Below are 56,846 nucleotides of genomic sequence, written 5' to 3'. Positions count from 1 at the left end.
GGCGGTGAGCTGGACGAGCGTGGCCAACGTGGTGCTCATCCTCGCCTCCATGCCGGTCTTTGCTGCGCTCTTCAGCCGCGTTTTCCTGGGCGAGACGATCAGCCTGCGGATGGTGCTGACGATGATCGGGGTGTTCGCCGGGCTGGCGCTCATCCTGCGCGGCTCGCACGAGACGGCGGGAGCGCATTGGAGCGGCGACCTCGTGGCGCTCGGCGTCTCGGCGACATATGCGGCGGCGATGACCACGGCGCGGCGGCTGCGGGCGGTGTCGCTCGTGCCGACCATTCCGGTGGCGATGATCGGGGCCTCGCTGCTGGTCTGGCCGCTGGCGTCACCGCTGGAGACGTGGCAGGCAAGCTGGCCGCTCCTGCTGGCGCACGGGGCGTTCATCAGCGTAGCGACCTCACTGATGACGCTGGGGCCGCGCTATATCACCGCGGCAGAGGTGGCGCTGCTGATTCTTCTGGAATCGGTGTTGGCACCGCTGCTCGCCTGGGCGGTGATCGGTGAGGACCCGGGACGTTGGGCGCTCATTGGCGGGGCGGTGGTGATCTCGGTGCTGGCCGTGTCGAATATCTGGGCGCTCAGGATGAGTCGCCGGATGCGAATTCGACCGCAGCCGCGCACCGGGCCGCCGCTCTGAGACAGGCGGCTCTTTATCTAGGAGTGGGCTTGGCGGCGCGGTGCCGCTCAGACGAAATTGACCGGGCGCTTCGGGCTTCTGTCGACCGTCAGCGAAAACACGTCAGGGCGGGAGTAGTGGCCGCTGGCGTCGAATTTCCGGCGTGAGGCGCGGGCATCGGCGACGTTGATCTCGGCCATGAGAAAGCCCTTTTCGCGGTGCATCGGCCCGGCGGCGACCCCGCCGAAGGGTTTGTAGACCACGGCATCGCCGGGGTTCACCCATTCATCCTTGTTGGGAAACAGGGTATCGTAATGCGGGATGTTCGAGGGAATGTCCGACGCCTCCAATGCGGTGGCGCATCCGATCACCCAACAGCCGCCTTCGCGGGCGATATGCTGCATCGTGGCCAGCCAAGTGTCGCCACTATCCCAGGTCGGCGCGACATAGATGTCGATGTTCTGGGCATAGAGCGCGGCGCGCGCCATTGGCATGTAGTTTTCCCAGCAGAGCAGCGCGCCGATCCGCCCCGCCGCGGTATCGACCACGTTGAGGCCCGCCCCGTCGCCGAAGCCCCAGATCATGCGTTCCGGGTTGGTCGGCATCAGCTTGCGGTGGTTGTTGGCGATGGTGCCGTCGGCGTCGATGATGATGCATGAGTTATAGAGGGTTGAGCCCGACACGGCACCATCGAGTTCCTGGTACCCGGCCACGATGACCATCTCGTGCTCTGCCGCCGCCTCCTGCAAAGGAGCCATGCCGTTGCGGCTCAGATCGATCGAATTGGCCTGCAACAGGGCGAATAGCTCGTCCGTCTTGCCCATGTCGGCGCCCGGTGAAAGGCGCCAGCAGAACGTTGGATACCCTGGAAACCAGGCTTCGGGAAAGACCAGCAGCCGCGCCCCCTCGCTGGCGGCTTGCGCAACCAGTTCGACCGCGCGATCCATGCTGGCAGCGAGGTCGAGATAGACTGGCGGCTGTTGAACGATTGCGATCTTCATGGCGGTTTCTCCCATTGATCAGCCTGTCGCCGATGATTGGCGTCAAGATCCGCTGTCAAGGTCGCTGCTATGTCCCTGCCGCGATAGTCCTGAAACTGTACTGGATCGGGGCGGTCCGAACCCCTAGTCTCGACCGATCCTGGTTTCGCAGGAAAAGGAGACATCTCATGAGTGGCAGCTACGGTCAGTTTTGTCCGATCTCGATGGCCTCGGAGGTTCTGTGCGCGCGCTGGACGCCGCTTTTGCTGCGAGAACTCCTGTGCGGAAGCACGCGGTTCAACGATTTGCGGCGGGGCCTGCCACGGATGTCGCCATCGCTATTGTCGAAGCGCTTGGGAGAGCTGGAGACGGCCGGGGTCATCCATTCCGTCAAAGGCGCTCACGGCGTCAAGGAGTACCGCCTGACACAGGCCGGCGAAGAGCTTCGCCCGCTTGTGATGGGGATCGGGGCGTGGGGGCAGCGATGGGTGGAAAGCGAGATTTCCCTCAACAATCTGGATCCCCAATTGCTGATATGGGATATGCATCGCGGCCTGAATATTGATCCGCTGCCGGAGCGCCGGGTATGCCTTCAGTTCGTGTTTGGCGATTTGCCCGTCACGCGACAGAATTACTGGTTGCTGGTCGATCCGCAATCCGGCGTCGAGGCCTGCTATTCTGATCCGGGTTACGAGGTTGACCTGTTTTCCGAATCGAGCCTGCGCACCATGACGGCGATCTGGATGGGTCTGGATACCGTCCAGAAAGCGGTAAAGGATGGCAGGCTGAATTTGACCGGTCCACGCGAAATCGCCGCCAGAATGCAGGAATGGCTGGGCTTCAGCCCGTTCGCCCAACAGGAACGGATGGTCGGCTAGAAATTGACCGTCACACCCGGCAGGTTCAACGCCTTGACGAGGTCGCGCAGTTCCTGCCGTGCCGCGATGTTGGAGATGTTGAGCCCCTTTACCCCGATATCGCGCAAATCAAGCAGCGTGAGCCCGCGCGGGAACAGTTCGCGGAAGATCACCCGCTCGTTGAAGCCCGGCGCCACGCGAAAGCCGATCCGGCGCGCCAGTGCGTCGAGCGCGCGTCCCATCTTTTCCTTGTTGACCATCGCCTGCGCACCCACCCGGTTGCGCAGCACCACCCAGTCGATCGCCCGCAATCCCGCCTGTGCGCGCAACTGCCGCGCGTTCCACACCATCTCGGAATAGACCGATGGCCCGAGGATCGTCTGCCCGTCGGCATCGGTCCGTGCCAGGAGGTCGAAATCTATGAAGCTGTCGTTGAGCGGCGTGATCAGCGTATCGGCGAGGCTGTGGGCGACCTGGCTGAGGCGGGTATGCGAGCCGGGGCAGTCGATCACGATGAAATCGCTCTCGGGTTCGGCGGCCGCCATTGCCGCGGCGAGGCGGCGGTCATAGAGGTTCTCGCCGGGCTTGAGATCGGCCTCGGCGACCTCGGGCAACTCGACGAGCCGGGCGCTTGGCAGGTCGAGCCCCTCCTTTTCAAGGAACCGGGTACGGTTCTCGGCGTAGCGCCCGAAGCTGCGCTGCCGCAGGTCGAGGTCGAGGGCGCTTGTGCGGTGGCCCATGCGAGCGAGCGCGGTTGCCACGTGCATCGAGACGGTGGATTTGCCAGCTCCGCCTTTCTCGTTGCCGACCACGATGATATGCGCCATGCCTTGCCTTTCCCCAGCGGCGTTTTTCCGCCGATCCTACCCTCTGGTTCTCAATCGGGGAAGCGCGGCGCAGGGTCAAGCCGCTTCGCGTGGCTTTCGCTGGCACCTCGCCGATGCCACGTCTAGGGTCGCGCACATGACCGAGACCGCGCTTACCTATTCTCCTGACCAGGCCGAGGCCCATGACCGCATCGCCGAGGCGCTGCGCGGCGTGGGGGTTGATATCGTCGAGGGAACGCTCATGCCGCCGCGTGAAGGCGGGCGCGCGGTGATGGCCGTCGTCGGCAAGGCCGGGTCGGGCAAGACGCTGCTTCTGGCCGCGCTTTACCGTGCGCTCGAGGAGGCGGGCGTCGATGTGGTCTCGGGCGATTGGGAGGGGCGGCGCCGCCGCGACCGGCGCACGCTGGCCATTCTCGCGCCCACCAACAAGGCGGCGAGCGTGCTGCGGATGCGCGGCGTGCCCGCGACGACCATTCACCGCATTCTCTATACGCCCGTTTATGACCCGGAATACGCGAAGATTGCCGAATGGCTGGCAGGGCAGGGCGCGAAGCCGGAGATCGAGGGGCTGACCGAGCAGGCGCTCGACCGGGCGCTGGCATTTTACCAGAATCACAAGTCGATCCCCGGCGCGCTGGCGGCGGCGGGGCTGCGCGGCTCGGATTTCATCACCGGTTGGACGCGTCGCGAGGAGCCGCTCGATATCGGCCTCGTCGATGAGGCGAGCATGCTCGACGCGCAGCAATTCGAGGATTTGCAGGAGATTTTCCCGACGCTCGTCCTGTTCGGCGACCCGGCGCAGTTGCCCCCTGTCAAATCCACCGGCGGCATGGTGTTCGACAGCCTGCCCGCGCCCGCGCGCCTTACGCTCAGTCGTATCCACAGGCAGGACGCCGACAACCCGATCCTCGATCTTGCGCATGCGCTGGCCGACCCGGCGCTGGAATTCCACCATTTCGAGCGGATGATCGAGGACGCCGCCCGCCGCGACGAGCGGGTGAGATGGGCCGAGCGGGTCGAAGTGGACCTGATGGCGCGCTCACCCGTCCTCGTCTGGCGCAACGCCACGCGTATCCGCCTCATCAACGCGTTCCGCGCGGTTCACGGCGCGCCCGAGACCGCGCTTCTGGAAGGCGAGCCGCTGATCTGCGACGGGATCGAGTTGCCGCTCAAACACCGTAAGAAGCGGCTGGACCTGGAGGCGCGCGGTCTCATCAAGGGGGCGCAGGTGATCTATCTGGGCCCTGGCAAGCGGGCAGGATTCTCGCGGCTGCATGTCATCGGGGCCGAGGACCCGCGCCTATCGGCGGCCTCGATCGTCAAGATCGAGAAACCCGGCGAGGAAGAACCGTTCATCCCCTATGCCGCCAATATGGGCGCGGTGTTCCTGCATGGCGCGGCGGTGACGATCCACAAGGCGCAAGGATCGCAATGGCGCGATGTGCAGGTCTTTGCCCCTGACATCTATGCCGCCGCGCGGATGGGCCGGTCGGAAGCCGGGCAGCCGCTGTGGAAGCGGCTGGCCTATGTGGCGATCACCCGCGCCGAGGAACGGTTGCACTGGGTGGTGCGCAACCGGCTGTCGAAACCCACCGCGCCGCTGAGCGTGGACGACCTGCGCGCGAAGCCGGTGGCGCTGGAACTGGAACGGGAGGACGAAGCATGAGATCCGTGCTGATTACCGGCGCGAGCGCCGGGATTGGGGCCGCCTGCGCGCGGGCCTTTCTGGAAGCGGGCTGGAAGGTCGGGCTGATGGCGCGTCGCGCAGAGGCGCTGGAGGCGGTGGCCGGGGGGCATGGCAATGCCGTGATCCTGCCCGGCGACGTGACTGATCCGCAGAGTGTAGCGCGCTGCTTCGACGATTTCGTGACCAAGGCGGGCCGGCTCGACGTGCTCTTCAACAACGCCGGCAGCTTCGGCCGCGCGGCGATGATCGACGAGCTGGGTTATGACGAGTGGCGGCAGGTGGTGGATGTGAACCTCCACGGTATGTTTCTCTGCGCGCAGGCGGCGTTCGGCCAGATGCGGCGACAAATGCCGATGGGGGGCCGGATCATCAACAACGGCTCGATCTCCGCCTATTCTCCGCGCGCGGGTTCGGTCGCCTACACTACGACCAAGCACGCGATCACCGGGCTGACCAGGACGCTCAGCCTCGATGGACGCGCCTTCGACATTGCCTGCGGCCAGATCGACATCGGCAATGCACGCACTGAACTGCTGGAAGGAATCATCGCGGCCAACCCTGACTCTCCGCCACCGGTGATGGAGGTGGACCACGTGGGCAGTGCGGTCCTGTCGATGGCCGAGTTACCGCCCGAGGCCAACGTGCAGTTCATGACGCTGATGGCCACCAAGATGCCCTATGTCGGACGCGGGTAGATCGCGCGTCAGGCACCTTCCGGGCGATAGACGCAATCGGCCAGGGTACTGCGGTTAAGGTCCGCGACGAACGCGGCCTCGGCATGGGCCAACCGGGATTTCAGCCGGCATTTCGGGGACAGGGTGCAGGCGTTGCTGCCGGTCGCGAAACATTCCACCAGGGCCTGGTCGGCCTCGAGCACGGCCACCACATCGCCAAGCCGGATATCCTCGGGGGGCCGGGCAAGCATCGCGCCACCGCCACCGCCGCGCCGGGTTTCCAGCAGGTTTGCCGCGGCCAGTGCCGAGATCACCTTGGCCAGGTGATTGCGCGAAACCCGGAGTTCAGCGGCGAGATCGGCGGCGGTAAAGGCGCGGGCCGGATCGCCCGCCATGCGCATGAGCACGCGCAGCCCGAAATCTGTGAAAGAGGTGAGGCGCAAGGTCGCGCTCCTGAATTGGCATTTGCAATGCGCATTATAGCGCGGTAGCCAATAAATCAAATACCAATGCGTTCCGCTCGGGCGAATCGCGAGTGAAAGGGCTGCGCATGCAACAAGATGCCGCCATCGCAAAACCGTATGAGATGGGCGACCTGATTGGTCAAAACACGCTGGAAAACCGTGTGTTCGTCACTGCGCTGGGGCCTGCTGCATGACCCAGCGCAAGACATATGCCTCGCCGCCCTGCATGGCCTCCGAGGTCGATCCCGCCTATTTCGATCCGGTGGGCGTCGATCCAGATCAAGCGCGCGACGTGGCGCGCTGGCGGCGGGCGGAACGGATACGGCTGGCCAGGCTGAGGGAGGATCTGGGCCAGGCGGGGCGTGCCCGGGTCTCAGGCCAAATCGGCCGGCACCTGTCGCGTGTGCTGGAGGAACGCGGTGTAGGACAAGGGACCGTCCTCGCCGGCTACTGGCCGATCAAGGGCGAACCCGACCTGCGCCCGGTTCTGAAAACGCTATATCGTGCGGGCGCTACCATCGCCCTACCGATTGTGGAAACCCGCGCGGCCCCGCTGATCTTTCGGCGCTGGACACCTGATACCAAGATGGTCCGCGGTGACTGGAACATCCCCGTTCCGCCACCCGAGGCCGACCCGCTGGTCCCCGACATCACGCTGGCACCCTGCCTTGGCTGGTCCGAGGGATGCTATCGGCTGGGCTGGGGCGGGGGGTATTTCGACCGCACGCTGGCGTCGCTCGACCCGCGCCCCGTGGCCATCGGCATCGCGCTCGGTGCCGCGAACCTGACCACGATCTATCCGCAACCCCACGATATCCCGCTCGATCTGATCGTGACCGAGGAGGGGCTCGTCGCAGAAAGGACGGCCACGTCATGAGCACTGGAGTTCACACTGTCTCTCCGGCCCGATTGCCCGGAGGTGGCGTAGTCTCGCGTCTGGCCTGTGCTGTGGTGCAGCCGCTCCTGTCGCGCGTCGTGCGGCGCATTGCCGGGCGGCACCCGTCGCTTTTTGCCCGCCTGGGCCCGCATCAGGGCACCGATTTCCTGATCGACCCGGTCGATCTGCCCTTTGCCCTGCACCTGCGCCCCGACCCCGGCGCGCTGTTGTTTCGCGCCGTGCCGCGCGATGCCGCGCCGCAGGCGGGTGCGGTGATCCGGGGGCGGTTCCTGCTGCTGCTGGAACTGGTGGATTCCGAGGAGGATGGCGATGCCGCCTTCTTCTCGCGCGATCTGGAGGTGACCGGCGACACCGAGGCGGTGGTGCGGCTGCGCAACGCGCTGGATGACGTGGACGGCTCCATCGCCGAGGAGACGGCGGCGATGTTCGGCCCGCCCGGGCGGGCCGTCCTGGCACGGTTGCGCCGCGCCTATACCCCCGAGATGGAAAGGACCTGATCCGAGATGAGCCTTGCCGAATTGATCTGCCCCGCGGGCACCCCTGCCGCCCTGCGCACCGCCGTGGATGCGGGTGCCGACGCGGTCTATTGCGGGTTTCAGGATGCGACCAACGCGCGCAATTTCCCGGGCCTGAACTTTACCCCCGATGAGCTGGCCGAGGCGGTGACCTATGCCCATGCCAGGGGGACAAAGGTGCTGCTGGCGCTCAACACCTACCCGCCCGCGGGCAAGGTGGATCTCTGGCGGCAGGCGGCGGATACCGGCACGCGGCTGGGGGTGGATGCCTTTATCGTCGCCGACATGGGCGTGGCCGATTACATCGCGCGCACGCATCCCGGCGTCAGGCTGCACCTGTCGGTGCAGGCGGCGGCCTCGTCGCCCGAGGCGATCCGCTACTATTGCGAGCATTTCGGGGTCAGGCGTGTGGTGCTGCCGCGTATCCTGACCATCCCGGAAATACGCCAGATCAAGCGCGAAATCCCCTGCGAGATCGAGACCTTCATCTTTGGCAATCACGGTCTGATGGTCGAGGGGCGGTGCAGCCTGACCAATTACCTGACCGGGCAATCCACCAACATGGACGGCGTGTGTTCGCCCGCTTCGGACGTTGAGTATGCGCGGCATGAGGATGGGTCGATGTCCTCGCAACTGGCGGGGTTCACCATCGACCGGTTCGGCCCAGAGGAGAAAGCCGGGTATCCCACGATCTGCAAGGGCCGCTACACCGCGCCCCATAGACCAGAGGGGTATTATGCCTTCGAGGAGCCGGTGAGCCTGAACCTTTCACGGCTTTTGCCCGAACTGATCGACGCGGGTGTGCACGCATTCAAGATCGAGGGGCGGCAGCGCTCGAAATCTTATGTGCGGGGCGTGGTGCGTGCCTTCCGCGCGGCGGTGGACGATATCCGCGCCGGGCGGGCGGCCAACATGGCCGATCTGGTCGCGCTGACCGAGGGGCAGAAACAGACGCAGGGCGCGTTCGAGACCAAGAAATGGCGGTGATGGAGATGACGACGAAACTGACCCTCGGGCCGATTGCCTATCACTGGTCCGCCGAGAGGCGCCGCGACTTCTACGCACGGATCGCTGACGAGGCCCCGGTGGACGAGGTCTATCTGGGCGAGGTGATCTGCTCCAAGCGCGCACCGTTCCACGAGGGCGAGCTACCAGAGATCATCGAGCGGCTGGAACGTGCGGGCAAGACCGTGATCGTCTCGACCCTGGCCGAGGTGATGCTGAAACGCGAGCGCAAGGCAACAGATGATCTTGCGGTGATGGACACCCCCGAGATCGAGGTGAACAACGCCGCCGGGCTATATGCTCGCGGCAGGCGGCCTCACCGCATCGGCCCGTTCATGAACGCCTATAACGAGGCCACGATCGCGTGGATGGCCGGGCAGGGGGCAACCCATGTCTGCTTGCCCACCGAATTGCCCGCCGAGGCGATTGCCGTGGCTGCCGCAGCCGCGCGAGATGAGGGGCTCGGGGTCGAGGTGCAGGTCTTCGGGCGCGCCTCGCTGGCGGTTTCGGCCCGCTGCTACCACGCCCGGGCGCACGGGCGGACCAAGGACAATTGCCGCTTCGTCTGCGAGGACGATCCTGACGGGATGCCGCTTCGCACCCGCGACGATGCGCCGATCCTGCGCGTGAACGGAATCCAGACCCAGTCCGAGAGCTATGTCGACCTGCTACCCGAGGCGGATCGGTTGGTGGCCGACGGTGTGACCCATCTTCGGCTCATGCCGCAGGATGTGGACATGGTGGCGGTGGTGGGTGTGTTCCGCGACGTGTTGGACGGGGCGCTGCCGGTCGATGAGGCGGATGGCCGCCTTGGTGTTCTGAGCGGGGCTGTGAACCTGAGCAACGGCTTCTATCATGGTGCTGCGGGCTATCGCCGGATCGCCATGGCTGCACGGACGTGACGGCAAGAAGGAGGCCCTCGAATGACGACGGCTGAGCGGATGCGCGCCTGGCGCGGTCCCGCGATCCTGACCTACGGCTTCCGTCCGCTATTTCTCGGGGCGTCGGTCTGGGCCGCGTTTGCCATGGCGCTCTGGGTGCCGATGCTGTCTGGTCACATCACCCTGCCCACGGCCTTCGATCCGGTGAGCTGGCACGCGCATGAGTTTCTATTTGGCTATCTCGGCGCGGTGGTCGCGGGTTTTCTGCTGACGGCCGTCCCGAACTGGACCGGGCGCCTGCCCATCGTGGGCTGGCCGCTGGGCGTGCTGGTGGCGCTGTGGCTGGCAGGGCGCGTCACGGTGGCGGTCTCGGCGGGCTTGCCGCCGCTCCTCGTGGCCGTGGCAGACCTGGCCTTTCCTGTGGTTTTCGGGGCGGTGCTCGCCCGCGAGATCGTGGCCGGCCGGAACTGGCGCAACCTGATCGTGCTTGGAATGCTCGCGGTCTTTACTCTTGGAAACGCGCTCTTTCACTGGGAGGCGGCGCGCGGCGGTTATGCCGCGCAAGGCCATGGCCTGCGGCTGGGCCTTGGTGCGGCGATCATGATGATCGCCGTGATCGGCGGGCGCGTCGTGCCGTCCTTTACCCGCAACTGGCTGGTCAAACGTCGCAGCGCGGTCCTGCCCGTTCCGCCAATGCAACGTTTTGACAAGGCGGCGTTGGTCGTGATGCTGGGAGCGCTTGTGCTGTGGGTCGTGCAGCCACTGCACCCGCTAACGGGTGCAGCACTCGTGCTGACCGGCGCGCTGCATGCGTTGCGGTTGGGGCGTTGGACGGGGCACCGGACCCTCGCCGAGCCGCTGGTGACGGTGCTGCATGGGGCTTACGCCTTTCTTCCCCTGGGCGCACTGGCGATCGGTGCCGAAATTCTCCTGCCCGGTGGCCTGGGCATGGCCGGGGCGCAGCATCTGTGGATGGCGGGCGCGGTCGGGCTGATGACGATGGCGGTCATGACGCGCGCGACGCTGGGCCATACCGGGCAGGCGCTGAGTGCAGGGGCGGGCACGATTGCCATCTATGCGGCCCTCATCCTTGCCGTGCTGGCCCGGGTGGGCGCGGGTATCTGGCCCGAGCACGCGGCATGGCTGCATGGCCTGTCGGGCCTGGCATGGATCGCGGGTTTCGGCGGGTTTGCGGGGCTGTATGGGCCGGTGATGTTGCGGCCCCATGTCGGCAAGGCGCGATGAAGGGTGCGTGGGGGCCGCGGGCATGTCGCGGTGGGGCCCGAGGTGGCGACTGGCACGGCCTTGCCCCGTCGTCAGGTGGAATGATCGTCGATCAGAGGATTGGGTTTCGCAAAGCTGGCCAGGTCCCCGGGGTCGGTAATCGTGATCTGCATACCGTCCACCTCCACGCCGTAGGGCTGTAGCCCCTTGAAGGCACGGCTGAGATTTTCCGGTGTCATGCCCAGCACGGCGGCGAGGTGGCGTTTCTCGAAGTCCAGTTCGAATGTCGCCGAGCCCCCTGACTGTATCCGCTGCCGCAGCAGGAAGTTGGCCAGCCGTTCCAGCGAGGTCCGCAGCTTGAGGTCCTTCTGTGCCTTGACCATCGAGCGATAGCACTGTGCGAGCTCTGCCACGATGGCGCGGGCAAAGGAATTGTCGGCATCGAACACGGCGCGCACGTCCTGACTCGGGATCAGGGCGATCCGGCTCTTTGTCAGCGTGCGGGCGGACATCAGGTAGGGTGCATCGCGGATGGTCGCGGCGAGGATGAAGGTCGAGATCGGGCGCACGGTGGCCATGCTGGTCTCGCGCTTGTTCCAGGCCGAGAACAGGTCGACCGATCCGGATAGGATGATGTGCAGGAAATCGCTCGTGTCCCCCTCGGAGATCAACTCGATCTGTGGCGGAAAGTTCTGCACATAGGCCCCGTGCATCAGGTCGGTGAAATGCGCGTCGGCCATATCCCGGAAGAGATGCAGCTCCCGGATGTCGCGATGCACCGACTCGGGTAGTCCCATTCGTATTGGCATCACTCTCTCGATCGTCTTGCTGGCTCGTGGATTGATTATTGTCAATAAGCCACTTGTTCATTGCGTTCAACCGGGTTGACTACAGCACGTGACCGGCATGACGGATTTCAGCAAGTCATTTATTTTCAAACGTTTTTCCAGAAATCTGATCCAGATCAAGTCTCTGCTCCCGGCTCTGCCCGCATGACTGGCCGAAGCCCAGTTGCGGGCAGGATGCAACGACAGGCCGGAGGAAAAGGTCATGCACACACTCGATGGTGTCTCACGCTCGGATCAGTACCGGGCCTTGGGGCTCAGCACGTTTGCCTTCACCGTCTGCTTTGCCGTCTGGACGATCTTTTCGATCATCGGCGTTCAAATCAAGGAGGATCTGGGGCTGAGCGACACGCAGTTCGGCCTGCTGGTCGCCACCCCGATCCTGACGGGGTCGGTCAGCCGCATCTTTCTGGGTGTCTGGACCGAGCAGTTCGGCGGTCGCATCATGTTTCCGCTTCAGATGCTGATCACGGCGGTCGCGGTGTGGTTGCTGACGAGTGTGCAGACCTATCCGGTCTTCCTGCTTGCCGCGCTCGGCCTGGGCCTCGCCGGTGGGTCGTTCATCGTCGGCGTGGCCTATACCTCGCGCTGGTTCGAGAAGGAAAAGCAGGGCACGGCTCTTGGCATCTTCGGCGCGGGCAACGTGGGCGCCGCGGTCACCAATTTCGCGGCCCCCTTTCTGGTTGTCGCGCTCGGCTGGGAAGGGACTGCGCGGGTCTATGCCATCGTGCTGGCCGTGGTCGCGGTGCTCTTCTACCTGCTGGCCAAGACCGACCCGGTGCAGGCAGAGCGTAAGCGCACCGGCGAAGGCCCCGCCTCGACCGGCTCGATGCTGGAGCCGCTGCGCGACCTGCAGGTCTGGCGGTTTGCCACGTATTACTTCTTTGTCTTCGGTGCCTTCGTGGCCCTCGCGAGCTTTCTGCCACGCTACTACACCGGGGCCTACGGTCTGGAACTGACGACCGCGGGTGTCTTTGCCGGGCTTTACAGCCTTCCGGGATCGGTGTTTCGCGCGCTCGGCGGCTGGATGTCCGACATCTGGGGAGCGCGGTTCGTGATGTATCTGACGTTTATCGGGTCGCTGCTGATCCTGTTCGTCATGAGCTATCCGCAGACCGGCTATATCGTGCAGGGCATCAACGGGCCGATCACCTTCGATTTCGGCCTTTCGGTGGGCGTGTTCGTCGCTCTAACGGTGATCCTCGGCTTTCTGATGAGCCTCGGCAAGGCCGCCGTCTACAAGCATATCCCGGTCTACTATCCCTATCACGTGGGGTCTGTCGGCGGGTTGGTCGGCATGATCGGCGGGCTTGGCGGGTTCTTCCTGCCGATCGCCTTCGGGGTGCTGCTCGATCTCACGGGGGTGTGGACCGCGCCGTTCATGCTGCTGTTCGTGATCGTGCTGGTATCGACCGTGTGGATGCACCTCGCGATCCGCCGGATGGAGCGTCGCCGTCACCCCGGGCTCGAGGGTGAGAAGTACCTCTCCGATGTGCCGGATGCGCCACTGCCCAAGCCTGTGGGCGGGCCCGGCGGTGCGCCTCGCGGTCAGGCGTCGCAACCCGCGGAATGACGAACACTATGGTGCGGCCCGGTGCGGCCGCACCTCAATCCGAGATATAAGGACATATTCGACATGACGTCCCAATCCAAGAATTCCGGTCACCTGCTGACCGATTGGCAGCCCGAGGATACGGGCTTCTGGCAGCAAGGCGGGGCACGTACCGCCCGGCGCAACCTGTGGATCTCGATCCCGGCGCTTCTACTGGCCTTTTCGGTCTGGATGGTCTGGTCGGTCGTGGTCGCGAAACTGCCTGCCATCGGGTTCGACTTCACCACCGGTCAACTGTTCTGGCTGGCAGCGCTTCCGGGGCTTTCGGGGGCGACGCTGCGCATCTTCTACAGCTTCATGATCCCGATCTTCGGCGGGCGGCTTTGGACTACGTTGTCGACCGCCTCGCTGCTGCTGCCCGCCGTGGGCATCGGATTTGCCGTGCAGAACCCGGATACGTCCTATGCCTGGTTCCTGGTCCTCGCGCTGATGTGCGGCTTTGGCGGGGGCAATTTCGCGTCTTCGATGGCCAATATCTCCTACTTCTATCCGAAGGCGGAAAAGGGCAACGCGCTGGCGCTCAACGCCGGCCTCGGCAATCTGGGCGTGTCGGTGATGCAGTTCGTCGTGCCTGTGGTCATCACCATGGGTGTATTCGGCGCCGTCGGTGGTGCGCCGCAGGAGCTTTCGGATGGTGGGCGCATCTGGTTGCAGAACGCAGGATTCGTCTGGGTGCCGTTCCTGGTGATCGCCACGATCGCCGCCTGGTTTGGGATGGATGACATTGCCGATGCCAAGGCGTCACTGTCGGATCAGCTCCAAATCCTCAAGCGTCGGCAGAACTGGATCATGTGCATTCTATATACCGGCACGTTTGGCAGCTTCATCGGCTATGCCGCGGGTTTCCCGCTGTTGATGAAACTGCAGTTTCCGGATCTCGACATGCTGCACCTGGCGTTCCTCGGGCCGCTGGTCGGTGCGCTGAGCCGTGCGGGCACGGGCTGGATCTCGGACAAGTGGGGCGGTGGTCGTGTGACCTTCTGGACCTTCCTCGGCATGATCGCCGCGGTCTGGGGCGTTCTGCAATTCCTGCCGCTGGGTGGCAGCGCGGGCAATTTCTGGGGCTTCTTCGCCTGCTTCATGGCGCTGTTCTTCCTGACCGGCGTGGGCAATGCCTCGACCTTCCAGATGATCCCGGTGATCATGCGCAAGGAAGTGGCCCGCCTCAATCCCGGGCAGGACGAGAAGGCGGCGCGCAAGCAGGCCGAGCGCGAGGCCTCGTCGATCATCGCCTTTACCTCGGCCATCGCGGCCTACGGTGCCTTCTTCATTCCCAAGAGCTACGGCACCTCGATCGCGCTGACCGGCGGGCCGGCGGCGGCGCTCTGGACCTTCCTGATCTTCTACGTGCTCTGCGCGCTGATCACTTTCGTAGTCTACACCCGCAAGGGTGGCCTGCTTCACGACATCGAACATGGCCGCGCCACCCCCGCGCAGCCCGCCAACTAAGGAGAGAGAGCCATGAGTCATCTGCTCGACAAGCTGAACTTCTTCCAGAGCAAGGAATTGGAGCAATTCTCCGACGGTTGGGGTCAGACCACCCGCGAGAACCGCGACTGGGAGGATACATATCGCAGCCGCTGGCGGCACGACAAGATCGTGCGCTCCACCCATGGGGTGAACTGCACCGGTTCGTGTTCCTGGAAGATCTACGTCAAATCCGGCATCGTCACCTGGGAGACGCAGCAAACCGATTATCCGCGTACCCGCGCAGGCATGCCCAACCACGAGCCGCGCGGTTGCGCGCGGGGCGCCTCCTATAGCTGGTATCTCTACTCGGCCAACCGGGTAAAGAACCCGCTCATTCGCGGCGCCCTGATGCGTGCCTGGCGCAGGATGCGTTCCACGATGACGCCGGTGGCCGCCTGGGCCGCAATCCAGAACGATCCCGTCTTGCGCGCCTCGATCACCAGGACCCGCGGCAAGGGCGGGTTTGTGCGCGCAAGCTGGGACGAAGCGACCGAGATCGTCGCTGCCGCCAACGCCTACACGGCCAAGACCTACGGCCCCGACCGCGTCTTTGGCTTCTCACCGATCCCCGCCATGTCGATGGTCAGCTACGCCGCCGGTTCGCGGTATCTGAGTCTTTTGGGTGGCACCTGCATGTCCTTCTATGACTGGTATTGCGACTTGCCGCCGGCCAGCCCGCAGACCTGGGGCGAACAGACCGACGTGCCGGAATCGGCGGATTGGTACAACGCAGGCTTCCTGATGCTCTGGGGCTCGAACGTGCCGCAGACGCGGACGCCAGACGCGCATTTTTACACGGAGGTGCGCTATCGCGGCACCAAGTCGGCGGTGGTCAGCCCCGACTATTCCGAGGCCGCCAAGTTCGGCGATATCTGGCTCAACCCGCAGGCGGGCACCGATGCGGCGCTCGCGATGGCCATCGGCCATGTCATCCTGCGCGAATACCACCTTGATCGGCAGGCCGAGTATTTCGAGGAGTATGCCCGCAAGTACACCGACATGCCGATGCTGGTCCGGCTCGACGAGAAGGACGGCCACCTCGTGCCGGGCCGCATGCTGCGCGCCCAGGATTTCGGCGGGAAGCTGGGCGAAAAGAACAACCCCGACTGGAAGACCGTCGCGTATGACGAGGCATCGAACCAGATCGTGGCACCCAACGGCTCGATCGGCTTTCGCTGGGGCGAAGAGGGTAAGTGGAACCTTGAGGAGAGGGCCAAGGGCACCGAGACCAATCTGCGCCTGAGCCAGATCCTCGAAGAGCATCACGACGAGGTCGTGGACGTCGATTTCCCCTATTTCGGAGGGGTCGCCACCGGAGATTTCGTGAAATGCGACCATCCCGACGTGCTCACGCGCAACATCCCCGCGCGGCGCGTCACGCTGGCGGGGGGCGACGAGGTTCTGGTCGCCACCGTGTTCGATCTCTTCTGCGCCAATTACGGCCTCGACCGGGGGCTGGGGGGCAACTGGGTCTCGAAGGATTTCGACGACGACCTGCCCTATACCCCCGCCTGGGCTGAAAAGATCACCGGCGTCGCGCGTGAGAAGATCATCGCGGTCGCACGCGAGTTCGCGGGCAATGCCGAGAAGACGCGGGGCAAGTCCATGGTGATCCTCGGGGCCGGTCTTAACCACTGGTACCACATGGACATGAACTACCGCGGCATCATCAACATGCTGGTGATGTGCGGTTGCATCGGGCAGGAGGGCGGCGGCTGGTCGCATTACGTGGGCCAGGAAAAGCTGCGCCCGCAAACTGGCTGGCAACCGCTCGCGTTCGCGCTCGACTGGAACCGGCCGCCGCGGCACATGAATTCGACCTCGGCCTGGTATGCCCATACCGATCAATGGCGCTACGAGACGCTGCGCGCGGGAGAAATCCTGTCGCCTACGGCGCCCGAGGGCGATTGGGACGTGAGCCTCATCGACTACAACATTCGCGCCGAGCGGATGGGCTGGTTGCCTTCGGCCCCGCAGTTGAAAACCAACCCGCTGGAGGTGTCGAAAGCGGCGAAGAAGGCCGGCAAGGAGATCAAGGATTACGTCGCCGAGAAGCTGAAATCCGGCGATCTGGAAATGTCCTGTCAGGACCCCGACGCGCCCGAGAACTGGCCGCGCAACCTGTTTGTCTGGCGCTCGAACCTGCTCGGGTCTTCGGGCAAGGGGCACGAGTATTTCCTCAAGCACCTTCTGGGCACCGATCACGGCGTGATGGGCAAGGATCTGGGCGAGGAAGGCGGCGTGATGCCGAAAGAGGCGGTCTGGCACGATGAGGCGCCGAAGGGCAAGCTGGACCTGCTCGTCTGCATCGACTTTCGCATGTCCACCACCGCCGTCTATTCCGACATCGTCCTGCCGACGGCCTCCTGGTACGAGAAGGACGACATGAACACGTCGGACATGCACCCGTTCATCCACCCGCTTCAGGCGGCGGTGGATCCGGCCTATGAGAGCAAGTCGGACTGGGACATCTTCAAGGCGATCGCAGCCAAGTTTTCCGAGGTGGCACCCGAAGTGCTGGGGGTGGAGACCGATATCGTACAGCTTCCGCTTCTGCACGACACGCCGGGCGAGTTGGCGCAGGCCCATGTCAAGGACTGGAAGAAGGGCGAATGCGACCTGATCCCGGGCAAAACCGCGCCCAACTATATCGCGGTGGAGCGGGATTATCCCAACCTCTACAAGAAGTTCACCTCCGTCGGGCCGCTTTTGGAACGCTTGGGCAATGGCGGCAAGGGCATCAACTGGAACACCGATGAGGAGGTGCAAGCCTTGTGCGACCTCAACGGTGTGGTGCTGGACGAGGGTGTGTCCAAGGGCCACGCGAGGTTGGAAACGGCCATCGACGCCTGCGAGATGATCCTGATGCTGGCCCCCGAGACCAACGGCAATGTCGCGGTCAAGGCGTGGGAAGAGCTGGAGAAGCCCACCGGGCGGCACCATGCCCATCTGGCCGAGGGCGAGCATCACAACAAGATCCGCTTTCGCGATATCGCGGCACAGCCGCGCAAGATCATCTCCTCGCCCACATGGTCGGGGATCGAGAGCGACAAGGTCAGCTACAACGCGGGCTATACCAACGTGCACGAACTGATCCCGTGGCGGACCCTGACGGGCCGACAACAGCTCTACCAGGATCACCTGTGGATGCGCGCCTTCGGCGAGGGCTTTGTCAGCTACCGCCCGCCGGTGGACCTCAAGACCATCACCGCAGCCGTCAACAACGACGCGGCCGAAGGCAGCCCGCATGTGGTGCTGAACTTCATCACGCCGCACCAGAAATGGGGTATCCACAGCACCTATACCGACAACCTGCTGATGCTGACGCTGAACAGGGGTGGCCCCGTGGTGTGGATGTCCGAGGTGGACGCGCAGAAGGCGGGCCTTGTCGATAACGACTGGGTCGAGGCCTACAACATCAACGGCGCGCTGACCGCGCGGGTGGTGGTGTCCCAGCGGATCAAGCAGGGCACCCTCTTCATGTACCACGCGCAGGAAAAGATCGTGAACACGCCCGGATCGGAAAAGACCGGCCATCGCGGCGGCATCCACAACTCGGTGACCCGCGCCACGCTCAAGCCCACGCACATGATCGGCGGCTACGCGCAGCTCAGCTACGGGTTCAACTATTACGGCACCGTGGGCAGCAACCGCGACGAGTTCGTGATCGTGCGCAAGATGAAGAAGATCGACTGGCTGGACACCCCTGCGTCCGGGCCTGCAACCGGAAAAGTGGAGGCAGCGGAATGAGAGTTCGTGCGCAAATCGGCAAGGTTCTGAACCTCGACAAATGCATCGGGTGTCACACCTGCTCGGTCACCTGCAAGAACGTGTGGACGACGCGCGAGGGCGTCGAATATGCGTGGTTCAACAATGTCGAGACCAAGCCCGGTACCGGCTATCCCACCGACTGGGAAAACCAGAAACGCTGGAACGGGGGCTGGGTGCGCTCGGCCTCCGGCAAGCTGCAACCCAAGCAGGGGGCCAAGTGGCGGATCCTGGCGAATATCTTTGCCAACCCGTCGATGCCCGAGATCGACGACTATTACGAGCCGTTCGATTTCGACTATGACCACCTGAAATCCGCGCCCGACATGGACCATTTCCCCACCGCGCGGCCCCGGTCCAAGATCACTGGTGAGCGGATGGAAAAGATCGAGAAGGGCCCGAACTGGGAGGAAATCCTGGGCGGCGAATTCTCCAAGCGGTCCGAGGACTACAACTTCGAGAATGTGCAGAAGGAGATTTATGGAGAGTATGAAAATACCTTCATGATGTACCTGCCGCGTCTGTGCGAGCATTGCCTCAACCCGACCTGCTCGGCGTCGTGCCCCTCGGGCGCGATCTACAAGCGCGAGGAAGACGGCATTGTCCTGATCGACCAGGAGAAGTGCCGGGGTTGGCGGATGTGCATCTCGGGCTGTCCCTACAAGAAGATCTACTACAACTGGGAAAGCGGCAAATCCGAGAAATGCACCTTTTGCTATCCGCGCATCGAGAGCGGCCAGCCGACCGTCTGCTCGGAGACCTGCGTGGGCCGCATCCGATATCTGGGCGTGATCCTTTATGATGCCGACAAGATCGAGGCGGCGGCGAGCGCTGAGCGCGAGACCGACCTCTACGGCGCGCAGATGGATGTGTTCCTCGACCCGAACGACCCCGAGGTAATCGCCGCCGCTCGCCGCGACGGAATCCCCGAAGACTGGATCGAGGCGGCCAAGGTCAGCCCGGTGTGGAAGATGGCGATGGAGTGGAAAGTGGCGTTTCCGCTGCATCCCGAATACCGCACCCTGCCGATGGTGTGGTATATTCCGCCGCTTTCGCCCATCCAGAACGCCGCGCAGGCCGGCCAGATCGCGATGAGCGACCAGATGCCCGACGTGCGCAGCTTGCGCATTCCGGTGAAATACCTCGCCAACATGCTGACCGCGGGCGACGAGGAGCCCATCGTGCATGCGCTGGAGCGCATGTCGGCCATGCGGCTCTACATGCGCGCGCTCAGCGTGGACGGCGTGCGCGACGAGGCCATCGCCGCCCGCGTCGGCATGTCGGGCCGGGTGATCGAGGACATGTACAAGATCATGGCCATCGCCGATTACGAGGACCGTTTCGCGATCCCCACGGCGCACCGCGAACAGAACGAAGACGGGGCCGACATCCGTGGCGGCTGTGGCTTCACCGATGGCAATGGCTGTTCTTCCGGCGAGACGGGCAAGACGACGCTCTTCGGCGGCAAGAAGAAGAACTTTGCCCTGCCGCAGGAGACATTCTGATGACGGACCGCACATTGAAAGCCCTGTCGCTGATGCTCAGCTACCCTTCAACGGAGTTACAGGCGGCCATGCCCGAGATCGGGACGGTTCTGGCGAACGACACGCGCATCGACCCGGGCACTCGCGCGGCGTTGCAGACGCTCGCAGACGCGCTGGCGCAGGGCGATATCTACGACCTGCAGGAGGGCTACGTGATGCTCTTCGACCGCTCGCGCACGCTGTCGCTCAACCTGTTCGAGCATGTCCATGGCGAAAGCCGGGACCGTGGCGGCGCGATGGTCAGCCTGATCGAGACTTACCGGGCGGGCGGGGTCGAGCCCGCCACCTCGGAACTGCCTGATCACCTGCCGGTGCTGCTGGAATTCCTATCGACGCGCCCCGGCGCGGAGGCACAGGATATCCTCTCCGACGCGGCGCATATCCTTGATGCGCTCGGCACAAGGCTGGAGCGGCGCGAGAGCGGATATGCCTGCGTTTTCAGGGCTTTGTCGCAGCTTTCCGGGACGCAGGTCGATGCCGAAACCCTGGCCGAAATGCTGGCGCAGCCCGATGACGATCCGACCGATTTGGAAGCTCTCGATGCGGTCTGGGAGGAAACCGAGGTCACCTTTGGCCCCGACCCGAATGCGGGATGCCCGCAGGTCCGCGAGATGCTGGCGGACATGGACGTCCCCGCATCCAAGTCAAAACCGGCCCCCGCCCCCATGAACAGGAGCGCATGACATGTTCGGCACTTTCGATATCAACTTCGTCATCTTCGGGGTCATGCCCTATGTCGCGCTGACGGTGTTTCTCGTGGGTTCCATCGCGCGCTACGAGCGCGATCCCTTCACCTGGAAAAGCTCTTCCAGCCAGCTGTTGCGGCGCAAGCAACTGGTCTGGGGGTCCATTCTGTTTCACGTCGGTATTCTGACGGTATTCTTCGGCCACCTCATCGGCCTCTTCACGCCGATCTGGGTGCTGGATGCACTGGGTGTTCCCTATGGGCTCAAGCAGTGGATGGCGGTCCTCATCGGCGGCCCGGCGGGCATCGCCGCGCTGATCGGCTCGACCATGCTCTTGCACCGGCGTCTCACCGATCCGCGTATCCGCGTGACCTCTACCTGGCCCGATATCATCATCATGGGGCTGATCTGGCTTCAGCTCGCGATCGGCCTTCTGACCATCACCCAGACGTTGCAGCATATGGACGGCTCGGAAATGGTCCGCTTCATGACCTGGTCGCAGAGCGTGGTGACCTGGAACATCAATGCCTGGGTCACGGTTGTCGATGTGCACTGGCTCTACAAGCTGCACATCTTCCTCGGGCTGATCATAACGATCCTGTTCCCGTTCACGCGGCTGGTGCATATCTGGTCGGGTTTTGCAGCGCCGTTCCGCTACCTGCTGGCGCGGCCCGGTTACCAGATCGTGCGCTCGCGCCGCCGCCGTCCGCTCGACGAGCGCCGCCGCGCGTTTGACGAGGTGCAGGGTGAAGCCGGCCCCTCGGCGACGACCCCGGCGGAGTGACTGTCATGAATGTGGCGCTTTTCCCCGATGTCGTCGTCAACGGCGAAACCATCCCCTCGGCGGCGGTTGCCGCCGAGGCCCAGAACCACACTGGCCCCCGTGACAAACCCGGCATTGCCTGGCGCAAGGCCGCGCAGGCGCTGGCGATCCGGGCGCTTCTGTTGCAGGAGGCGCGGCGGCGCGGGCTGGTGCCCGACCCGATGGAACTGGCCCCGGGCCGCTTCGAGACCGACGAGGAGGCGCTGATCCGCGCCCTTCTGGACGAGGCGCTGACCATCGCGCCTGTCACGGAAGAGACGGTGCGTGCAGAATGGGCGAAGGATCCCGCGCGTTACCGCTCGGCCCCGCTGTGGGATGTGTCGCATATCCTGTGCGCCTGCGATCCGCGCGATAATGAGGAGCGTGCGGCCGCCGAAGCGAGGGCAACTGCCCTGCTGGCAAAACTCGACGGCGAGGCCAAGGGATTTGCCGCGGCCGCCCGCGAGAGCGATTGCGGTTCCAAGGCGTCTGGCGGTCACCTCGGGCAGCTTAGCCCCGGCGACACGGTGCCGGAATTCGAGGCGGCGCTGCGCGGTCTGGACGAGGGCGGCGTGAGCCCCGCGCCGGTGTTGTCGCGGCATGGCTGGCACATCATCCGCCTGAACGCCATCGCACCGGGGCAGGTGCTGCCCTATGACGCGGTCCGTCCGAAAATCGCGCAGGCGCTGGAAAAAGCGGCCTGGGCGCGCGCGTCTCGGGACTTCATCGAGACGCTTGCGGCTGGAGCGACCATCGAGGGGGCGAGCCTTGCACCGATCTGAACCTCGCGGGAGGACCTGTCATGCGACGCTCGCATGACGGACGGGGGCGAGGTCGGTCTTGCCACCCACCTTGCCCTCCCTGTGGGGCACGACCAACGTCAGTTCTCGCGTGGGCATTCTGATGTGACATAAGTCACATGGTCCGCATGAGCCTGAGACTGTCGTAAACCGCCGCATGGATGTTGCGGGAGACAACCGCGTCACCGATACGAAACAGTGCAAACCCTGCCCCAGGATTGCGCGTTATGGTCTGGGCCTGTCCCGCCAGCATCGCGTCCCGGTCCACCTCGCCGAGGTTGCGCGAATGCGGTTTCAACGCGAAGTACAGATCGTCGAGCGGCACTGTGCCATTGTTGACCACGACCTGATCGACCTCGCGCGTCATACGCGCCGTGCTGTAATCGCTGCAAAGGTCGGCCAACAGCCTGTTGCCCTCCCGCCGCACTGCGTTGAGACGCCAGGTGACGGTGAAGTGCACGTCTTTGCCCTGCACCTCGCGCAGGAATGGCGTCAATGTCATGGGCATTACCTCGGACGATAGCGCGCGGTCAGGGCTGACGATCTCGACCCGCGCGCCCGTCGCAGCGATCATCTCGGCGGCCTGAAGGCCGGCCGCATCCCCGGCGTTGTCAAAGACCAGCACATTCTGGCCCGGTCGAGCGTCCCCTGACAGGATATCCCAGCTTGAGACGGGTAAATCCTGTCCGGCATGCAGCGGCACGTCATGTGGCAGCCCGCCGGTGGCGACGATCACCAGATCCGCACCTGAGCCCAGCACCGTTTCAGGCTCCGCAAAACTGTTGAAGTGAAACCGAACGCCCAGCCGTTCGCACTCGGCCATGCGCCAGCCGATGAGGGACAGGATTTCACGCCGCCGCTCGGATTGGGCCATCAGCCGCACCTGGCCGCCGGGGTCGTTGGCCGCCTCGTGCAGTTCGACATCATGCCCACGCTCGGCGGCCACGCGGGCGGCCTCTAGCCCACCGGGGCCGGCGCCGATCACAAGCACCCGGCGCGAAACGTCGGCGGGCGCTATGGAATGCGGCTGTTCCTGTTCCCGGCCCGTGGACGGGTTGTGTGCACATAGCGCGGCGGCCCCCTGAAAGCGCCGGTCGAGGCAGAAATTGACGCCCACGCACGGGCGAATACGATCCTCTTGCCCGGCCTCGATCCGGCGGACGATATCGGGATCGGCCAGATGTGCGCGGGTCATGCCGATCATGTCCACCATGCCGGTTGCGATTGCGTGGCGGGCGGTGGCGACATCCGCCACCTTGGCGGCGTGGAATACGGGGATACCTGTCGCCTCGCGCAACCGTGCCGCCGCTTCGAGATGTGGCGCACTTCGCATGCCGTGCACGGGGATCATGTCGGTAAGCCCCGCATCCGTATCAATGTGTCCTCGCGTGACATTGACGAAATCCACCAGCCCGCTTTCCTTCAGGCGGCGGGATATTTCGAGCCCTTCCTCAGCATCGACCCCGTCCGCGCACATCTCGTCCCCGGCATAGCGCAGCCCCAGCAGGAAGCCGGACCCAACCCTGCGGCGCGTCTCTGTCAGCACCTCCATCGCCAGCCGCATGCGATTCTCGAGCGATCCGCCATAGGGCGCATCGAGATGATTGGAGCGCGGCGACCAGAACTGATCCAGCAAATGCCCCGTCGCGAGAAATTCGACACCGTCGAGCCCGGCCTCGTGCATGCGCGCGGCGGCGGTGGCGTAATCCTCGATGATCCGGGAGATATCCCAATCCTCGGCCAGTTTGGCGGCGTGACGGTGCGAGATTTCGCGCTCATGGCTCGATGATACGGTGGGCAACCAATCCCCGCGGTCCCAGCGTGTGCGTCGGCCATGATGGGTCAGCTGGATCATCACCGCACAGCCCTCGTCATGACATTCCTGCGCAAGGGCGTGCATCCAGGGCACGATCTCGTCGCGAAACGCCTCTATACCCCCGCCAGAGGGCGCGCTGTCAGGGGCGACCGATGCAGAGCCCATGGTCATGGTCAACGCCACACCGCCCCGCGCCCGCGCCACGTGATAGGCGCGGTAGCGATCCTTGGGCAGCCCATCTTCGGCATAGCCGGGTTCATGGCCGGTGATCAGCAGACGGTTCTTCAACGTCAGATGTCCGACCTGGCAAGGCTGCAACAACGGATCGTCACGCATGGGGCGGAAACTCCTTCAAGACACTTGGCTTCACTTTTGGCGCCTCGTTCAATCCTTACCGGCACCGATTTGTGAGTGATCCTGACAGGAATGAAAGCGCATATGCTGTGGTATCCGGGCTAGAAACCGCAGAAAAAACCGTGACGAATGGTCGATACTGTGCAGGAGATGTGATTAGACGCTGCGCGGCCCGGCCTGAGGCGCCATAGCAACGAAAAAACAGAGGCTTGCGAACATATGGCGAGACAATTCGGCGAACCGACGGAAGACGAAAACGCGCAGGAGGCGGACAATACCCTGCGCGACAGCTTTCGCGTGGACAAGTTCATCGCCACGGCGCACCGGATCAGCCCTGCCGACCGCACGCTTTTGCACGAATTGACGGTTGGAGTGTTCTGGGCGCACCGTCGTCGCGATCTCGACATGCTCATCTCGCTTGGCGAAGGCTATCTGGCGATTGATGAAATCGGGCGCGCGATGGGGTCGGCCATGTGCTTTCGGGCGGGAAGCGACTTTGCCATGCTGGGCATGATGGTTACTGCGCCCCGCCTACAGACGATGGGCACCGGGCGCTGGTTGTTGCGCAGGGTGATGAACGACTGTCCCGACATCGATCTGCGGCTGAGCGCGACGCGCCAGGGGTACCGGCTCTACAAGGAAGCGGGCTTTGTTCCGCTCGGCACGATCTGGCAGCATCAGGGCGTGACCCGGCCGATCCACCGGCCCGCGCCTGTGCCGGGCCTTGATTTGCGTCCCATGGAACCCGCTGATGCGACGCAAATTCGCGCACTGGACACGCACGCTTATGGAGCGGCGCGTGATGACACGATGGCGGCGCTGCTGCATCTGTCCGACGGGATGGTGGTCGAATCCGGGGACGAGATACGCGGCTTCGCGCTGCGCCGACGCTTCGGGCGGGGATGGGTGATCGGGCCGCTCGTCGCCGAAACCGAGAGCATGGCCATGATGCTTGCGGCGCCGCTCATTCAGCGCAGTCAGGGTGATTTCGTCCGCCTTGATACGCCAGCCGAATGCGAAGAGTTCGGTGCATTTCTGTCAGCGGCCGGAATGGGTGTCCACGACACGGTCACCGAGATGTACCTGGGCAACCAGCGCCGCTCGCTAAGCGGCCCGAGGATGTTTGGGCTTGCCGCCCATTCACTGGGCTGACCGGCAGTAGCATCACGATATCCGATCCTTCATCGAGAACCACAGCCCCACCAATGGCAGGAACCACGGACGCCCGGAATATCCCGGTACCGTGGGCCAGTCGAGACCGGCCAAGGGGTTGGCATCCGGGTGCCCCATGGCCATGTCCGCCAGCGACGCACCTACCAGGGTCGACATTTGCGCGCCATGCCCGGAGTAGCCCATGCCGTAGATCATGCCGTCCAATTCGCCGGCGCGGGGAAATCTGTCCTTGGTCATCCCGACAAGGCCACCCCAGCAATAGTCGATCTCGACATTTGTAAGGTGCGGAAATATCCGCGCCATCCCGGCGCGCAGAATCTCGCCCGATTTCGCGTCCGAGCGTTGGTCGGAACTGGCTGAAAACCGTGCGCGACCACCAAAGATGAGGCGGTTGTCGGGCGACAGGCGGAAATAATTGCCAATATTCATCGAGGTCACGCAAGTGCGATTGCCGGGCAAGGTCGCTGCGACCTCTGCGTCGGTCAGCGGGCGCGTCGCCACGATGAACGAGCCGACCGATATGATACGCCTGCAAAAGGGCTTGAGCGGCGCCCCCTTGACCGCACCGGCATAGGCGCCTGTCGCGGCGATGATCCGCTCTGCGTGCAGATGGCCGCGTGGGGTGTCGAGCCTCCACAGGCCATCCTGTTTGCGCCGCCCCGTCACCGGTGCGTTCTCCCAGATCAGCGCCCCGTGCTTTGCCGTCGCCCGCGCCAGCCCCGACACATAGCGCCCCATATGCATCATTGCCGATTTCGGTTGCAGGCAGGCACCGTGGAATGCGCGCGATCCTATCTCGGCGCGCAGCGCGTCAGGTTCCAGCCAACGCGCCTCGGGATCCACTTCACGCGCGATCAACGCGCAATTGGCGCGCAGCGATGCGACGTGGCTTGGCTTCGACGCCAGTTTGAGCTTGCCCGAACGGCGAAAGTCGCAAGCAATTCGCTCCTCGGCGATGGTATCCTCAATCATGTCGATCGAGCGGTCATAGGCCTGATAGAGCGCGTGGGCGCGCTCTGCCCCCAAATGCGCCTTGGCCGCGGCATAACTGTGCGCCATGCCGTTGTTGAGGTGCCCACCATTACGGCCCGACCCGCCAGCCCCGACATGCTCTGCCTCGAGCAGCGCCACCGATACCCCCGCGCGCGCCAACCGCCGCGCCGCGCTCAGCCCGGTGAAGCCGCCGCCGATCACCGCCACGTCAAAGCGGCCCTCGACCGGGCCTTGATGTCCGGCGTCGAAGGCGGGGGCGGTATCGTGCCAGTAGGATTCGTATTTCATGATCGTCTCTGCCTGACCTATAGCCCGACCAGAGCGGGCAGCCCGGAGATATCCGGGATCTCGGTATAACCGTAATACGGATTGGCCGGTTCATGGCCACGATTTACCCATGCCTTGTGGGTGATGCCGAGATCGTGCGCCGTCATCAGATCGTAGCGAAAGCTCGACGATACGTGCAACACGTCCTCCGGCCCGCACCCGAGCTGATCGAACATATACTCGAATGCGCGCATCTGCGGCTTGTACGCCTGTGCATCCTCTGCGGTGAAGACATGGGCAATGGGTGCGCCAAGATTGGCGATGTTGTGTGGGATCTGGCTGTTCATCGCATTTGTCAGCGCCACCAACGGGATTTTGTCCGCGATCCTGGCGAGGCCTGCCGGGACGTCCGCATGCGGCCCCCATGTCGGCACACGATGGTAGATCGCCGTCGCGATATCCGCATCGAACGCCACGCCGTTGCGCTTGCAGGTCCGTTCCAGCGAATTGTGCACCACCTCGGCATAGGGCTTCCATGCCCCGAGAATCTCATCGAGCCGGTAGGCCGCGAAATCCCGGATGAACACCTCCATCGCCTCGGGTGATAGCGTCTCACCGTAGTGATCGCGCGCCGCACCGGCCATGTCGTAAAAGATCATGGTGCCGTGGCAGTCAAAAGTGATGAACTTGGGGCGGAAGGTCATGATGGTCTCCAAAGCGTCTGCGATGCCCTCATCCTTGCTGTTCGGCGGCGGAATGGATTGCCGCGTTTGACGGGCTTGCCGCAGGATATCGCGTTGTACGGGCAGGATCCGGCAAAAGGTGCCGTTGGAACCGCACGAAGCAATGCCCCTTCTGTCTCGCTTCGGTGCAGGATCAAACATGCCTGCGCGCCATCTGACAAAAGGACACATAGCCACCATGGCCTTTGCCCGCACACCCCATGAGATGCTCGCCCGGCTTGTCAGCTTCGACACGGTTGTCGGGCGTCCGAACCTGTCGTTGATCGAGGCGGTCGCGGATTGGCTCGACGGGCACGGCATTTCCTGCCGCATCCTCGTCGGGCCGGAAGGCGACCGTGCCAACCTCTTTGCCACGATCGGGGATGCGACGCGCCCCGGCTATATCCTGTCGGGTCATGTCGATGTCGTCCCGGCCGAGGAACCCGGGTGGCACGCCGACCCGTTCACCCTGCGCCAGACCGGCGATCGGCTGATCGGGCGTGGGGCGTGTGACATGAAGGGCTTTGTTGCCGCTGTCCTTGCCGTCGCACCGGATCTGGCGGCGATGGCGCCGGCCACCTCCATTCATATCGCGCTCTCATATGACGAGGAGGCCGGCTGCAAAGGTGTGCCACACCTGATCGCCAAGCTGCCAGAGTTGTGCGCGGCGCCGCTTGGCTGCATCGTCGGAGAGCCCACGGGGCTGGTGCCGGTGCTCGCGCACAAGGGCAAGGCGGCGCTGCGTTTGCGCGTGACGGGCGTGGCAGGCCATAGCTCGCGTCCTGATCTGGGGAAAAACGCGATCCACGCGCTGCTGCCTGCGCTGGTCGCGGCCGAAGCACAGGCGCGCGAGTTGCAGACACGCGGACCAAGAGATGACCGGTTCGCGCCGCCATGGTCCAGCGTGCAAGTCGGCACGGTCACAGGCGGGCAGGCGCTCAATATCATTCCGGACCGGGCCGAGGCAGAGTTCGAGGCCCGGGCCATCGCTGGGACCGATCCCGGGTCGCTGCTCGCCCCGGTCCTGGCCGCAGCCGACAAGAGCGGTGTCGATACCGAGTGGCTTTCGAGCTATCCGCCCCTTGCTCTCGATGCCGCGCATCCGCTGGCCGCCCTCATGTCTGCGGTTTCCGGTCATGACGCGACCGCCGCCGTGAGTTTCGGGACGGAGGCGGGGCTTTATCAGCAGGCGGGTATTCCGGCAATCATCTGCGGCCCTGGCGACATCGCCCGCGCACACCGACCCGAGGAATACCTGACTCTGCCGGAGCTTCGGGCCTGCCATGACATGCTGCTTGCCCTCGGGCGGGCCTGTGCCGGGTAGAGGCGGCATTTCCTGCGGCGAAGGCGGCGCGACGCAAAAGAAATCTGCCGCACCGATCACGCTTCAGGCGCAACATGCCGATCCACGCGCCCTACCGTGAGAGGGACAACAAGGCGAGTGAGTTCATGACAGACGCTTCCACGCAGCCCACGCTCGGGTCGGGGCTGGAAATCAGCCCGTTTGCGCCCGACCATATGGCCGAGGCGCTACACCTCTCGCAACAGGTGGGCTGGCCGCACAAGCAAGAGGACTGGGCACTGGCCCTCGCGGTCTCTAAGGGGGTCGTGGCGCTCGACGGCACACGCGTTGTCGGGACGGCGTGTTGCACACGTTTCGGCGCGGTCGCGCTCATCAACATGATCATCGTGGATGAGGCGATGCGCGGGCGCGGCCTTGGCCGGACGCTGATGGCGGCGGCTATGGAGCTTGCGCGGGGGTCCGAAATGCGGCTCGTCGCCACGCTCGAAGGGTTGCCGCTGTATGAAAAGCTGGGCTTTCGCGCCACGCACCGGATTTTCCAGCATCAGGGCACCGCGCAGACAGCGACACCCGAACTGCCGGTGCGGGATGGTACCGCGCAGGATGTGGCGCGGCTGGCGGAAATGGACCATGCGGCGTCCGGTCTCGACCGTCGTGCACTGCTCGAAAGGATCGCGGCACAGGGCGAAGTGCTTCTGGCCGAGGGCGGTTTCGCACTTTTGCGAGATTTCGGGCGCGGGCGTGTGATCGGCCCCGTGGTCGCGCGGAACGCGGCAACCGCGCGTTCGCTGATCGCCGAGGGAGTGGAGCGCAACGCAGGCACGTTCCTGCGTATCGACCTGCCCGAGGCAGCGGGGCTGTCGGATTTCGTGGCCACGCTCGGGCTGGCTCATGTCGCCGACGGCACCGCGATGGCCCGCGATCCAGGCCCGGCGCGCACGGGCGACTTCACGAGTTTCGCGCTTGTTTCCCAAGCGCTTGGCTAATTGTATCGGAGACGATCATGCTCACAAACTCCCTCGTCGAACTCGACCGGCGGCACCTTGTCCATCCGGTCTCTTCCTTCCACGGGCATGAGGCGCGCGGCGTGCGCGTGCTCCGCTCTGCGCACGGGGCCAGGGTGACGGACGGCGAAGGGCGCGAGTTGATTGACGGTTTTGCCGGTCTGTGGTGCGTCAATGCGGGGTATGGGCACGAAAGCGTGGTACAGGCCGCCGCGACGCAGATGCGCGACTTGCCCTATGCCACCGGCTATTTCGACCTGGGGGCCGAGGCGCCGATCCGTCTCGCCGCTGAGCTGGCAGAGCGCGCGCCCGGCGATCTGGATCACGTCTATTTCTGCCTTGGTGGGTCGGACGCCGTGGACAGCACGATCCGTTTCATCCGCTACTACTGGCACGCTCGAGGTCAGCCGGAACGCGATCAGTTCATCTCGGTTGCGCAGGGCTACCACGGCTCGACTTCCGCCGGCGCTGGTCTGACGGCGTTGCCGGTGTTTCACGACGGCTTTGGGCTGCCCTATGACTGGCAGCACAAGATCCCGTCGCACTACACCTATCGCAACCCGGTGGGACCGGACGACGCGGCCATTATCTCTGCGTCAGTTGGGGCCTTGCGTGCCAAGGCCGAGGAAATTGGCCCCGAACGGGTTGCCGCCTTCTATGTCGAACCCATTCAGGGGTCTGGCGGGGTTCTCGTGCCGCCCAAGGGCTGGATCAAGGCGATGCGCGATGTCTGCACCGAACTCGGCATCCTGTTTGTCGCCGACGAGGTGATCACGGCATTTGGCCGAACCGGGCCGCTCTTTGCCTGCGAAGACGAAGGCATCGTGCCCGACCTGATGACCGTCGCCAAGGGCCTGACCTCGGGGTATGTTCCCATGGGTGCGGTGCTGATGAGCGAGCATGTCTACCAGACCATCGCCGACGGTGCGGGCCCCAAGGCTGTTGGGCATGGATTTACCTATTCCGCGCACCCTGTTTCAGCCGCTGTGGCGCTCGAAATACTGAAGCTCTACGAGGGTGGGCTGCTGGAGAACGGTCGCATTCAGGGCGTGCGCTTGCAGCAAGGGTTGGCGGGTTTGGCCGACCATCCGCTGGTGGGCGACGTGCGCGGGCGCGGCATGCTGGCGGCGGTCGAACTTGTCACAGACAAGGAAGAAAAGACACCTCTGCCCGCCGCGCTGGACGTGGCGACGCGGCTCTTTGATCGCGCATGGGAGCAGGGGCTCATCCTGCGATCCTTTGCGCAGGGGGTACTGGGCTATGCCCCGCCGTTGTGCTGCACGGACGCCGAGATCGACCGGATCGTCGAGCGCACGCGCAAGGTACTGGACCTGACACTGGAGGACCCTGAAATCCGCGAGGTGCTTCGCTCATGACGCTTTTGCTGCTGGGGCCGCCTGAGCGCGCCCGTGCGTGGCGGCCAATTTTCGACGCCGCCGGAGAGGAACTGGTCGTGGGCGAGGATGCCGTGCAGGATCCGTCCGCCATCACGCATCTGGCCTGTTGGACGCCCCCGGCTGACGTCGGCCGTTATTCCAATCTCAGGGCGGTGATCAGCACCGGCGCAGGCGTGGATCAGATGCCGGCCCTGCCGCCCGACGTCGCGCTGGCCCGTACACTGGCGCCCGGGATCGACGCGATGGTACGCGACTGGGTGCTGATGGCGACGCTGATGCTGCATCGCGACATGCCGCGCTATCTGGAGCAGGGCGCGCATGGTGAGTGGCGCACGCATCCCCCGCGCCCGGCCAGCGCGGGCCGCGTGGGCATCATGGGGCTGGGCCGGATCGGGCGTGCGGCGGCGGCGTCCCTTTTGTCGCTGGGCTTTGACGTCGCGGGATGGAGCCGGTCTGGCCACCCCGTCGACAATATCGAGGTATACGGCCATGCCGATCTTGCCGCGTTTCTCGCCCGGACCGACCTGCTGATCTGTCTGCTGCCTTTGACAAACGAAACGCGCGGGCTGCTCGGGGCCGACGTCTTCTCGTCACTGCCCGAGGGCGCGGCGCTCGTCCATGCCGGGCGCGGCGCGCAGCTTGATATGGAGGCAATGCGCAGCGCGCTTGATGCAGGACGCCTTCGGGCCGCGATGCTGGACGTGACGGAGCCCGAACCATTGCCACAGAGTCATTGGGCATGGACCGATCCAAGGGTCATCATAACACCGCACACCGCGGCAGAAACGGATGCGGTCGAGGGTGCGCGTCATGCGTTGGCCGTGATCCGCGCCACCCATGACGGCTCTGCAATCCCAGGTCTCGTGGACAGGGAGCAAGGGTACTAGGCCGCAATCGGGGCGCGGCATTTCTCGCCGCGCGCCCCCGCAAAACGAAAGAATCTGCCGCAGCGTCAACAGAATTCGACGTCACGGCCTTCGTCCGGCGGGCGATGATCAATCAAACGGGGCGGTGCCCCTTCCCCCGAAGGGGACATGAGAAGAAAAGGTAGCGTCGGATGACAACAGCAACGATGACAAAACCTTTGACCGCGTTCGCCTTCATGAGCTTTGACGTGGTGGGTACGCTGATAGATTTCGAAGCTGCGATCACCGGCGCGATGGCGGCCATCGCCCGGGAGGCTGGTGTCGATCTCGATGGCGAAGAGGCATTGTCGGTTTATCGTGCGGCACGCTATGAGCCTGATGCCGGCCTGTTCCCGGATGATCTGGGTCGTTGCTACAGCCGGATCGCCGCGCGGTTTGGCCTACCCGATACGGCCGAGTTGCGTGGCCGGGTGGTGGACGCGGTGGGAGAAGCGTCCCCATTTCCCGACAGTGCAGAGGCACTGGCCCGGCTTGGCAAGCACTACAGGCTGATCGCCATGACCAATGCCCGTCGCTGGGCCTTTGAGAAATACGAGGCAAAGCTGGGTTTTCCGTTCTGGGCGGGGTTCACCGTGGACGATACCGGCACCGAAAAGCCGGACCCGGCCTTTTTCCACAAGGTGTTTGCCCACGTGGAAGCGACCGGCGGCACGGCTGGCAACATCCTGCACACGGCGCAAAGTCAGCACCACGATATCGGTATCTCGCGACGGCTGGGCATGACGAATGTCTGGATCGAACGCCGCCACGGACAAGCGGGCTATGGCGCCACGATAGAGCCCGAGGCATTCACCGAACCCGACTACCATTTCCGATCGCTCATGGAGTTGGCCGACGCAACAGAACGTGCGGCCGTGACCTGAGCCCGCAACCCCGGCCGAACCCGGCACAAAGAACCGGATGGGGTCTCGACTGAACCACCAACCTCAACAAACACAGGGAACACAGACATGACCAACGATACTCCGAACAACTGGACCGCGCGCGATGACGCGATGGTCGAAGAGGCGATCCGCCGCGGTGCGTCGCGCCGTGATCTTCTGAAAATGCTCATGGGCTCGGGCGTGGCCCTTGGCGCAGGCGGCGGTCTCTTGATGCGGGCCACTCAGGCGGTCGCAGCCACGCCGAAGCGCGGCGGGCACCTGAAGGCCGCGGGCTGGTCGGCATCTACCGCCGACACGCTGGATCCGGCCAAGGCGTCGCTGTCGACCGACTATACGCGCTGCTGCGCGCTCTATAACCGGCTGACCTTTCTGAATGAGGCCGGCGAAGTCGAGATGGAACTGGCCGAGTCGATCGAATCGAGCGATGCCAAGACCTGGAACGTCAAGCTGAGATCCGGTGTCACCTTCCATGACGGCAAGACGCTGAGCTCGGCCGATGTGGTGTTCTCGCTCAAGCGTCATCTCGACCCGGAAGTCGGTTCCAAGGTGAACTCCATCGCCAAGCAGATGGCCGAAATCACCGCGGTCGATGATCTGAACGTCCGGATCGTCCTGACCGAACCCAATGCCGACCTGCCGACCATCCTGTCGCTGCACCACTTCATGATTGTTGCCGACGGCACCACGGATTTCTCCAAGGGCAACGGCACCGGCGCATTCGTGCTCGAAGAGTTCGAGCCGGGCGTTCGCTCTATCGCGGCCCGAAATCCCAATTATTTCAAGACAACGGGTCCCTATCTCGACAGTTTCGAGTTCTTTGCGATCTCCGACAACAATGCCCGGGTCAATGCACTTTTGTCTGACGACATCCACCTCGCGGGTGCGATCAATGCACGTTCTTTGCGGATGATGGAAGGTCAGCAGGGTGTGGACACCTCAATAACCACGACCGGCAACTATACAAATCTCAATATTCGTCTGGACATCGACCCCGGAGCGAAGGCCGGGTTCATCGAGGGCATGAAACACTTGGTCAATCGCGAACTGATCCAGAAATCGATCTTGCGTGGATTGGCCGAGATCGGCAACGACCAGCCGGTCTCTCCCGCCAACCGCTATCACAACACCGAGTTGCAGCCCCGTGAGTATGATCCAGAACGCGCACGCGCGCTGTTTGAGAAGGCAGGCGTTCTGGGACAGACAATCCCGATTGTCGCATCCGATGCCGCCAACGCCTCGATCGACATGGCGACAGTGGTGCAGCAGGCAGGATCTGAAATCGGCATGACATTCGATGTTCAGCGCGTGCCCTCTGACGGGTACTGGTCGAATTACTGGCTGAAAGCGCCGGTCCATTTCGGCAACATCAACCCGCGCCCAACGCCGGACATCCTGTTCTCGCTGCTTTATCATTCCGAGGCGCCCTGGAACGAAAGCCAGTACAAATCCGAGAAGTTCGACAACATGCTGATCGAGGCACGCGGATTGCTGGATGAGACCAAGCGGACCGACATGTACTGGGAGATGCAGGAGATGGTCGCCAATGAGGCGGGCACGATCATCCCTGCCTATATCTCAAACATCGATGGGATCGCCAGCGAGCTTAAAGGGCTACGTCCCAATCCTCTGGGCAACCTGATGGGCTATGCCTTCGCGGAATACGTCTGGCTGGACGAATAATTCCACTGCCAACGGGCGCCCGCGCATGGCAACATGCGCGGGCCATTTCCATTCCTGAAAAGGGGGTGCCCCATGCTCTGGTCAACCACGACATGGCGTCTCGTCGGGCAGCGTCTCGGGATCGCATTCATAACGCTCATAATCGTTTCCTTCGCGGTGTTCTTCGCGACGGAAATGCTGCCCGGCGATGTCGCCCAGATCCTGCTTGGACAGGCAGCGACACCCGAAGCCGTTGCCGGGCTACGCGAGGCGATGGGGCTGAACGAGCCGGCATTTCAGCGCTTTCTTGGTTGGCTGGTGGGGCTCGCCACGGGCGATATGGGGCGCTCTTATGTCAACGACATCGAAGTGGTCGATCTCTTGGGGGGGCGATTGCAGAACTCGCTGCGCCTTGCAGGGATCGTGACCGTCATCTGCGTGCCGGTGGCACTCACCCTTGGCATCATCGCGGCGATGTTTCGCGGCTCTTGGCTGGACCGGGCGGTGTCGGTGGCCACGATTTCGGTGATCTCGGTGCCGGAATTCATGGTGGCCACCCTGTCCGTTCTGGTCTTTGCCGTTTGGCTGGGCTGGCTGCCGGCACTCAGCTACGGTGTCAATGTCGACAGCATCGGCGCGATGCTGCGAGCCTATGCCATGCCTGTCATCACGCTGAGTTTTGTCGTCTCGGCCCAGATGATCCGCATGACCCGAGCAGCCGTGATCGAAACGATCGAAACCCCCTATGTTGAGATGGCCTTGCTCAAAGGGGCCTCGAGGCCGCGTATGGTCCTGGTTCACGCGCTTCCCAACGCGCTTGGTCCCATTGCCAACGCGGTGGCGTTGTCGCTTTCCTATCTCGTCGGCGGGGTGATCATCGTCGAGACGGTGTTCAACTATCCAGGCGTTGCCAAGCTTATGGTGGACGCCGTCGCCACCCGCGACCTGCCGCTGATCCAGTCCTGCGCGATGGTCTTTTGCGTCAGCTACCTGACGCTGATCACACTGGCGGACATGATCGCAATCCTCTCGAACCCAAGGCTGCGCCAGTGATGACGATTCCCACGATCACACCCCGCAAACTCCGTCTGCCGACGCCGCGCAATCTGGGATATTCCTTTGGTTGGACGGGGCGAATCGGCATCGCGATCATCATTTTCTGGGCCATCGTCGCGCTGGTCGGAAACTGGCTCACGCCCTACCCGGTGGGCAAGATCGTCGACTGGGACTATTTCAGCGGTGTAAGTGCCAAACACTGGATGGGTACCGATTACCTGGGCCGGGACATCTTTTCGCGGGTTTTGATGGGCGCACGCTATACGGTGGGAATCGCACTGGCGGCGGTGACGCTAGCCTGCACCCTGGGTGTCATCCTCGGGATGATCGCGGCGGTGATCGGCGGCTGGTTCGACACGCTGCTGTCGCGGCTTCTGGATGCGTTCAACGGTATCCCCTCGTTGCTCTTCGGTCTCGTGGTGGTGGCCGCCGTTGGGTCATCCATTCCGGTTCTGGTGTTGACGCTAGCGGCAATCTACATGCCGGGGGCCTACCGGTTTGCCCGGGCATTGGCGGTGAACATCAACACGATGGATTTCGTGACCGTTGCCCGTGCCCGTGGCGAGGGCACGCCTTACATGATCATGTTCGAGATATTTCCCAACATCCTCGGCCCGGTGCTTGCCGATTTCGGGTTGCGGTTCGTCTTTATTGTTCTGGTGTTGTCGGGCCTGTCGTTTCTTGGTCTGGGCGTTCAGCCTCCTCACGCCGATTGGGGCGCCCTGGTGCGCGAGAACATCGAGGGGCTTAGCCTCGGTGCTCCGGCGGTGATCTTTCCGTGCATCGCCATCGCGTCACTGACCATCTCGGTCAACATGTTCATCGACAACCTACCCACCAAGATCAGAGACAGGGCCGAATGATGACAGACACACCTCTCGTTTCCGTCCGCGACCTGCAGATCGGTGCCGTCACCGACTCGGGCCGCAACGTCGAGATCATTCGTGGCGTGGACTTTGACATCGCGCCCGGAGAAATCCTGGCCCTGATTGGTGAATCCGGGTCGGGCAAGACGACGATCGCGCTCTCGCTCATGGGTCACACCCGCCGTGGCTGTTCCATCGAAGGCGGTACGATCCGCGTCGGGGAGCACGATGTCACGGGAATGACCGAAAGCCAGCGCGCCAAGCTGCGCGGCACCGAGATTTCCTATGTCCCGCAATCGGCGGCGGCCGCGTTCAATCCGAGCAAACGGATCATGGACCAGGTGGTGGAGACAACCCGCATCCATGACCTGATGCCGCGCGCCAAGGCCGAGGAACGCGCCCGCGGTCTCTTTCGCGCGCTTGCGCTGCCCGATCCCGACACCATCGGCGAACGCTACCCGCACCAGGTATCGGGAGGGCAGCTTCAGCGGCTGTCGGCGGCGATGGCCCTGATCGGCGATCCGGAACTGGTGATCTTCGATGAACCGACCACCGCGCTGGATGTGACGACACAGATCGAGGTGCTGCGCGCCTTTCGCCGCGTGATGGAGGAAGGCGGCATGGCCGGCGTCTATGTCAGCCATGACCTAGCCGTTGTCGCCCAGATCGCGGATCGCATCGTGGTGCTCAAGAATGGTGAGATCCAGGAACAAGGCACGACCGAGCAGATTCTGAGCGCGCCAAAACATCCCTATACCAAGGAGCTTCTGGCCGCTTTCGATCCCGTGCCGCATGTCGCCGTGAAGGATGTCGAAGCGGAAGCAGAGACGCCGATACTCGAAGTTCGGGGCCTTTATGCCGGATACGGTCCCATCAAGGATGGCGAACCGCTGGCCAAGGTGATGAGCGACGTGAATTTCAAGCTTTATCGCGGGCGCAACCTGGGTGTGATCGGCGAGTCGGGGTCCGGCAAGTCGACGCTGGCGCGGGCCATTGCCGGCATCTTGCCGGCCTATCGGGGCGAAGTGCTGCTGGATGGGCACACGCTCGCGCCATCCCTGGGTCAACGCAGCAAGCAGGAACTGCGCCGCGCGCAGATCGTCTTTCAGTTGGCGGACACGGCACTGAACCCGGCGCATTCCGTGGGCAGCATAATTGCGCGCCCGCTGCGGTTCTACAAGGGTCTGCGCGGCGACGCCGCTGACAAGCGGGTGATCGAGTTGCTGGATATGGTCCACCTGCCGCCGGCCTTGCGCCACCGGCTCCCGTCCGAGCTGTCGGGCGGACAGAAGCAACGCGTGAACCTTGCCCGCGCCCTGGCTGCGGAGCCCGAACTAATCCTCTGCGATGAGATCACCTCGGCCTTGGATACCGTGGTGGCGGCCGCGATTCTCGAATTGCTCAAGGAACTGCAAGGTGAACTGGGACTTAGCTACATGTTCATCAGCCATGACCTTTCCACCGTCGAGGCGATCTGCGACGACGTACTCGTCATGTACAAGGGTGAGGTGGTCGAGGCCTTGCCGGCTGCACGGATGTCCCAGGACGCGACCCACGCCTATTCCCGGCTGCTGATATCGTCGGTGCCGCAGCTCGATACCGGCTGGCTCGCCGGTCTGGAACAGGATCCCGAGCTGCTGGCCGCGTTTTCGGACCGCTGAGGCGCCGGCCCGCTGGTCGTTACTCGGTCTCCGTGAAGAGCCGGGTCAACGGCAGCTGCCGCTTGATGAACGGGGTCTTCATCACCACGAAGCTGAAATAACGATCTATTCCCGAGTTGCGGTCAATCAGCTCTTCGATGATTTCCTGATAGTCGCTGATCCCGGCGGTGACGAACTTGGCCAGATAGTCGTAGCCGCCGGAAATCAGGTGACATTCTACGCAATTCTCGATCTTTTCCAGCGATTCCTGAAAACGGGCAAAATCTATCTGCCGATGGTTCTTCAGCGTGAATTCGGTGAACACGGTCAGCGTTTCACCCAGCTTGGCCACGTTGATCAGAGCCGAGTATCCGGTGATATAGCCGGATTTCTGCAATTTCTTTACGCGGGTCAGACAAGGCGAGGGCGACAGGTGAACGAGATCGGCCAATTCGACATTGGTGATGCGACCGTTGCGCTGCAACTCGGCCAGTATGCGGATGTCGATTCGGTCAAGCTTCTGCAGGTTGTTCATCGGTCCTGTCCTTGCATGTAACGGCGCGACAAGCGAAGCCGGAGGCGATTGGTACACCCGGTATCACAAATACGAAACGATCTGCCGACCACCGCTGCAGATGCGGCACAAATAGCTGAAATCCTACAGCTAGGCTTCGAAAAACACATGGGAAAATAATGCCTGCTCCACTGCTTGAGATCGAAACCCACTCCGAGCTTCCCGACCAGGCCGATTGCGTGGTCATCGGCGGCGGAATTGTCGGCGTCAGCGCCGCGTACTGGCTTGCCCGCGCGGGGCAGAACGTCGTTCTGCTCGAGAAAGGCCGTATAGGTGCGGAACAATCGAGCCGCAACTGGGGTTGGTGCCGCCAGCAAAATCGTGATGCCCGGGAACTGCCGCTGTCCACCCGTAGCCTCGCGCTCTGGGAGGAGATGAGCGCCGATATAGGTGCTGATCTCGGGTTTCGACGCTGCGGGTTGCTCTACCTGTCCAACGATCCTGACGAAATCGAAGGCTGGGCCAAATGGGGCCGATTTGCCCGCGGTGAAGGTGTCGATACCCGGATGCTGACCCCTGAAGAGGCCACCGAACACGGTGCCGCCACCGGTCAGCGTTGGCAGGGTGGTGTCTGGTCGCCAAGCGATGGCGTCGCCGATCCATCGCGCGCGGCACCGCTGATCGCGCGAGGTATCATGGCGCATGGCGGGACGGTTATGCAGGGTTGCGCGGCGCGCGGGCTGGAAACCGAGGTCGGTGCCGTTTCGGGCGTCATTACCGAGCGCGGCACGATCCGGACGCGCGTGGTGGTCATGGCCGGAGGTGCCTGGGCCAGCAGCTTTCTGCATCGTCACGGCATCGGGTTTCCGCAGGCCGCGGTGCGCAGTTCGATATTGTCCGTGGCACCGGGGGCCGAAGGGCTGCCCCGCGCATTGCACACCGCCGCCGTGTCGGTCACGCGCCGCGGCGACGGCGCGCATACGCTGGCGGTATCGGGACTGGCCAATCTCGACCCCACGCCGGGGGCGCTCGCCGGGGCACGCCATTTCCTGCCGATGTTCGCCAAGCGTTGGCGCGCACTGCGCCCCGGCGGGGCGCAGGCCTGGCGCGCAGGATTCGAAACGCGCGAGATATGGGCTTTCGATCGCGAAACACCGATGGAGCGCAGCCGCATCCTCGATCCCCGCCCCAGCAAGGCGCTGATTGACCTGACGCTCAAGCGTGCGCGTAGCCTGTTGCCCGCACTCAGGAATATTCCGGTCCAGGCGCAGTGGGCGGGATATATCGACAGCACACCGGACGGTGTGCCGGTGATCGACGCCGATATCGGGACGCCCGGTCTCGTGTTGGCGGCGGGCCTCTCGGGGCATGGGTTCGGCATCGGACCAGGTGTTGGGCATCTGGTGGCCGACATGGTCCTCGGACGCGCCCCGATCTGCGAAACCGCCCAGTACCGCCTCGGCCGGTTTGGCAAGGGCCAGTGGGGCAAGGTGGCAGAGTTCTGATCTCATGCCGCGAAACGGGTGATGGAAAAATCCGCCAACGGTGTCGCACACCGATCCGTGGCGATCAATTCGGCCATGGCGTCGCCGACACCGGGGCCCAGTTGGAAACCGTGCCCACAGAACCCGAAAGCGTGAAACAATCCCGGCGTCGTGCCAGAGGCCCCCATCACCGGCAGGTTGTCGGCGACGTAGCCCTCGCAGCCTGACCACTGGCGGATCACCGCGACATCGCCCAGTGCCGGAACCAGCTTCAGCACCGCGGCCACCTGAGTGGGCAGAGAGGACGGATCGGTATGGGCAAAACCGGGATCAGGAGCCACCGGAACGCGCGGGACAGCGCCGCCAAACACCACGTTGCCGCGTTCGACCTGCCGCAGATAGGCCCCATGCGCGCGGCTCCACACCCCGACCACAGGTGCGATGCGATGGGGCACCGGTTCTGTCACGGCCATTTGCGGCCCCCATGTGCCGAGCGGTACCTCTTCGCCGAAGCGTGCTGCCACCTCCCGACCCCAGGCGCCCGCACAATTGAGCAACGCCGCTGCCTTGTGAAGACCCTTGGCCGTTTTCACCTCAAAGCCGGTCTCACTCTGTCGCATGTCCAGAACCGGAGCCTCATCGACGATGCAGGCCCCGGCGCGCGCCGCCGCGTCGGCAAAGGCCGGGGCCACCAACCGCGGATTGGCCGATCCGTCCCTTGGCGAGAAGGACGCGGCAATGGCGTCCGGGCCAAGCCCCGGAAAGCGGCGGCGGAGGTCGTCAGGCCCGAGTTCTTCGAGCGTGAGATTGTTGGCCCGTGCGGCGCGCGCATAGCCGCGCATGTCGTCCAACCCGTCCGCGTCGAAAATCAGCCGCAGGTGCCCGGTCGCGCGAAACTCCACGTCGCGCCCCAATAGCGTCTGCGCCTCGTTCCAGATCGCGAGAGACCGGGCAGCCAGGGGCAATTGCGCCAAATGCCGCCCACTGCGCCGGATGTTGCCAAAGGACGCCACGGTCGCTCCCGCGCCAATCCGGCGACGCTCGATCAGTGTCACCCGGACGCCGCGGCGTGCGAGGAAGAAGGCCGAGGCCGTCCCCATCAGACCGCCACCCAGAACGATCACATCCATGCCGCCATGCCCCTTTTGACAAAGGAATTTGAACCATCAGACCCTGCTAACCCGGTTGTGTCAAAGTCGGGAAACATGGCACCATATAAGCCTGACCTATGGGAGAAGCGGGATGCGCGCACGCCAACTGGAAGTCTTTACCGCTGTCATGCGGGCCGGAACCGTGACCGGGGCGGCACGGCTTCTCAACATATCGCAGCCCGCGCTCAGCCAGATTCTGATTCATACGGAGGCGCAACTTGGCTTTGCCCTCTTTGATCGCGAAAAGGGCAGGTTGCGCCCCACGCCCGAGGCTTTTGAGCTCTATCCAGAGGCTGAGCGCCTGTTTGCCGGTCTGGAAGGGCTACGCCGCAAGACTTCGGATCTGCGGCTTGGCCGAGCCGGGCTGGTGCGGATCGCGGCCTCGCCACCGCCTGGCATGTCCCTGCTGCCCCGCGCGCTCAGGACGTTCCGTACCGAGCATCCGGATGTCGTTTTGCGCACGCATGTCGCCCCTCTTGCCGCGATGGTGGACCTTCTGCGCACTGGTGATGCTTCCATGGCCCTTGCGCTCGATGACGACCTGCCCCCCGATATAGCCGTGGAACATATCGGCACTACGAGCTTTTGCTGCCTTTTGCCGGAGGGTCACGGGCTGACAGGCGCGCAAGAGGTGGGGTTCTCCGATCTGGAAGACGAGACGATCATATCCTATCGCAGCCAGACCCGACCGCATGACGAACTGGACATGGCCCAGCGCCGACGCGGCGGTATTTTTGCGCCGCAGATCGAGATTGACAGCTCGATATCGGCGGCCGGGTTCGTGCGCGCCGGGCTGGGCGTCGCCTTGGTCGATGCGCTTTTGCCCTGGGCGCAGTTTCCCGGCATCGTGGCGGTTCCGCTGAGGGATGCGCCTGGCTTGCCGGTGTCTCTCCTGACCGCACGTGACAAGACGTTGTCGCGCGCCGAAGAGGCCATGCGCAAACTGTTACATGCGACCCCGCTCGTCGAGACATAAGCCCACCTTATACACCGCTGTTCTATCCGTCTTGGACGTCGCGCGCCCGATCTGGTCGAGTTCCGGCAAAGGACCGGAAAGGATCGAAGAGAGATGGATGGCAACACCGCCCCTGCTGATTGGAAGATCGGTGTCGATATCGGCGGCACCTTCATGGATTTCTGCGCATTGGACACCCGTAGTGGCCGCATCGCGTCGCTCAAGGTGCTGACCACCCCCGATGATCCAGGGGCCGAATTGCTGACGGGGCTCGATCTGCTGGAAGAGCGTGAAGGGCTCGATCCGGGCGCTGTGACCCGGTTCGTGCATGGCACCACGGTGGGCATCAACACGATCCTGCAACGCAAGGGCGCGCGGCTGGCGCTCATCACCAATCAAGGCTTTGAGGACGTGATCGAGCTGGCGCGCCTGGGAATGCCTGAGATGTATTCGCTGTTCTGCCACCGGGCAGAGCCCTTGATCCCGCGTGACCGGGTCTTTGGTATCCCGGTGCGGCTGCGCGCGGACGGCAGCGAGCCGGTTGCCCCGACATCTGAGGCCGTCCGCGACGCTGTGAGACAGGCCCAAGAGGCCGGCGCCGATGGCATTGTCGTCACGTTTCTGCACAGTTGGCGCAACGGAGCGCAGGAGGCCACGGTAAAGGCGATGATCGAGGCCGAGGCGCCCGATCTGTTCGTCTTTACGTCCTCCGAGGTTTGGCCGGTGATCCGCGAATACGAGCGCAGTTCGACCGCGATTCTCAACGGTTATGTTCACCCCCGCGTGGCTGGTTACCTGTCCGCGCTCGAGGATCGTCTGGCCGGCCGGGGTGTGCCGGCGCGCGCCTTGCTGACCAAATCGAATGGCGGACTGATGAGCGCGCATCAAGGCCGCCGGGACTGTGTGTCGATGCTGCTTTCGGGCACGGCGTCGGGCGTGATGGGGGCAGCCTGGCTGGCGCGACAAGCCGGAGAGTCGCATGTTCTGACCCTTGATATCGGCGGGACCTCGGCCGATTTTGCACTCATCGTCGATGGTGAGGTGCAGTTCGGGACCGATGAGCGGATCGGCGACTTTCCATTGCATATCCCCTCGGTCTCGGTCAGTTCCATTGCCATCGGCGGCGGCTCGATCGCCAGCGTCGACAGCCACGGCGTGCTGCGCGTGGGGCCAGACTCGGCAGGCTCCAGTCCCGGACCGGCCTGCTATGGGCGCGGCGGCACGGCCCCCACGGTGACCGATGCGATGGCCGTCTGCGGCTGGCTTGGACAGGCTGAAATGGCCTATGGTCAACTCAGCATCGACCGCGATCTCGCCCGCGACGCGGTGGCCCGGATTGCCGGGCCGATGGGCCGCAGCGTGGAGGAAACCGCGCAGGCCATTCTCGACATCGCCGTGTCCGAACTGTTTGTGGAGGTGGAGAAACTGGGGTCTCGCGCGGGCGTCGACCTGCGTGATTATGCGCTCATGCCGTTTGGCGGCGGTGGCCCCATGCTGGGTGCCTTCCTCGCGCGTGAGCTTGGCATGACGCGCGTTCTGGCCCCTCGCAGACCTGGCGTTGTTTCGGCGCTCGGAGGGTTGGTCGCGGATATGCGGGGCGATTTCCTGCAAACGGTTTTCACCGATCTCGACGCCACCGCCCCCCGCCAACTTTGTGCTGCGCTCGCGGATTTGCAGAAAGAGGGAGATGCGTGGCTCAAGGCGCAAGGCCATGTTGGCGCGGCAGAGGTCCGGCTTTCGGCCGACATGCGCTATGCCGGTCAGAGCTATGAGATCGAGACCGCGCTCGAGCCGGATTGGCTCTCGGATCTCGCCCGGCTGGCGACGGCATTCCACGAGACGCACCGCCGGATATACGATTTCGACGACCCGGCGGGCGCAATCGAAATCGTGAACCTGCGGCTTTCGGCGATCGGCGTCACGCCCAAGCCGGACTTTGCCGAGGCGATCACGACGACCGCCCACGCCATGCCCGCCCGGCAAGTGCAGGTGCATCTTAACGGTGCGCGCCATATCCCGCTCTTCGAGCGTGCCGATCTCATGGCCGGCGCCACCTTCGACGGCCCCGCCGTGGTCTGTCAGGAGGATACCACGCTTGCCATTCCGGAGGGCGCGCGCGCCCACGTTGACAGGCATCTCAATATCCACCTCGAACTCGCGGAGTGAGCCCCATGTCTGACAAGATGACCCTTCAGGTGCTGGCCAACCATGCCCGTGCCGCTGCGGAAAACATGGCGCATACGCTGCATCGCACGGCGCATTCCGCCTTCGTCAAGGAGACACAGGATTTCACGGTGATGCTGATGGATCGCCACGGCGACACCTTTGCCGTGCCGATGGATCTGGGGGCCACATGGTATCCGGGCCTGAGCTACAGGCGGGCCATCGACATGGTCGAGGATTATAGCCCCGGCGACGTGGCTTTTACCAACGATCCCTATTCCGGCCATGTCGCCACGCATGCCCCGGATACCCATCTCTGGAAACCGGTCTTTCACGAAGGTGAGATCGTGGCATGGACCGGCGGGCATATACACAATACCGATATGGGCGGCGCGGTGCCTGCGTCCCTGTCGCGCTCGCTGACCGAAATTCATCAGGAAGGGGTGCGGTTTCCCCCTATGAAGCTGGTCAACGAGGGGGTCTTTGACGCGCAGATTCTGCGTATCATGGAAACCAATGTCCGCAAGCCCGCCCTGAACATCGGCGACATCAAGGCGCTGGTCGGCGCGCTGAACACCGGCGAACGCAAGGTCCACGCGATGCTGGCACGATTTGGCGGCCGCGGCTTCCTCTCCGGGGTTGCCGCGCTCAAGGATCAGGCCGAGGCGCAGGCACGCGAGATCCTGCGCGGCGTTCCCGATGGTGACTATGTGTTTGCCGATTACGCCGACGAAGACAGCGACTTTGCAAATCCCTGTCGGCTGCACTTGACCCTGCGCATTTGGGGCGACAGCGCCGAGCTGGATTTTACCGGGTCCGACCCGCAGCTTGGCTCATCTCTCAACGTACCTTCGGGGGGGGATCCGCGCCATACCATGCTGTTGGTCGGGGTTTACTATGTACTCTACACGCTCAATCCGCGGCTCTTGCTGAATACCGGGCTGACGCGGCCGTTCACCTGTATCGCGCCCGAGGGCACGGTGCTCAACCCGGTTGCGCCGGCGGCCGTGGGGATGCGGTCGCTGACCTGCGCGCGGCTGCGATCGGTGATTTTTGGTGCGTTCAGTCAGGCCATCCCCGAGCGGATGCCCGCTGCTCCCGCGGGAAACAACTGCATCGTGAATGTCATGACCCATGACGAGCGCAGCGGGCAAAAGGTCATCGCGGCGGTCAATCCGGTGGTCGGCGGCGGTGGCGGGATGCCGCATCGCGACGGCACCAACGGCTCGGGCGCGGATGCCGCCTATCTCAAGAACACGCCGATCGAGATTACCGAAACCGAGGTGCCGGTGGAGTTCGTCAAGTACGGTCTCGCACCCGACACAGGTGGGGCAGGACGCTGGCGCGGCGGGTTGGCAACGGAAATGGCCTTTCGCGTTTTCGCCCCTGACACGCGCATCACTGCCCGTAACCGCGACCGCTCGCGCTTTCGCCCCTGGGGTGTCTTGGGGGGGCGCGCGGCTGGACTGGCGGAAATGGTGGTCAATCCCGGCACACCGGATGCGCGACGCATGGGCAGTGCTGACACGGCTATTTTGCAGCCAGGTGACGTGCTTTCCATCCGTTCGGCAGGTGGGGGCGGACGCGGCGACCCGATGAGCCGCGAGACATGGCGTGTGGCGCAGGACGTGGCGCGCGGGCATGTTTCGGAAGAGGCCGCGCGCCGTGACTACGGCGTTGTCATGCAAGGTGGCGAGGTCGACGAGACCGCGACTGCTGCGTTGCGCGGCGAGGCGCACGGGCATGACGGGCATTTCCATTTCGGGCCGGAGCGTGACGCCTATGAGGCGCAATGGACCGATGCGGCCTATGCCCGTTTGACCGATATCCTGATGGCCCTGCCTGTGCATTGGCGGTTTTTCGTCAAGACAGAGGTCTTTCGCCGGATGGAGGCGCGCAAGGGTGCAGAGGGGGTGAACGCCGCCTACGCCGAAACCCGCAAGCGGTTTCCTGATATCCCACACCCTCGCGCCCATGCCGAGGCCGCGGAATGAGGGGCGGCGTCCCAAGTGCAGGCCGTGTAAGGCGGCTGGCCGAGACGGACCGCGCAGCGCTGGTCTTCCGCTTTGATGGGGTGGCATATTCAGGGCTGGACGGCGACACGGTGCTGACCGCCGTATTGGCTGCGTTACCTGATTTGCGCGCGGCGGAATTCGGACCCGAGCGGCGGGCGGGATTCTGCCTGATGGGGGCGTGCCAGGATTGCTGGCTGTGGCAGGAGAACGGTCCGCGCCTGCGGGCTTGTTCGACCCCGTTGCGCGCGGGGATGCGCCTGCGTTCATCCCCATCGGACGACTGGCCCGGAACCTTGCCATGACCCGCATTCTAGTCGTGGGCGCGGGCCCTGCGGGTATCCGCGCTACTGAGACGCTCGTTGCTGCCGGACTGTGCCCGACCGTCGTGGACGAAGGATCGCGGGCGGGGGGGCAGATTTATCGGCGCCCGCCCGAGGGATTTACCCGGCCGCCGAGCACGCTCTATGGTTCGGAGGCTGGCAAGGCCCGGCGATTGCACGACGTCTTTGACGGGTTCGTGCGGGACCGGAAGATCGCGTATCACCCTGCATGCAGCGTTCTGGGCCTGCATGACGGGGTCGCGCAGGTGCTGGGACCGACCGGTGTGATATCGCTGCCTTATGACAGATTGATCATTGCGACCGGGGCAACGGACCGGCTCGCCCCCGTACCCGGGTGGCAGATGGCGGGGGTCTACAGCTTGGGGGCCGCGCAGATCGCGCTCAAGGCGCAAGGGGTGGCACTCGGACGACGCATGGTTCTGGCGGGCTCCGGCCCGCTGCTGACGCTGGTTGCCGCGCAACTGATCGACGCGGGGGCCGAGGTGGCGGCGGTTCTGGATACCGCACCGTGGCGCGCGCAGGTCAGGGGTGGCGCGAGGATGGCGCTGGCTCGTCCTTTTTTTACGCTGCGCGGGCTGCGCATGCGCGCGCGTTTGGGGCGCCTCTACAAGGCTGGCGTCACGCTTGCCTCTATCGAGGGTGAGGGGACTGGCCCCCAAGCAATCAACTGGCGCGATGCGCGCGGTCGCATGCAGCGCACGGCCTGCGACACGGTGGCGCTCGGTTGGCACTTGCGGGCCGAGACGGCCCTCGCCGACCTCGCGGGGGCCTCGTTCGAATGGTCGGATACCTGGGAACAATGGCTTCCCCGAACGGACGCTGAGGGCCGTGCCGCGGACGGGTTGTATCTCGCGGGTGACGGGATGTCCCTGCTCGGGGCCGACGGCGCAGAAATCAGCGGGCGACTCGCGGCGCGCGCCTGCCTTGCCGATCTGGGATACCAGATGGACATGGGCGCCTACGCGCGCGACTTGCGGGGCGCGCGTCGCTTGAGCCGCTTTGCCAAAGGTGTCGCCGATGCCTTCCCATGGCCTGCGGACATGGTCCGTGCCTTGCCGGACGATGCAATCCTGTGCCGCTGTGAGGGCGTCACGGCCGGCGAACTTCGCGCGACCCTGCCTCTCTCCGGGTCTGAGGCGAACCGCGCCAAATCGCTCAGCCGTGTTGGTATGGGGCGCTGCCAGGGGCGCTATTGCCAGCTTGCCGGGGCGGAGGTGATGGCGGCGGCAACGGGGGTGCGCGCTGCACAGATGGGCCGGCTGCGGGTGCAGTCGCCCGCACGCCCGGCCCCACTCGCCGCGTTCGCGACACGCAGCGATAGCCAGGACTGAGTCGCACCATCTTCTGCGCCCGGACCTGGCACTTGCGGCGAAAAATGCTGCCAACCGGGAGCTTTCGGCAAATGCTTTCAGTCCAACCACGCCAAGTTGAAGGCGACAGACACGAGGTTCTCATGACATTCGCCTTCGATCCTTTTGGGTTGACCCTGCCGCCTGGTCATCACATCGGCGGTCAATATGTTTCCGCGACCGAGGACATCGCGGTCTCGGCCCCGTCCAATGGTGCATCACTGGGGGCGATCCCGCGCGCCAATGCGGCGATGGTTGACCGCGCGGTCGAGGCGGCTCGCACCGCCTTGCGGGCCTCCGGCTGGGGAATCGCGGCCCCGCGAGACAGGCTGCGCGCACTGCACCGCTGGGCCGATCTGATCGAGCAGGAGGCCGAGACGCTGGCGCGTCTGGAGGCTGTCTGTTCCTCGCGCCCGGTCGCCGAGGTGATGGCGGGAGATATCCCGGTCACCGCCGAACAGATTCGGTTCTTTGCGGAATTCGCGGACAAGGAATGCGATACGCTTGCGCCGACGGCGGAGGGGCATCTGGGCATGATCACCTCCGAGCCCCATGGTGTGGTGGGGGCTATTACGCCGTGGAACTTCCCTATTTCTATGGCCGGGTGGAAGCTGGGCCCGGCTCTAGCCGCAGGTAACGCGGTCGTTCTGAAGCCGTCGGAGATGACACCGTGGTCAGCGCTCTTCATGGCCGAACTCTCGGTGCGTGCGGGCCTTCCTGCAGGGCTGATCAATGTCGTTCTGGGGGACGGTCCGGGAACCGGGGCGGCGATCACCGGCCATCCCGGTATCGACAAGGTGTCGTTTACTGGATCGACCCGCGCCGGGGCCGCGATCATGGAGAATATCGCCCGCTGCGGGATCAAGCCGATGACGCTGGAGCTTGGTGGCAAGAGCCCGATGGTTGTTCTCGCCGATGCCGATCTCGACATTGCGGCGAACTGTCTTGAACGCGGCATCCTGCCGAATGCCGGGCAGTTTTGCGTTGCCGGATCGCGCATGATCGTGGCCCGCGAAATTGCCGACGATCTGGCAGAGCGCCTGACCGAGCGGTTCAACCGGCATGTTCCCGCGCCGACATGGGCCGAGCATCCCGGCTTCTGCCCTATCATTTCGGAGACGCAGCTCGCGCGGATCGACGGCATCGTGCACGCCGCCCGCGACCACGGGGCCGATATCCTTTGTGGCGGGACGCGCTTTGACACCGAAGGCAGCTATTACCGCCCGACACTCCTCGGTGGGGCGGCCATGGACAACCCCGCTGTTACCGACGAGATATTCGGCCCCGTCGCCACCTTTCAGACCTTCGAGAGCGAGGACGAGGCGATTGCGATGGCCGCGCACCCGAGCTACGGGCTCTGTGCCGGTCTGTTCACCGGCGACCTCACCCGCGCGCTTCGCCTGTCGCGAAGGATCGAGGCCGGCACCGTGTGGATCAATCGCTACGGTCGCTCTCGTGACCACATCCTGCCAACCGGCGGCTGGAAGGCCAGCGGGCTGGGCAAGGATCTGGGCCGCGAAGCCTATACCGCCAATCGCCGCACGAAATCCGTGCTGGCAACGCTTTGAACGGCCGCCTTGAGGGAATGAACATGACCAAGCACAAGATCGCCCTGATCCCGGGTGACGGGATCGGAACAGATGTGACGGATGCAACCATGAAGGTGCTGCACGCCGTGGCCGCCAACGCCGGCTTCACGCTGGAAACCGAGACCTTTCCATGGTCCTGCGCGCACTATCAAGAGACCGGCGCGATGATGCCCGAAGATGGCATCGAGACGCTGCGCGCGTTCGATGCGATTTATCTGGGCGCGGTCGGCTGGCCGGACACGGTGCCCGATGCCGTGTCCTTGCACGGGCTGCTGCTGCCGATCCGCAAGGCGTTCGACCAGTATGCCAATATCCGCCCGCACCGTCTTTTGCCGGGGGTGGAGGGGCCGCTGAAATCCGGCGAGTTTGACATCCTGTGCATCCGCGAGAACACCGAGGGCGAGTACGCTGGCGCGGGCGGTCGCGTACATCAGGGGCGTGACAATGAGGTGGCGGTCGAAACCTCGATCTTTACCCGCAAGGGTGTGGAGCGCATCCTGCGCTTCGGGTTCGAGCAGGCCCGCGCAAGACGCGGGCATCTGACCTCTGTCACCAAGTCGAACGCGCAGAAATACTCCATGGTCTTCTGGGACGAAATGACCCGCATCCTCGCCCCCGAATATCCCGATGTTACGGTCAGCCATATGCATATCGACGCCATGGCCGCCAGGATGGTGATGTTGCCCGATACACTCGATGTGGTCGTGGCCTCGAACCTGTTCGGGGACATCCTGACTGACCTTGGCGCGGCCATTCAGGGCGGGCTTGGCTTTGCCGCCTCGGCCAATATCTGCCCGGACCGCTCCGCACCGTCGATGTTCGAGCCGGTCCACGGCTCGGCCCCGGATATCGCGGGCCAGGGGATTGCCAATCCGATTGCGGCGATCTGGTCGGGTGCGATGATGTTGCATCATCTGGGCGAGACCACAGCTGCGGAAACGGTGGAGAGGGCACTCGCCGCGACCACCGGGCAGGGCATCGGCGTGCGACCCGGTAGCCACGGTACCGACGAGATCACCGGAGCGGTGATATCCGCAGTGAAAGGTTGACCGATGAAACTCTCCGATCCCGACCTGTTTCGCGAGGCTGCCCTGATTGACAGCAACTGGATCGCGCGACCCGACATGCAGGTGATCGACCCCGCAAGCGGTGCAGCGATGGGGAAGCATACCTGACATCACCGCCGAAGAGACAACGCGCGCCATCTCTGCCGCCGAGAGGGCGATGGTCGAATGGCGTGCCCGGACCCCTGCCGAGCGGGCCGACATTCTAATGCGCTGGCATGACCTCATGCAGGACAACACCTAAGATCTGGCGCGCATTCTGACAGCAGAACAGGGCAAACCTCTGGCCGAGGCGCGTGGCGAGGTGGCCTATGGCGCATCGTTCATCCGCTGGTTTGCCGAGGAGGCACGGCGCATCGACGGTGCGATCATTCCATCGCCGCTACCGGGCAAGAAGATCCTCGCGTGGAAAGAGCCCGTGGGGGCATCCATGATGAATTCGTTGCCGCGCTATCCAGACGAGTGGATGCGCTAACGGTCGGTCCGGGCGATGCGGCTCGCAAACGGCACCCCATTCGGCCTTGCCGCATATGACTACACCCGCGACCTGGCCCGGGCGTTCCGTGTGTGCGAGGCGCTGGAATTCGGCATTGGCGGCGCGATCGGTGATGATGTTCTTGCCTGACACCGGGCTTTGAGGCGAGATTGCAGGGCGGGCGGCCATGCCAGACTCCCGTCCGGCGATCCGGCGCTACCGTTCGGGTATCAAGCCCTTCGGTGCGAACCTCATGACGACAAGCAGGATCGCGCCCATCATCAGATAACGCATATACGCCGCTCCCTCGATCATGTGCTGCGCCAATCCCGAGTCCTTGCCCAGCGGCGTGGTCACCGTCGCCATGAACCAGTTGCCGAATGGCTCTGCCTCGACCCACAGGAACCAGATGATGAAACCGCCCAGGACGGCACCCCAGTTGTTCCCGGAACCGCCCAGAATCACCATCACCCAAATCAGGAAGGTGAACCGCAGCGGAATGTAGCTGGTCGGCGTGAGCTGGCCCTCGAGCGTTGTCAGCATCGCACCCGCAACGCCGCAGGTGAAGCAGCCGAGCACGAAGGTCTGCAGGTGGCGCGCCTTGACGTTCTTGCCCATGGCGGCGGCAGCGTCGCGGTTGTCGCGGATGGCGCGCATCATCCGCCCCCAGGGCGAGCGTAGCGCGCGTTCCGCGAACCACATGATGATCGCCAGCACGGCGATGAACAGCACCGCGTAGCACAGCTTGACAAAGAGGCTGGCGGCATCGGAGATATCCGCGGCGCCGAAGAAGTTGGTCAGCCCGATGAACCAGTCCTGCTCGATCAGATTGACCTCGTAGGGGACGGGGCGCGGGATGCCGGTGACGTTCTTCACGCCGCGCGACAGCCACTCCTCGTACTTGATGATGGCGATGATGATCTCGGCGATACCAAGCGTGGCGATCGCCAGGTAGTCGGCGCGTAGCCCCAGCGCAATGCGCCCGATGAACCAGCCCGCACCGGCCGCGACCAGGCCGCCGATCGGCCAGGCCAGCACCACCGGCAGCCCGGCGCCGCCGAGATACCCGCTCAGCGCGGGGTCGATCGACTCGATCGCGTCGGTCGCCGGATCGAAGAAATACCCGATGACGAAATAACCGACCACGAGTAGCACCAGCGTTACCGGCAGCTTTAGCACCGGCGGTACCGTGCGCCGCGCGAGGATGATTGCAGCCACCGTGCCGATCAGGCTCACAACCGACAGCGCGATGTCGCCGCCGGCAACGGCCCACGCCTCGGTGACCGGCGGCATGGAGATCAGCACCGCCGTCAGCCCGCCCAGCGCCGTGAAGCCCATGACGCCGACATTGAAGAGGCCCGCATAGCCCCACTGCATGTTGACGCCCAGTGCCATCACCGCGGAGATGACGCACAGATTGAAGATGCCGAAGGCGACGTTCCAGCTCTGGTAGAAGCCGATCGCGATCAGCACCAGGACCATGAGGCCGTACAGGAGCGCAACCCTCTTAGTCATATCACTTTCCCGCGGATGATGCCCGTCGGTCGGACCAACAGGACCGCGACGAGGATGATGAAGGAGACCGCGAACTTGTAGTCCGTCGACAACAGCTGGACGAGGCCGTCCGGTGCCCAGCCCGCCGGACCGAGATAGGCCAGGAACTTCTTGAAGGCGTAGGTCACCATCACCTCGGAGAAGGCGACGATGAAGGCGCCCAGGATCGCCCCGACCGGCTGACCGATACCGCCGAGAATGGTCGCGGCGAAGATCGGTAGCAGGATTTGCAGGAAGATGAACGGCTTGTAGGTCTTGTCCAGGCCGTAAAGCGTACCGGCAATGGCCGCGAGCGCGGCGGCGATAACCCAGGCGATCATGACCACGCGATCCGGATTGATACCGCAGAGCAACGCCAGATCCTCGTCGTCCGAATAGGCGCGCATTGCCTTGCCGGAGCGTGTTTTCTGCAAGAACCAGAACAGCCAGGCGACAACGACGGCGGCGACGACGACGGTGATCACCTGCGTCTGCTTGATGGCGATGCCCTCGTCGAGGCCGAGCAGTTCACGCGAGTCGAAAGCGCCGATGATGAACCGCTGGCCGTCGGCGAAACTCTGGTCGGCCGGCCCGATGATGATGCGGATCAGCCCGGCCAGCACGAACATCACGCCGACCGAGACAATGGCGAAGACGATCGGGTTGGAGCGCTGCCGGCGATAGAAGCGGAAGACCATGCGGTCCGTCAGCAGCGCGACTCCGATCGCCGCCAATATGCCTACCGGCAGAGCCAGGAGCGCGGTCGGGAAGGGGGCGATGCCTATCCCCATATCCTGAAGGAACCATGTCACCAGGATCGTGATCATGGTGCCGAACGACATCAGTTCGCCGTGCGAGAAGTTGGCGAACTTCAGGATTCCGAAGATGATGGTAACGCCGAGCGCCCCCAAGGCGAGCTGTGCGCCATAGGCCGTCGCCGGAACGACGACGAAGTTGGCGAACAGTGCGAGTGCGTTAAGGACCTCCATTCAACCCCCCAGAAAGGACCGGCGCACTTCTTCGTTGGCAAGAAGCGCTTCGCCTGTGTCGGTGAATCGGTTGCGGCCCTGGACCAGGACGAAGCCGTGGTCGGCGATCTCCAGTGCCTGGCGCGCGTTTTGCTCGACCATCAGGATGGCGACGCCGGTCTTGGCAATCTCCAGAATCTTGTCGAACAATTCATCCATCACGATCGGCGAGACGCCGGCTGTCGGTTCGTCGAGCATCAACAGATCCGGGCGCGTCATCAGCGCGCGGCCGACGGCCACCTGCTGGCGCTGCCCGCCTGAGAGTTCGCCTGCCGGCTGGTTGCGTTTCTCGGCCAGAATCGGGAACAGGCTGAAGACCTGCTCCTTCGTCTCCTCGATCTCGTCGTCCTCGCGGATGAATGCGCCCATTTCGAGGTTCTCCTCCACGGTCAGCGAGACGAAGACGTTGCGGTTCTGCGGCACGAAGGCCATTCCCTCGGAGACCCGGTCCTGCGGGGCGATGTTGGTGATGTCTTTGCCGTCCAGCGTGACGGTGCCCTCACGAAGGTCGAGCATGCCGAAGACGGCCTTCATCGCCGTCGACTTGCCAGCACCGTTCGGGCCGACGACGACGGCGATCTCGCCCTGTTCCACGGTGATGGTGCAGTCGTGGATAATGTCGGCACCGCCGTATCCGCCGGTCATGCCGGTCGCGCTCAGGAAACTCATGCCGGCGCCTTCCGCTCGTGCTTGCGGCCCGTGCCGAGATAGGCCTCGATGACCTCTTCGTTGTTCTTGACCTCCTCGATCGTGCCCTGGGTGAGGAGCTTGCCCTCGGCCATGACGATGACGGGGTCGCACAGGCGCGCGATGAAATCCATGTCGTGCTCGATCAGGCAGAATGTGTAGTCGCGCTCCTCGTTGAGGCGCTTGATCGAGGTGGCGATGGTGTTCAGCAGGGTGCGGTTCACGCCGGCGCCGACCTCGTCCAGGAACACGATCTTGGCGTCCACCATCATGGTGCGGCCCAGCTCCAGCAGCTTCTTCTGGCCGCCCGAGAGATTGCCGGCGAGTTCGTCCTTCAGGTGGTCGATCTGCAGGAATTCCATCACCTCCAGCGCCCGCTCGAGGTTCTTCGCCTCGATCTCCTTGACCCGACCGAAATTGAACCAGCTGTGGCGCAGTTGCTCGCCTGGCTGGTCGCCGGGGACGACCATCAGGTTTTCCAGCACGGTGAGCGTCGAGAACTCATGCGCGATCTGGAAAGTGCGCAGAAGGCCCTTGTGGAAAAGCTCGTGCGGCTCCAGGCCGGTCACGTCCTCGCCATCCAGATAGATAGCGCCGGAGGACGGCGGGAAGGCGCCCGCGATGATGTTGAACAGCGTCGTCTTGCCGGCGCCGTTGGGGCCGATCAGTCCCGTGATCGAGCCCTTCTCGATCGACAGCGAGACACCGTCGACTGCGCGAATGCCGCCGAAATTCTTGGCGACGCTTTCGACCGTTATCATTCAATCAATCCCGGTTTCCGGTAAAGAAGGAACGGCGAGGGATCGAGCTCCCTAGCCGTTCCTGTGAAGGCAGGCCGTCGCCCGGCGATGCCCTTAGTGGTACATCACCGTTTCGAACTTGCCGCCCTTGACCTCCGTCTCGCGGAAGCTGCCTGCGGACTCGCCCGGCTCGATCAGCTCCAGCGCGGTGCCGCCGACATAGTCGATCTCACCGCCCTCGGCCAGAATCTTCAGGCCCTTGGCAAGCTCACCCGGGAATATCTTCTCGCCCGGGGCGTTGGCGACGTCGAACACCTTGTCTTTGTAGACGGCGCTGTCGGTCGAATCGGCGGCCTGCATGGCGAGCAGCATAATCGCCGAGGCGTCGTAGGCCTCCGGCACGTATGGGTCGTCGCCCTTGAAGTCCTTGCCCTCGGCCAGTTCGGCCAACATCGAGGCGCCCGGGCTGTCGGTGCCCGGATTGGTGCCGATGGAACCGTCCAGCGCGTCGCCGAAGTGATTGGTTAGCGCCTCGCCGACCATGCCATCCGGTAGCACGAACTTGCTGAAGGCGCCGGTATCGAGGGCGGCCTGGATCATGCCCTTGCCGCCCTGGTCGAGGTAACCGGCCACGATCAGCACTTCGCCGCCGGCTGACGCCAGCGTGCCGATCTCGGCCGAGTAGTCGGCCTTGCCGTCCTCGTGCGCCGCGACGGCGGTGATTTCACCGCCCGTGGCTTCATAGGCCGCCTGGATCGCATCGGCGAGACCCTTGCCGTAGTCGTTGTTTGTGTAGGTCAGCGCGGCGGAACCGATTCCGCGACGCTCCAGTATGTCGGCGATGATCTGGCCCTGACGCGCGTCTGACGGGGCCGTGCGGAAGAAATAGCCGCCGTCTTCGATCGTCGACAGCGCCGGCGAAGTCGCCGACGGTGAGATCATGACGATGCCGTTCGCGCGCACGACGTTGTTGAGCACCGCCGTGGTGGCACCGGAGCAGGTCGCCCCGTTGATGCCGTGGACGTTCTCGGACGTCACCAGGCGCTCGGCCGCGGCCGTGGCGGCACCGGCGTCGATGCAGGTGCTGTCGCCGCGGACCGAGACGACCTCGCGGCCGCCGAGGAACACGCCGCTGTCCGACACTTCCTTGATCGCCATTTCGCCGCCCAGCGCCATCGGTTTGACGAGTGACTCTGTCGGGCCGGTGAAGCCCTGCATCATGCCGATCTTGACCGGATCCTGCGCCAAGGCGCCCGTCGCGACGACCGTCGAGAACGCGGCCGACAGGAGGATGGCAGAGAGTTGTTTCATGGATAGCCCTTCCCTGTGTTGATGGGTTCGTTGTTCTTTTACTGCGCAGTATACATATCAAGAATGATGTTTCCACCCATCATAACTGATGTTCCCCAGATGGCTCGCGGACCTGACCTACATCCGGACCGGCGAAGGCTGGCTCTTTCTTGCGGCGCTGATCGACATGCACACCCGCAAGGTCATGGGCTGGAGCATGCGCGAGACCCTTCATGCCTCGATCGCA

General features: G+C 64.1%; 50 protein-coding genes and 2 pseudogenes (1 of these 52 running past the window's edge). 38 read left to right on the top strand and 14 right to left on the bottom strand.

The window, feature by feature from the left end; translation table 11 throughout:
• On the top strand, nucleotides 1-643 hold the 3' portion of the coding sequence (locus C6W92_RS07365; RefSeq protein ID WP_129432357.1) for a DMT family transporter. 257 nt of this gene lie to the left of the window's left edge; 643 of the gene's 900 nt are visible here — the last part of the coding sequence; the start codon falls outside the window, past its left edge; it ends in the stop codon at nucleotides 641-643.
• A 47-nt stretch (nucleotides 644-690) separates the two neighbouring features.
• Here C6W92_RS07365 and C6W92_RS07360 read toward each other — a convergent pair whose 3' ends face one another.
• Nucleotides 691-1,623 carry a carbon-nitrogen hydrolase family protein gene (locus tag C6W92_RS07360; RefSeq protein ID WP_129432356.1) on the bottom strand — a complete coding sequence of 311 codons (933 nt, stop codon included), beginning with the start codon at nucleotides 1,621-1,623 and terminating at the stop codon, nucleotides 691-693.
• Nucleotides 1,624-1,790: 167 nt separating this feature from the next.
• On the opposite strand from C6W92_RS07360, the gene C6W92_RS07355 reads away from it, so the two are divergent.
• Complete coding sequence (locus tag C6W92_RS07355) at nucleotides 1,791-2,480, top strand: helix-turn-helix domain-containing protein (protein WP_129432355.1); 690 nt, start codon at nucleotides 1,791-1,793, stop codon at nucleotides 2,478-2,480.
• On the opposite strand, the gene C6W92_RS07350 is transcribed toward C6W92_RS07355, so the two are convergent.
• The gene (locus tag C6W92_RS07350; RefSeq protein WP_104017882.1) at nucleotides 2,477-3,286 is read right to left on the bottom strand and encodes a division plane positioning ATPase MipZ; all 810 of its coding nucleotides are present in this window, start codon (nucleotides 3,284-3,286) and stop codon (nucleotides 2,477-2,479) included. The genes C6W92_RS07355 and C6W92_RS07350 overlap by 4 nt on opposite strands.
• Before the next feature lie 136 nt (nucleotides 3,287-3,422).
• On the opposite strand from C6W92_RS07350, the gene C6W92_RS07345 reads away from it, so the two are divergent.
• Complete coding sequence (locus C6W92_RS07345; protein WP_129432354.1) at nucleotides 3,423-4,952, top strand: AAA family ATPase; 1,530 nt, start codon at nucleotides 3,423-3,425, stop codon at nucleotides 4,950-4,952.
• On the top strand, nucleotides 4,949-5,668 hold the full coding sequence (locus C6W92_RS07340) for an SDR family oxidoreductase (RefSeq protein ID WP_129432353.1): 720 nt from the start codon (nucleotides 4,949-4,951) through the stop codon (nucleotides 5,666-5,668). The genes C6W92_RS07345 and C6W92_RS07340 overlap by 4 nt, the downstream gene beginning before the upstream one ends.
• Nucleotides 5,669-5,676: 8 nt before the next feature.
• On the opposite strand, the gene C6W92_RS07335 is transcribed toward C6W92_RS07340, so the two are convergent.
• Nucleotides 5,677-6,090 carry an Rrf2 family transcriptional regulator gene (locus C6W92_RS07335; protein ID WP_129432352.1) on the bottom strand — a complete coding sequence of 138 codons (414 nt, stop codon included), beginning with the start codon at nucleotides 6,088-6,090 and terminating at the stop codon, nucleotides 5,677-5,679.
• Between the two features lie 211 nt (nucleotides 6,091-6,301).
• On the opposite strand from C6W92_RS07335, the gene C6W92_RS07330 reads away from it, so the two are divergent.
• From C6W92_RS07330 to C6W92_RS07310, 5 genes are read left to right on the top strand one after another with little or no spacing between them, the layout of a single operon-like run.
• Nucleotides 6,302-6,988 carry a 5-formyltetrahydrofolate cyclo-ligase gene (locus tag C6W92_RS07330; RefSeq protein WP_241691097.1) on the top strand — a complete coding sequence of 229 codons (687 nt, stop codon included), beginning with the start codon at nucleotides 6,302-6,304 and terminating at the stop codon, nucleotides 6,986-6,988.
• The gene (locus C6W92_RS07325; RefSeq protein ID WP_129432351.1) at nucleotides 6,985-7,506 is read left to right on the top strand and encodes an SCP2 sterol-binding domain-containing protein; all 522 of its coding nucleotides are present in this window, start codon (nucleotides 6,985-6,987) and stop codon (nucleotides 7,504-7,506) included. Before C6W92_RS07330 ends, C6W92_RS07325 begins: the two co-directional genes overlap by 4 nt.
• Nucleotides 7,507-7,512: 6 nt before the next feature.
• Nucleotides 7,513-8,511, top strand: a complete 999-nt coding sequence (locus C6W92_RS07320; RefSeq protein WP_129432350.1) for a peptidase U32 family protein — start codon at nucleotides 7,513-7,515, stop codon at nucleotides 8,509-8,511.
• Nucleotides 8,512-8,516: 5 nt separating this feature from the next.
• Nucleotides 8,517-9,431 carry a U32 family peptidase gene (locus tag C6W92_RS07315; protein ID WP_241691096.1) on the top strand — a complete coding sequence of 305 codons (915 nt, stop codon included), beginning with the start codon at nucleotides 8,517-8,519 and terminating at the stop codon, nucleotides 9,429-9,431.
• A 21-nt stretch (nucleotides 9,432-9,452) separates the two neighbouring features.
• Complete coding sequence (locus C6W92_RS07310; protein ID WP_241691095.1) at nucleotides 9,453-10,655, top strand: NnrS family protein; 1,203 nt, start codon at nucleotides 9,453-9,455, stop codon at nucleotides 10,653-10,655.
• A 71-nt stretch (nucleotides 10,656-10,726) separates the two neighbouring features.
• Here C6W92_RS07310 and C6W92_RS07305 read toward each other — a convergent pair whose 3' ends face one another.
• Nucleotides 10,727-11,431 (bottom strand): cyclic nucleotide-binding domain-containing protein, encoded by a 705-nt coding sequence (locus tag C6W92_RS07305; protein ID WP_129432348.1) that lies wholly within the window; start codon nucleotides 11,429-11,431, stop codon nucleotides 10,727-10,729.
• 253 nt (nucleotides 11,432-11,684) lie between these two features.
• Between C6W92_RS07305 and C6W92_RS07300 the strand changes: the two genes are divergently transcribed.
• The 7 genes from C6W92_RS07300 (at nucleotide 11,685) to C6W92_RS07270 (ending at nucleotide 22,143) form a co-directional block, all read left to right on the top strand.
• Nucleotides 11,685-13,052 (top strand): nitrate/nitrite transporter, encoded by a 1,368-nt coding sequence (locus tag C6W92_RS07300; RefSeq protein WP_129432347.1) that lies wholly within the window; start codon nucleotides 11,685-11,687, stop codon nucleotides 13,050-13,052.
• 63 nt (nucleotides 13,053-13,115) lie between these two features.
• Nucleotides 13,116-14,540, top strand: a complete 1,425-nt coding sequence (locus C6W92_RS07295; RefSeq protein WP_129432346.1) for a NarK family nitrate/nitrite MFS transporter — start codon at nucleotides 13,116-13,118, stop codon at nucleotides 14,538-14,540.
• A 12-nt stretch (nucleotides 14,541-14,552) separates the two neighbouring features.
• Nucleotides 14,553-18,311 carry a nitrate reductase subunit alpha gene (locus tag C6W92_RS07290; RefSeq protein WP_129432345.1) on the top strand — a complete coding sequence of 1,253 codons (3,759 nt, stop codon included), beginning with the start codon at nucleotides 14,553-14,555 and terminating at the stop codon, nucleotides 18,309-18,311.
• The gene (narH, locus tag C6W92_RS07285; RefSeq protein WP_129432344.1) at nucleotides 18,308-19,834 is read left to right on the top strand and encodes a nitrate reductase subunit beta; all 1,527 of its coding nucleotides are present in this window, start codon (nucleotides 18,308-18,310) and stop codon (nucleotides 19,832-19,834) included. The genes C6W92_RS07290 and narH overlap by 4 nt, the downstream gene beginning before the upstream one ends.
• Nucleotides 19,834-20,556: a nitrate reductase molybdenum cofactor assembly chaperone gene (narJ, locus tag C6W92_RS07280; protein ID WP_129432343.1), complete on the top strand. Its 723-nt coding sequence runs from the start codon at nucleotides 19,834-19,836 to the stop codon at nucleotides 20,554-20,556. The genes narH and narJ overlap by 1 nt, the downstream gene beginning before the upstream one ends.
• Nucleotide 20,557: 1 nt before the next feature.
• Complete coding sequence (narI, locus tag C6W92_RS07275) at nucleotides 20,558-21,343, top strand: respiratory nitrate reductase subunit gamma (protein WP_104017870.1); 786 nt, start codon at nucleotides 20,558-20,560, stop codon at nucleotides 21,341-21,343.
• A gap of 5 nt (nucleotides 21,344-21,348) precedes the next feature.
• Nucleotides 21,349-22,143 carry a peptidylprolyl isomerase gene (locus tag C6W92_RS07270; RefSeq protein ID WP_129432342.1) on the top strand — a complete coding sequence of 265 codons (795 nt, stop codon included), beginning with the start codon at nucleotides 21,349-21,351 and terminating at the stop codon, nucleotides 22,141-22,143.
• Nucleotides 22,144-22,276: 133 nt separating this feature from the next.
• Here C6W92_RS07270 and C6W92_RS07265 read toward each other — a convergent pair whose 3' ends face one another.
• Nucleotides 22,277-24,313, bottom strand: coding sequence for an NADH:flavin oxidoreductase (locus tag C6W92_RS07265; RefSeq protein WP_129432341.1), 2,037 nt, complete (start codon nucleotides 24,311-24,313; stop codon nucleotides 22,277-22,279).
• 315 nt (nucleotides 24,314-24,628) lie between these two features.
• On the opposite strand from C6W92_RS07265, the gene C6W92_RS07260 reads away from it, so the two are divergent.
• Nucleotides 24,629-25,483 (top strand): GNAT family N-acetyltransferase, encoded by an 855-nt coding sequence (locus C6W92_RS07260; protein WP_129432340.1) that lies wholly within the window; start codon nucleotides 24,629-24,631, stop codon nucleotides 25,481-25,483.
• Between the two features lie 12 nt (nucleotides 25,484-25,495).
• Here the strand turns inward: C6W92_RS07260 and C6W92_RS07255 are convergent, their stop codons facing one another.
• A complete protein-coding gene (locus tag C6W92_RS07255; RefSeq protein ID WP_129432339.1) occupies nucleotides 25,496-26,785 on the bottom strand; it encodes an FAD-binding oxidoreductase in 1,290 nt (429 codons plus the stop codon).
• 17 nt (nucleotides 26,786-26,802) lie between these two features.
• Nucleotides 26,803-27,648 carry a haloacid dehalogenase type II gene (locus C6W92_RS07250; protein ID WP_241691094.1) on the bottom strand — a complete coding sequence of 282 codons (846 nt, stop codon included), beginning with the start codon at nucleotides 27,646-27,648 and terminating at the stop codon, nucleotides 26,803-26,805.
• 37 nt (nucleotides 27,649-27,685) lie between these two features.
• Between C6W92_RS07250 and argE the strand changes: the two genes are divergently transcribed.
• The 9 genes from argE (at nucleotide 27,686) to C6W92_RS07205 (ending at nucleotide 38,242) form a co-directional block, all read left to right on the top strand.
• The gene (argE, locus tag C6W92_RS07245) at nucleotides 27,686-28,810 is read left to right on the top strand and encodes an acetylornithine deacetylase (protein ID WP_129432337.1); all 1,125 of its coding nucleotides are present in this window, start codon (nucleotides 27,686-27,688) and stop codon (nucleotides 28,808-28,810) included.
• A 125-nt stretch (nucleotides 28,811-28,935) separates the two neighbouring features.
• On the top strand, nucleotides 28,936-29,775 hold the full coding sequence (locus tag C6W92_RS07240; protein ID WP_129432336.1) for a GNAT family N-acetyltransferase: 840 nt from the start codon (nucleotides 28,936-28,938) through the stop codon (nucleotides 29,773-29,775).
• Between the two features lie 17 nt (nucleotides 29,776-29,792).
• Nucleotides 29,793-31,169, top strand: coding sequence for an aspartate aminotransferase family protein (locus C6W92_RS07235; RefSeq protein ID WP_129432335.1), 1,377 nt, complete (start codon nucleotides 29,793-29,795; stop codon nucleotides 31,167-31,169).
• Entirely contained in the window at nucleotides 31,166-32,077 is a 912-nt protein-coding gene (locus C6W92_RS07230) for a glyoxylate/hydroxypyruvate reductase A (RefSeq protein WP_129432334.1), read from the top strand. The genes C6W92_RS07235 and C6W92_RS07230 overlap by 4 nt, the downstream gene beginning before the upstream one ends.
• A gap of 185 nt (nucleotides 32,078-32,262) precedes the next feature.
• Nucleotides 32,263-32,979, top strand: coding sequence for an HAD-IA family hydrolase (locus C6W92_RS07225; protein WP_129432333.1), 717 nt, complete (start codon nucleotides 32,263-32,265; stop codon nucleotides 32,977-32,979).
• 87 nt (nucleotides 32,980-33,066) lie between these two features.
• A complete protein-coding gene (locus C6W92_RS07220) occupies nucleotides 33,067-34,680 on the top strand; it encodes an ABC transporter substrate-binding protein (protein WP_129432332.1) in 1,614 nt (537 codons plus the stop codon).
• Nucleotides 34,681-34,752: 72 nt separating this feature from the next.
• On the top strand, nucleotides 34,753-35,712 hold the full coding sequence (locus C6W92_RS07215; RefSeq protein WP_129432331.1) for an ABC transporter permease: 960 nt from the start codon (nucleotides 34,753-34,755) through the stop codon (nucleotides 35,710-35,712).
• Nucleotides 35,712-36,578, top strand: coding sequence for an ABC transporter permease (locus C6W92_RS07210; RefSeq protein ID WP_129432330.1), 867 nt, complete (start codon nucleotides 35,712-35,714; stop codon nucleotides 36,576-36,578). The genes C6W92_RS07215 and C6W92_RS07210 overlap by 1 nt, the downstream gene beginning before the upstream one ends.
• A complete protein-coding gene (locus C6W92_RS07205) occupies nucleotides 36,578-38,242 on the top strand; it encodes an ABC transporter ATP-binding protein (RefSeq protein WP_129432399.1) in 1,665 nt (554 codons plus the stop codon). The genes C6W92_RS07210 and C6W92_RS07205 overlap by 1 nt, the downstream gene beginning before the upstream one ends.
• 19 nt (nucleotides 38,243-38,261) lie before the next feature.
• Here C6W92_RS07205 and C6W92_RS07200 read toward each other — a convergent pair whose 3' ends face one another.
• Nucleotides 38,262-38,756 carry an Lrp/AsnC family transcriptional regulator gene (locus tag C6W92_RS07200; RefSeq protein ID WP_129432329.1) on the bottom strand — a complete coding sequence of 165 codons (495 nt, stop codon included), beginning with the start codon at nucleotides 38,754-38,756 and terminating at the stop codon, nucleotides 38,262-38,264.
• Nucleotides 38,757-38,914: 158 nt separating this feature from the next.
• Between C6W92_RS07200 and C6W92_RS07195 the strand changes: the two genes are divergently transcribed.
• Entirely contained in the window at nucleotides 38,915-40,240 is a 1,326-nt protein-coding gene (locus tag C6W92_RS07195; RefSeq protein ID WP_129432328.1) for an FAD-binding oxidoreductase, read from the top strand.
• A 2-nt stretch (nucleotides 40,241-40,242) separates the two neighbouring features.
• On the opposite strand, the gene C6W92_RS07190 is transcribed toward C6W92_RS07195, so the two are convergent.
• Nucleotides 40,243-41,349, bottom strand: coding sequence for an FAD-binding oxidoreductase (locus tag C6W92_RS07190; protein ID WP_129432327.1), 1,107 nt, complete (start codon nucleotides 41,347-41,349; stop codon nucleotides 40,243-40,245).
• A gap of 112 nt (nucleotides 41,350-41,461) precedes the next feature.
• On the opposite strand from C6W92_RS07190, the gene C6W92_RS07185 reads away from it, so the two are divergent.
• From C6W92_RS07185 to C6W92_RS18140, 10 genes and pseudogenes are all read left to right on the top strand, one after another.
• Entirely contained in the window at nucleotides 41,462-42,346 is an 885-nt protein-coding gene (locus tag C6W92_RS07185; protein ID WP_129432326.1) for a LysR substrate-binding domain-containing protein, read from the top strand.
• Nucleotides 42,347-42,439: 93 nt separating this feature from the next.
• Nucleotides 42,440-44,491, top strand: coding sequence for a hydantoinase/oxoprolinase family protein (locus C6W92_RS07180; protein ID WP_129432325.1), 2,052 nt, complete (start codon nucleotides 42,440-42,442; stop codon nucleotides 44,489-44,491).
• A gap of 5 nt (nucleotides 44,492-44,496) precedes the next feature.
• A complete protein-coding gene (locus C6W92_RS07175; protein WP_129432324.1) occupies nucleotides 44,497-46,482 on the top strand; it encodes a hydantoinase B/oxoprolinase family protein in 1,986 nt (661 codons plus the stop codon).
• Entirely contained in the window at nucleotides 46,479-46,805 is a 327-nt protein-coding gene (locus tag C6W92_RS07170; protein WP_129432323.1) for a (2Fe-2S)-binding protein, read from the top strand. Before C6W92_RS07175 ends, C6W92_RS07170 begins: the two co-directional genes overlap by 4 nt.
• Nucleotides 46,802-48,175, top strand: a complete 1,374-nt coding sequence (locus C6W92_RS07165; protein WP_129432322.1) for an FAD/NAD(P)-binding oxidoreductase — start codon at nucleotides 46,802-46,804, stop codon at nucleotides 48,173-48,175. The genes C6W92_RS07170 and C6W92_RS07165 overlap by 4 nt, the downstream gene beginning before the upstream one ends.
• Nucleotides 48,176-48,297: 122 nt before the next feature.
• On the top strand, nucleotides 48,298-49,761 hold the full coding sequence (locus tag C6W92_RS07160; protein ID WP_129432321.1) for an aldehyde dehydrogenase family protein: 1,464 nt from the start codon (nucleotides 48,298-48,300) through the stop codon (nucleotides 49,759-49,761).
• Between the two features lie 23 nt (nucleotides 49,762-49,784).
• The gene (locus tag C6W92_RS07155; protein WP_129432320.1) at nucleotides 49,785-50,831 is read left to right on the top strand and encodes a tartrate dehydrogenase; all 1,047 of its coding nucleotides are present in this window, start codon (nucleotides 49,785-49,787) and stop codon (nucleotides 50,829-50,831) included.
• Between the two features lie 3 nt (nucleotides 50,832-50,834).
• On the top strand, nucleotides 50,835-50,957 hold the full coding sequence (locus C6W92_RS18145) for a hypothetical protein (RefSeq protein WP_277815890.1): 123 nt from the start codon (nucleotides 50,835-50,837) through the stop codon (nucleotides 50,955-50,957).
• Nucleotides 50,932-51,321, top strand: a pseudogene (locus C6W92_RS17955) (aldehyde dehydrogenase family protein). Before C6W92_RS18145 ends, C6W92_RS17955 begins: the two are co-directional and overlap by 26 nt.
• Before the next feature lie 15 nt (nucleotides 51,322-51,336).
• Nucleotides 51,337-51,471, top strand: a complete 135-nt coding sequence (locus tag C6W92_RS18140; protein ID WP_129432317.1) for a hypothetical protein — start codon at nucleotides 51,337-51,339, stop codon at nucleotides 51,469-51,471.
• 66 nt (nucleotides 51,472-51,537) lie between these two features.
• Here C6W92_RS18140 and C6W92_RS07135 read toward each other — a convergent pair whose 3' ends face one another.
• From C6W92_RS07135 to C6W92_RS07115, 5 genes are all read right to left on the bottom strand, one after another.
• Nucleotides 51,538-52,836, bottom strand: coding sequence for a branched-chain amino acid ABC transporter permease (locus tag C6W92_RS07135; RefSeq protein WP_164989187.1), 1,299 nt, complete (start codon nucleotides 52,834-52,836; stop codon nucleotides 51,538-51,540).
• The gene (locus C6W92_RS07130) at nucleotides 52,833-53,843 is read right to left on the bottom strand and encodes a branched-chain amino acid ABC transporter permease (protein WP_129432316.1); all 1,011 of its coding nucleotides are present in this window, start codon (nucleotides 53,841-53,843) and stop codon (nucleotides 52,833-52,835) included. The genes C6W92_RS07135 and C6W92_RS07130 overlap by 4 nt, the downstream gene beginning before the upstream one ends.
• Nucleotides 53,844-54,551 (bottom strand): ABC transporter ATP-binding protein, encoded by a 708-nt coding sequence (locus C6W92_RS07125; protein ID WP_129432315.1) that lies wholly within the window; start codon nucleotides 54,549-54,551, stop codon nucleotides 53,844-53,846. It abuts the gene before it with no gap.
• Nucleotides 54,548-55,330, bottom strand: a complete 783-nt coding sequence (locus tag C6W92_RS07120; RefSeq protein ID WP_104017843.1) for an ABC transporter ATP-binding protein — start codon at nucleotides 55,328-55,330, stop codon at nucleotides 54,548-54,550. The genes C6W92_RS07125 and C6W92_RS07120 overlap by 4 nt, the downstream gene beginning before the upstream one ends.
• A gap of 93 nt (nucleotides 55,331-55,423) precedes the next feature.
• Nucleotides 55,424-56,620: an ABC transporter substrate-binding protein gene (locus C6W92_RS07115; protein WP_129432314.1), complete on the bottom strand. Its 1,197-nt coding sequence runs from the start codon at nucleotides 56,618-56,620 to the stop codon at nucleotides 55,424-55,426.
• A gap of 100 nt (nucleotides 56,621-56,720) precedes the next feature.
• On the opposite strand from C6W92_RS07115, the pseudogene C6W92_RS07110 reads away from it, so the two are divergent.
• Nucleotides 56,721-56,846: pseudogene (locus C6W92_RS07110) on the top strand (IS3 family transposase); the annotation flags it as partial.

This window comes from Roseovarius sp. A46 (genome assembly GCF_004126395.1).
Lineage (GTDB): Bacteria > Pseudomonadota > Alphaproteobacteria > Rhodobacterales > Rhodobacteraceae > Roseovarius > Roseovarius nitratireducens.
The sequence above is the reverse complement of the archived record's forward strand: the minus strand, read 5'-3'. Positions and strand labels throughout refer to the sequence as shown.

Excerpts from the sequence above, each read along its gene's own strand:
- C6W92_RS07230 (WP_129432334.1), top strand. The coding sequence starts at position 31,166 with ATGACGCTTTTGCTGCTGGGGCCGCCTGAGCGCGCCCGTGCGTGGCGG.
- C6W92_RS07320 (WP_129432350.1), top strand. The coding sequence starts at position 7,513 with ATGAGCCTTGCCGAATTGATCTGCCCCGCGGGCACCCCTGCCGCCCTG.
- C6W92_RS07235 (WP_129432335.1), top strand. The coding sequence starts at position 29,793 with ATGCTCACAAACTCCCTCGTCGAACTCGACCGGCGGCACCTTGTCCAT.
- C6W92_RS07345 (WP_129432354.1), top strand. The coding sequence starts at position 3,423 with ATGACCGAGACCGCGCTTACCTATTCTCCTGACCAGGCCGAGGCCCAT.
- C6W92_RS07195 (WP_129432328.1), top strand. The coding sequence starts at position 38,915 with ATGCCTGCTCCACTGCTTGAGATCGAAACCCACTCCGAGCTTCCCGAC.
- C6W92_RS07355 (WP_129432355.1), top strand. The coding sequence starts at position 1,791 with ATGAGTGGCAGCTACGGTCAGTTTTGTCCGATCTCGATGGCCTCGGAG.
- C6W92_RS07270 (WP_129432342.1), top strand. The coding sequence starts at position 21,349 with ATGAATGTGGCGCTTTTCCCCGATGTCGTCGTCAACGGCGAAACCATC.
- C6W92_RS07350 (WP_104017882.1), bottom strand. The coding sequence starts at position 3,286 with ATGGCGCATATCATCGTGGTCGGCAACGAGAAAGGCGGAGCTGGCAAA.
- C6W92_RS07360 (WP_129432356.1), bottom strand. The coding sequence starts at position 1,623 with ATGAAGATCGCAATCGTTCAACAGCCGCCAGTCTATCTCGACCTCGCT.
- C6W92_RS07160 (WP_129432321.1), top strand. The coding sequence starts at position 48,298 with ATGACATTCGCCTTCGATCCTTTTGGGTTGACCCTGCCGCCTGGTCAT.
- C6W92_RS07170 (WP_129432323.1), top strand. The coding sequence starts at position 46,479 with ATGAGGGGCGGCGTCCCAAGTGCAGGCCGTGTAAGGCGGCTGGCCGAG.
- C6W92_RS07315 (WP_241691096.1), top strand. The coding sequence starts at position 8,517 with ATGACGACGAAACTGACCCTCGGGCCGATTGCCTATCACTGGTCCGCC.
- C6W92_RS07115 (WP_129432314.1), bottom strand. The coding sequence starts at position 56,620 with ATGAAACAACTCTCTGCCATCCTCCTGTCGGCCGCGTTCTCGACGGTC.
- C6W92_RS07300 (WP_129432347.1), top strand. The coding sequence starts at position 11,685 with ATGCACACACTCGATGGTGTCTCACGCTCGGATCAGTACCGGGCCTTG.
- narJ (WP_129432343.1), top strand. The coding sequence starts at position 19,834 with ATGACGGACCGCACATTGAAAGCCCTGTCGCTGATGCTCAGCTACCCT.
- C6W92_RS07295 (WP_129432346.1), top strand. The coding sequence starts at position 13,116 with ATGACGTCCCAATCCAAGAATTCCGGTCACCTGCTGACCGATTGGCAG.
- C6W92_RS07340 (WP_129432353.1), top strand. The coding sequence starts at position 4,949 with ATGAGATCCGTGCTGATTACCGGCGCGAGCGCCGGGATTGGGGCCGCC.
- C6W92_RS07155 (WP_129432320.1), top strand. The coding sequence starts at position 49,785 with ATGACCAAGCACAAGATCGCCCTGATCCCGGGTGACGGGATCGGAACA.
- C6W92_RS07210 (WP_129432330.1), top strand. The coding sequence starts at position 35,712 with ATGACGATTCCCACGATCACACCCCGCAAACTCCGTCTGCCGACGCCG.
- C6W92_RS07255 (WP_129432339.1), bottom strand. The coding sequence starts at position 26,785 with ATGAAATACGAATCCTACTGGCACGATACCGCCCCCGCCTTCGACGCC.
- C6W92_RS07305 (WP_129432348.1), bottom strand. The coding sequence starts at position 11,431 with ATGGGACTACCCGAGTCGGTGCATCGCGACATCCGGGAGCTGCATCTC.
- C6W92_RS07225 (WP_129432333.1), top strand. The coding sequence starts at position 32,263 with ATGACAAAACCTTTGACCGCGTTCGCCTTCATGAGCTTTGACGTGGTG.
- C6W92_RS07200 (WP_129432329.1), bottom strand. The coding sequence starts at position 38,756 with ATGAACAACCTGCAGAAGCTTGACCGAATCGACATCCGCATACTGGCC.
- C6W92_RS07125 (WP_129432315.1), bottom strand. The coding sequence starts at position 54,551 with ATGAGTTTCCTGAGCGCGACCGGCATGACCGGCGGATACGGCGGTGCC.
- C6W92_RS18145 (WP_277815890.1), top strand. The coding sequence starts at position 50,835 with ATGAAACTCTCCGATCCCGACCTGTTTCGCGAGGCTGCCCTGATTGAC.
- C6W92_RS07215 (WP_129432331.1), top strand. The coding sequence starts at position 34,753 with ATGCTCTGGTCAACCACGACATGGCGTCTCGTCGGGCAGCGTCTCGGG.
- C6W92_RS07205 (WP_129432399.1), top strand. The coding sequence starts at position 36,578 with ATGACAGACACACCTCTCGTTTCCGTCCGCGACCTGCAGATCGGTGCC.
- narI (WP_104017870.1), top strand. The coding sequence starts at position 20,558 with ATGTTCGGCACTTTCGATATCAACTTCGTCATCTTCGGGGTCATGCCC.
- C6W92_RS07325 (WP_129432351.1), top strand. The coding sequence starts at position 6,985 with ATGAGCACTGGAGTTCACACTGTCTCTCCGGCCCGATTGCCCGGAGGT.
- C6W92_RS07330 (WP_241691097.1), top strand. The coding sequence starts at position 6,302 with ATGACCCAGCGCAAGACATATGCCTCGCCGCCCTGCATGGCCTCCGAG.
- C6W92_RS07135 (WP_164989187.1), bottom strand. The coding sequence starts at position 52,836 with ATGACTAAGAGGGTTGCGCTCCTGTACGGCCTCATGGTCCTGGTGCTG.
- C6W92_RS07310 (WP_241691095.1), top strand. The coding sequence starts at position 9,453 with ATGACGACGGCTGAGCGGATGCGCGCCTGGCGCGGTCCCGCGATCCTG.
- C6W92_RS07120 (WP_104017843.1), bottom strand. The coding sequence starts at position 55,330 with ATGATAACGGTCGAAAGCGTCGCCAAGAATTTCGGCGGCATTCGCGCA.
- C6W92_RS07175 (WP_129432324.1), top strand. The coding sequence starts at position 44,497 with ATGTCTGACAAGATGACCCTTCAGGTGCTGGCCAACCATGCCCGTGCC.
- C6W92_RS07220 (WP_129432332.1), top strand. The coding sequence starts at position 33,067 with ATGACCAACGATACTCCGAACAACTGGACCGCGCGCGATGACGCGATG.
- C6W92_RS07265 (WP_129432341.1), bottom strand. The coding sequence starts at position 24,313 with ATGCGTGACGATCCGTTGTTGCAGCCTTGCCAGGTCGGACATCTGACG.
- C6W92_RS07250 (WP_241691094.1), bottom strand. The coding sequence starts at position 27,648 with ATGTTTGATCCTGCACCGAAGCGAGACAGAAGGGGCATTGCTTCGTGC.
- C6W92_RS18140 (WP_129432317.1), top strand. The coding sequence starts at position 51,337 with ATGCGGCTCGCAAACGGCACCCCATTCGGCCTTGCCGCATATGACTAC.
- C6W92_RS07190 (WP_129432327.1), bottom strand. The coding sequence starts at position 41,349 with ATGGATGTGATCGTTCTGGGTGGCGGTCTGATGGGGACGGCCTCGGCC.
- C6W92_RS07130 (WP_129432316.1), bottom strand. The coding sequence starts at position 53,843 with ATGGAGGTCCTTAACGCACTCGCACTGTTCGCCAACTTCGTCGTCGTT.
- C6W92_RS07180 (WP_129432325.1), top strand. The coding sequence starts at position 42,440 with ATGGATGGCAACACCGCCCCTGCTGATTGGAAGATCGGTGTCGATATC.
- C6W92_RS07290 (WP_129432345.1), top strand. The coding sequence starts at position 14,553 with ATGAGTCATCTGCTCGACAAGCTGAACTTCTTCCAGAGCAAGGAATTG.
- narH (WP_129432344.1), top strand. The coding sequence starts at position 18,308 with ATGAGAGTTCGTGCGCAAATCGGCAAGGTTCTGAACCTCGACAAATGC.
- argE (WP_129432337.1), top strand. The coding sequence starts at position 27,686 with ATGGCCTTTGCCCGCACACCCCATGAGATGCTCGCCCGGCTTGTCAGC.
- C6W92_RS07185 (WP_129432326.1), top strand. The coding sequence starts at position 41,462 with ATGCGCGCACGCCAACTGGAAGTCTTTACCGCTGTCATGCGGGCCGGA.
- C6W92_RS07240 (WP_129432336.1), top strand. The coding sequence starts at position 28,936 with ATGACAGACGCTTCCACGCAGCCCACGCTCGGGTCGGGGCTGGAAATC.
- C6W92_RS07165 (WP_129432322.1), top strand. The coding sequence starts at position 46,802 with ATGACCCGCATTCTAGTCGTGGGCGCGGGCCCTGCGGGTATCCGCGCT.